The organism is Bacillus sp. TCT6 (assembly GCF_056033845.1).
Genome location: NZ_JBVYHX010000001.1, coordinates 5,127,501 through 5,185,171, shown reverse-complemented (window position 1 = coordinate 5,185,171; position 57,671 = coordinate 5,127,501). Strand labels below are relative to the sequence as shown.

At 37.7% G+C, this 57,671-nt stretch carries 54 protein-coding genes, 3 tRNA genes, 5 rRNA genes, 1 other RNA gene and 1 other annotated feature (2 of these 64 cut by a window edge); of the genes, 5 read left to right on the top strand and 58 right to left on the bottom strand.

The annotated features are described in order from the left end of the window. From ftsH to metG, 30 genes are all read right to left on the bottom strand, one after another. Positions 1-886 carry the start of an ATP-dependent zinc metalloprotease FtsH gene (ftsH, locus tag AC0ONG_RS26605; RefSeq protein WP_001079668.1) on the bottom strand. Its footprint begins 1,016 nt before the window's first position, so only the first 886 of its 1,902 coding nucleotides appear in the window; its start codon is at positions 884-886; the stop codon falls past the left edge of the window. Between the two features lie 85 nt (positions 887-971). Continuing rightward, on the bottom strand, positions 972-1,514 hold the full coding sequence (hpt, locus tag AC0ONG_RS26600) for a hypoxanthine phosphoribosyltransferase (protein ID WP_000981846.1): 543 nt from the start codon (positions 1,512-1,514) through the stop codon (positions 972-974). Next, complete coding sequence (gene tilS, locus AC0ONG_RS26595; protein ID WP_000655456.1) at positions 1,511-2,941, bottom strand: tRNA lysidine(34) synthetase TilS; 1,431 nt, start codon at positions 2,939-2,941, stop codon at positions 1,511-1,513. The genes hpt and tilS overlap by 4 nt, the downstream gene beginning before the upstream one ends. A gap of 230 nt (positions 2,942-3,171) precedes the next feature. Further along, complete coding sequence (spoIIE, locus tag AC0ONG_RS26590) at positions 3,172-5,643, bottom strand: stage II sporulation protein E (protein WP_001123551.1); 2,472 nt, start codon at positions 5,641-5,643, stop codon at positions 3,172-3,174. Between the two features lie 258 nt (positions 5,644-5,901). Further along, positions 5,902-5,973: transfer RNA gene (locus AC0ONG_RS26585), tRNA-Glu, on the bottom strand. Between the two features lie 13 nt (positions 5,974-5,986). Then, positions 5,987-6,060, bottom strand: a tRNA-Met gene (locus AC0ONG_RS26580). Between the two features lie 159 nt (positions 6,061-6,219). Then, positions 6,220-6,705, bottom strand: coding sequence for a S1 domain-containing RNA-binding protein (locus tag AC0ONG_RS26575; RefSeq protein WP_000021451.1), 486 nt, complete (start codon positions 6,703-6,705; stop codon positions 6,220-6,222). A gap of 87 nt (positions 6,706-6,792) precedes the next feature. Next, a complete protein-coding gene (gene divIC, locus AC0ONG_RS26570; protein ID WP_001208739.1) occupies positions 6,793-7,152 on the bottom strand; it encodes a cell division protein DivIC in 360 nt (119 codons plus the stop codon). Continuing rightward, on the bottom strand, positions 7,149-7,802 hold the full coding sequence (yabQ, locus tag AC0ONG_RS26565) for a spore cortex biosynthesis protein YabQ (protein WP_000059770.1): 654 nt from the start codon (positions 7,800-7,802) through the stop codon (positions 7,149-7,151). Before yabQ ends, divIC begins: the two co-directional genes overlap by 4 nt. Next, on the bottom strand, positions 7,799-8,107 hold the full coding sequence (gene yabP, locus AC0ONG_RS26560; RefSeq protein ID WP_001059105.1) for a sporulation protein YabP: 309 nt from the start codon (positions 8,105-8,107) through the stop codon (positions 7,799-7,801). The genes yabQ and yabP overlap by 4 nt, the downstream gene beginning before the upstream one ends. A 58-nt stretch (positions 8,108-8,165) precedes the next feature. Beyond that, positions 8,166-8,441: an RNA-binding S4 domain-containing protein gene (locus AC0ONG_RS26555; protein ID WP_001234876.1), complete on the bottom strand. Its 276-nt coding sequence runs from the start codon at positions 8,439-8,441 to the stop codon at positions 8,166-8,168. A 14-nt stretch (positions 8,442-8,455) separates the two neighbouring features. Beyond that, on the bottom strand, positions 8,456-9,916 hold the full coding sequence (gene yabN, locus AC0ONG_RS26550; RefSeq protein ID WP_103623501.1) for a bifunctional methyltransferase/pyrophosphohydrolase YabN: 1,461 nt from the start codon (positions 9,914-9,916) through the stop codon (positions 8,456-8,458). Between the two features lie 12 nt (positions 9,917-9,928). Further along, positions 9,929-11,530 (bottom strand): putative polysaccharide biosynthesis protein, encoded by a 1,602-nt coding sequence (locus AC0ONG_RS26545; protein WP_000387575.1) that lies wholly within the window; start codon positions 11,528-11,530, stop codon positions 9,929-9,931. Positions 11,531-11,760: 230 nt separating this feature from the next. After that, on the bottom strand, positions 11,761-12,297 hold the full coding sequence (gene spoVT / locus AC0ONG_RS26540; protein ID WP_000648306.1) for a stage V sporulation protein T: 537 nt from the start codon (positions 12,295-12,297) through the stop codon (positions 11,761-11,763). A 136-nt stretch (positions 12,298-12,433) separates the two neighbouring features. Next, entirely contained in the window at positions 12,434-15,964 is a 3,531-nt protein-coding gene (mfd, locus tag AC0ONG_RS26535) for a transcription-repair coupling factor (RefSeq protein WP_000579721.1), read from the bottom strand. A gap of 105 nt (positions 15,965-16,069) precedes the next feature. Further along, positions 16,070-16,294, bottom strand: a complete 225-nt coding sequence (locus tag AC0ONG_RS26530; protein ID WP_000399438.1) for an anti-sigma-F factor Fin family protein — start codon at positions 16,292-16,294, stop codon at positions 16,070-16,072. 70 nt (positions 16,295-16,364) lie between these two features. Further along, positions 16,365-16,925, bottom strand: coding sequence for an aminoacyl-tRNA hydrolase (gene pth, locus AC0ONG_RS26525; protein ID WP_014894852.1), 561 nt, complete (start codon positions 16,923-16,925; stop codon positions 16,365-16,367). A gap of 72 nt (positions 16,926-16,997) precedes the next feature. Beyond that, complete coding sequence (locus AC0ONG_RS26520; protein ID WP_000107420.1) at positions 16,998-17,951, bottom strand: ribose-phosphate diphosphokinase; 954 nt, start codon at positions 17,949-17,951, stop codon at positions 16,998-17,000. A gap of 18 nt (positions 17,952-17,969) precedes the next feature. Next, positions 17,970-19,349, bottom strand: a complete 1,380-nt coding sequence (glmU, locus tag AC0ONG_RS26515; RefSeq protein ID WP_000071039.1) for a bifunctional UDP-N-acetylglucosamine diphosphorylase/glucosamine-1-phosphate N-acetyltransferase GlmU — start codon at positions 19,347-19,349, stop codon at positions 17,970-17,972. Positions 19,350-19,660: 311 nt separating this feature from the next. Continuing rightward, on the bottom strand, positions 19,661-19,954 hold the full coding sequence (gene spoVG / locus AC0ONG_RS26510) for a septation regulator SpoVG (protein ID WP_000454041.1): 294 nt from the start codon (positions 19,952-19,954) through the stop codon (positions 19,661-19,663). 152 nt (positions 19,955-20,106) lie between these two features. Beyond that, a complete protein-coding gene (locus AC0ONG_RS26505; protein WP_000869823.1) occupies positions 20,107-20,481 on the bottom strand; it encodes a RidA family protein in 375 nt (124 codons plus the stop codon). A 120-nt stretch (positions 20,482-20,601) separates the two neighbouring features. Further along, entirely contained in the window at positions 20,602-21,450 is an 849-nt protein-coding gene (purR, locus tag AC0ONG_RS26500) for a pur operon repressor (RefSeq protein ID WP_000702467.1), read from the bottom strand. Between the two features lie 54 nt (positions 21,451-21,504). Next, positions 21,505-22,374, bottom strand: a complete 870-nt coding sequence (gene ispE / locus AC0ONG_RS26495; protein ID WP_000772104.1) for a 4-(cytidine 5'-diphospho)-2-C-methyl-D-erythritol kinase — start codon at positions 22,372-22,374, stop codon at positions 21,505-21,507. 196 nt (positions 22,375-22,570) lie between these two features. Beyond that, entirely contained in the window at positions 22,571-22,750 is a 180-nt protein-coding gene (gene sspF, locus AC0ONG_RS26490; RefSeq protein ID WP_002094215.1) for an acid-soluble spore protein SspF, read from the bottom strand. A 91-nt stretch (positions 22,751-22,841) separates the two neighbouring features. After that, positions 22,842-23,102: a biofilm formation stimulator Veg gene (veg, locus tag AC0ONG_RS26485; protein WP_000044347.1), complete on the bottom strand. Its 261-nt coding sequence runs from the start codon at positions 23,100-23,102 to the stop codon at positions 22,842-22,844. Positions 23,103-23,328: 226 nt separating this feature from the next. Further along, a complete protein-coding gene (yabG, locus tag AC0ONG_RS26480) occupies positions 23,329-24,192 on the bottom strand; it encodes a sporulation peptidase YabG (RefSeq protein WP_001173734.1) in 864 nt (287 codons plus the stop codon). A 110-nt stretch (positions 24,193-24,302) separates the two neighbouring features. Then, positions 24,303-25,181 carry a 16S rRNA (adenine(1518)-N(6)/adenine(1519)-N(6))-dimethyltransferase RsmA gene (gene rsmA / locus AC0ONG_RS26475; protein ID WP_000651548.1) on the bottom strand — a complete coding sequence of 293 codons (879 nt, stop codon included), beginning with the start codon at positions 25,179-25,181 and terminating at the stop codon, positions 24,303-24,305. Continuing rightward, a complete protein-coding gene (rnmV, locus tag AC0ONG_RS26470) occupies positions 25,178-25,735 on the bottom strand; it encodes a ribonuclease M5 (RefSeq protein WP_000692841.1) in 558 nt (185 codons plus the stop codon). Before rnmV ends, rsmA begins: the two co-directional genes overlap by 4 nt. Positions 25,736-25,950: 215 nt before the next feature. Then, entirely contained in the window at positions 25,951-26,718 is a 768-nt protein-coding gene (locus AC0ONG_RS26465; RefSeq protein ID WP_000895845.1) for a TatD family hydrolase, read from the bottom strand. A 166-nt stretch (positions 26,719-26,884) separates the two neighbouring features. After that, complete coding sequence (metG, locus tag AC0ONG_RS26460) at positions 26,885-28,867, bottom strand: methionine--tRNA ligase (RefSeq protein ID WP_000134138.1); 1,983 nt, start codon at positions 28,865-28,867, stop codon at positions 26,885-26,887. 486 nt (positions 28,868-29,353) lie between these two features. Between metG and AC0ONG_RS26455 the strand changes: the two genes are divergently transcribed. Beyond that, the gene (locus AC0ONG_RS26455) at positions 29,354-29,638 is read left to right on the top strand and encodes an AbrB/MazE/SpoVT family DNA-binding domain-containing protein (protein WP_000843036.1); all 285 of its coding nucleotides are present in this window, start codon (positions 29,354-29,356) and stop codon (positions 29,636-29,638) included. A gap of 20 nt (positions 29,639-29,658) precedes the next feature. Here the strand turns inward: AC0ONG_RS26455 and rsmI are convergent, their stop codons facing one another. The 19 genes from rsmI to tadA all read right to left on the bottom strand — a co-directional run bounded on the left by rsmI (position 29,659) and on the right by tadA (position 45,610). Continuing rightward, positions 29,659-30,534, bottom strand: a complete 876-nt coding sequence (gene rsmI / locus AC0ONG_RS26450) for a 16S rRNA (cytidine(1402)-2'-O)-methyltransferase (protein WP_000267816.1) — start codon at positions 30,532-30,534, stop codon at positions 29,659-29,661. Further along, the gene (locus tag AC0ONG_RS26445) at positions 30,503-30,793 is read right to left on the bottom strand and encodes a GIY-YIG nuclease family protein (RefSeq protein WP_000414350.1); all 291 of its coding nucleotides are present in this window, start codon (positions 30,791-30,793) and stop codon (positions 30,503-30,505) included. Before AC0ONG_RS26445 ends, rsmI begins: the two co-directional genes overlap by 32 nt. Then, positions 30,780-31,520, bottom strand: coding sequence for a tRNA1(Val) (adenine(37)-N6)-methyltransferase (locus tag AC0ONG_RS26440; protein WP_001055355.1), 741 nt, complete (start codon positions 31,518-31,520; stop codon positions 30,780-30,782). Before AC0ONG_RS26440 ends, AC0ONG_RS26445 begins: the two co-directional genes overlap by 14 nt. A gap of 82 nt (positions 31,521-31,602) precedes the next feature. Next, positions 31,603-31,953, bottom strand: coding sequence for a DNA replication initiation control protein YabA (yabA, locus tag AC0ONG_RS26435; protein WP_000412064.1), 351 nt, complete (start codon positions 31,951-31,953; stop codon positions 31,603-31,605). A 14-nt stretch (positions 31,954-31,967) separates the two neighbouring features. Beyond that, complete coding sequence (locus AC0ONG_RS26430; protein ID WP_000272429.1) at positions 31,968-32,795, bottom strand: PSP1 domain-containing protein; 828 nt, start codon at positions 32,793-32,795, stop codon at positions 31,968-31,970. A gap of 5 nt (positions 32,796-32,800) precedes the next feature. Then, positions 32,801-33,784 (bottom strand): DNA polymerase III subunit delta', encoded by a 984-nt coding sequence (gene holB, locus AC0ONG_RS26425; RefSeq protein WP_000978578.1) that lies wholly within the window; start codon positions 33,782-33,784, stop codon positions 32,801-32,803. A gap of 35 nt (positions 33,785-33,819) precedes the next feature. Then, complete coding sequence (gene tmk, locus AC0ONG_RS26420; RefSeq protein WP_000677218.1) at positions 33,820-34,446, bottom strand: dTMP kinase; 627 nt, start codon at positions 34,444-34,446, stop codon at positions 33,820-33,822. A 1-nt stretch (position 34,447) separates the two neighbouring features. Further along, on the bottom strand, positions 34,448-35,869 hold the full coding sequence (locus AC0ONG_RS26415; protein WP_136997331.1) for an aminotransferase class I/II-fold pyridoxal phosphate-dependent enzyme: 1,422 nt from the start codon (positions 35,867-35,869) through the stop codon (positions 34,448-34,450). Between the two features lie 71 nt (positions 35,870-35,940). Beyond that, on the bottom strand, positions 35,941-36,120 hold the full coding sequence (locus tag AC0ONG_RS26410; RefSeq protein WP_136997333.1) for a sigma factor G inhibitor Gin: 180 nt from the start codon (positions 36,118-36,120) through the stop codon (positions 35,941-35,943). Between the two features lie 188 nt (positions 36,121-36,308). After that, positions 36,309-36,424: ribosomal RNA gene (rrf, locus tag AC0ONG_RS26405) — 5S ribosomal RNA — on the bottom strand. Positions 36,425-36,474: 50 nt separating this feature from the next. Beyond that, positions 36,475-39,396: ribosomal RNA gene (locus AC0ONG_RS26400) — 23S ribosomal RNA — on the bottom strand. Positions 39,397-39,542: 146 nt separating this feature from the next. Continuing rightward, a 16S ribosomal RNA gene (locus tag AC0ONG_RS26395) occupies positions 39,543-41,094 on the bottom strand. The 16S, 23S and 5S rRNA genes sit together here, the layout of an rRNA operon. Positions 41,095-41,313: 219 nt before the next feature. Beyond that, positions 41,314-41,583 carry a pro-sigmaK processing inhibitor BofA family protein gene (locus tag AC0ONG_RS26390; protein WP_001089273.1) on the bottom strand — a complete coding sequence of 90 codons (270 nt, stop codon included), beginning with the start codon at positions 41,581-41,583 and terminating at the stop codon, positions 41,314-41,316. 162 nt (positions 41,584-41,745) lie between these two features. Then, positions 41,746-41,967: a YaaL family protein gene (locus AC0ONG_RS26385; RefSeq protein ID WP_000466019.1), complete on the bottom strand. Its 222-nt coding sequence runs from the start codon at positions 41,965-41,967 to the stop codon at positions 41,746-41,748. A 14-nt stretch (positions 41,968-41,981) separates the two neighbouring features. After that, a complete protein-coding gene (gene recR / locus AC0ONG_RS26380; protein ID WP_000559169.1) occupies positions 41,982-42,578 on the bottom strand; it encodes a recombination protein RecR in 597 nt (198 codons plus the stop codon). A 14-nt stretch (positions 42,579-42,592) separates the two neighbouring features. Next, positions 42,593-42,919 carry a YbaB/EbfC family nucleoid-associated protein gene (locus AC0ONG_RS26375; RefSeq protein ID WP_014894853.1) on the bottom strand — a complete coding sequence of 109 codons (327 nt, stop codon included), beginning with the start codon at positions 42,917-42,919 and terminating at the stop codon, positions 42,593-42,595. Positions 42,920-42,944: 25 nt separating this feature from the next. Beyond that, positions 42,945-44,633 carry a DNA polymerase III subunit gamma/tau gene (gene dnaX / locus AC0ONG_RS26370; protein ID WP_000121560.1) on the bottom strand — a complete coding sequence of 563 codons (1,689 nt, stop codon included), beginning with the start codon at positions 44,631-44,633 and terminating at the stop codon, positions 42,945-42,947. 132 nt (positions 44,634-44,765) lie between these two features. Next, positions 44,766-45,030: signal recognition particle sRNA large type (gene ffs, locus AC0ONG_RS26365), an RNA gene on the bottom strand. Between the two features lie 79 nt (positions 45,031-45,109). Continuing rightward, the gene (gene tadA / locus AC0ONG_RS26360) at positions 45,110-45,610 is read right to left on the bottom strand and encodes a tRNA adenosine(34) deaminase TadA (RefSeq protein WP_000434339.1); all 501 of its coding nucleotides are present in this window, start codon (positions 45,608-45,610) and stop codon (positions 45,110-45,112) included. Positions 45,611-45,717: 107 nt separating this feature from the next. On the opposite strand from tadA, the gene AC0ONG_RS26355 reads away from it, so the two are divergent. The 3 genes from AC0ONG_RS26355 (at position 45,718) to AC0ONG_RS26345 (ending at position 47,689) form a co-directional block, all read left to right on the top strand. After that, positions 45,718-46,257, top strand: coding sequence for a cysteine hydrolase family protein (locus AC0ONG_RS26355; protein ID WP_136996805.1), 540 nt, complete (start codon positions 45,718-45,720; stop codon positions 46,255-46,257). Positions 46,258-46,382: 125 nt separating this feature from the next. Beyond that, positions 46,383-47,018, top strand: coding sequence for a deoxynucleoside kinase (locus AC0ONG_RS26350; RefSeq protein WP_136996808.1), 636 nt, complete (start codon positions 46,383-46,385; stop codon positions 47,016-47,018). A gap of 2 nt (positions 47,019-47,020) precedes the next feature. After that, entirely contained in the window at positions 47,021-47,689 is a 669-nt protein-coding gene (locus tag AC0ONG_RS26345) for a deoxynucleoside kinase (protein ID WP_001053585.1), read from the top strand. A gap of 35 nt (positions 47,690-47,724) precedes the next feature. On the opposite strand, the gene AC0ONG_RS26340 is transcribed toward AC0ONG_RS26345, so the two are convergent. The 7 genes from AC0ONG_RS26340 to guaB form a co-directional block, all read right to left on the bottom strand. Beyond that, positions 47,725-48,117 (bottom strand): sigma factor-like helix-turn-helix DNA-binding protein, encoded by a 393-nt coding sequence (locus tag AC0ONG_RS26340; protein WP_136996811.1) that lies wholly within the window; start codon positions 48,115-48,117, stop codon positions 47,725-47,727. A 166-nt stretch (positions 48,118-48,283) separates the two neighbouring features. Further along, positions 48,284-48,376, bottom strand: a tRNA-Ser gene (locus AC0ONG_RS26335). Between the two features lie 154 nt (positions 48,377-48,530). Continuing rightward, a complete protein-coding gene (gene serS, locus AC0ONG_RS26330) occupies positions 48,531-49,805 on the bottom strand; it encodes a serine--tRNA ligase (protein WP_000884174.1) in 1,275 nt (424 codons plus the stop codon). 51 nt (positions 49,806-49,856) lie between these two features. Beyond that, positions 49,857-50,078: a binding site (T-box leader), on the bottom strand. A 54-nt stretch (positions 50,079-50,132) separates the two neighbouring features. Further along, the gene (gene pdxT, locus AC0ONG_RS26325; protein WP_000238785.1) at positions 50,133-50,723 is read right to left on the bottom strand and encodes a pyridoxal 5'-phosphate synthase glutaminase subunit PdxT; all 591 of its coding nucleotides are present in this window, start codon (positions 50,721-50,723) and stop codon (positions 50,133-50,135) included. Between the two features lie 18 nt (positions 50,724-50,741). Beyond that, the gene (pdxS, locus tag AC0ONG_RS26320) at positions 50,742-51,629 is read right to left on the bottom strand and encodes a pyridoxal 5'-phosphate synthase lyase subunit PdxS (RefSeq protein WP_000186158.1); all 888 of its coding nucleotides are present in this window, start codon (positions 51,627-51,629) and stop codon (positions 50,742-50,744) included. Positions 51,630-51,790: 161 nt separating this feature from the next. Continuing rightward, positions 51,791-53,098, bottom strand: a complete 1,308-nt coding sequence (dacA, locus tag AC0ONG_RS26315) for a D-alanyl-D-alanine carboxypeptidase DacA (protein WP_127057751.1) — start codon at positions 53,096-53,098, stop codon at positions 51,791-51,793. Positions 53,099-53,211: 113 nt separating this feature from the next. Continuing rightward, complete coding sequence (gene guaB / locus AC0ONG_RS26310; protein ID WP_000264089.1) at positions 53,212-54,675, bottom strand: IMP dehydrogenase; 1,464 nt, start codon at positions 54,673-54,675, stop codon at positions 53,212-53,214. A gap of 115 nt (positions 54,676-54,790) precedes the next feature. Between guaB and AC0ONG_RS26305 the strand changes: the two genes are divergently transcribed. After that, the gene (locus AC0ONG_RS26305) at positions 54,791-55,792 is read left to right on the top strand and encodes a YaaC family protein (RefSeq protein WP_000554297.1); all 1,002 of its coding nucleotides are present in this window, start codon (positions 54,791-54,793) and stop codon (positions 55,790-55,792) included. A gap of 34 nt (positions 55,793-55,826) precedes the next feature. On the opposite strand, the gene rrf (AC0ONG_RS26300) is transcribed toward AC0ONG_RS26305, so the two are convergent. Together rrf (AC0ONG_RS26300) and AC0ONG_RS26295 are read right to left on the bottom strand one after the other, a co-directional pair. Then, a 5S ribosomal RNA gene (gene rrf / locus AC0ONG_RS26300) occupies positions 55,827-55,942 on the bottom strand. Positions 55,943-55,992: 50 nt separating this feature from the next. Then, positions 55,993-57,671 (bottom strand): 23S ribosomal RNA (locus AC0ONG_RS26295) (it continues 1,243 nt past the right edge of the window).

Sequence of the window (57,671 nt, the reverse complement as noted above, 5' to 3'; positions counted from 1 at the left end):
CGAATCCATCCATTTCAACAAGTAACTGATTCAATGTTTGCTCACGCTCATCATGACCACCACCAAGACCTGCGCCACGTTGACGACCTACTGCATCAATTTCATCAATGAAAATGATACAAGGAGCATTTTTCTTTGCATTTTCAAATAAATCACGTACACGTGATGCACCGACACCGACAAACATCTCTACAAAGTCAGAACCACTGATAGAGAAGAATGGAACGCCAGCCTCACCTGCAACAGCACGTGCTAATAAAGTTTTACCTGTACCTGGAGGTCCAACTAATAGGACACCCTTTGGAATACGGGCACCAACTTCAGAAAACTTACGAGGGTCTTTTAAGAATTCAACTACCTCAACAAGTTCTTGTTTCTCTTCATCCGCCCCAGCAACATCTCTGAAACGAACTTTTTTCTTTTCATCATTATATAACTTCGCCTTACTTTTCCCGAAGTTCATAACACGGCTACCGCCGCCTTGAGCTTGGTTTAATAAGAAGAAGAATAAAATGAAGATGATGACAAACGGAATGATTGAAGTAAAGAATGTTACCCAAGCACTTGTTTCTTCTGCTGGTTGATACTTAACTTCGGCACCTTTCGCTTTATCATTGATTTTCTTTTGTAATTCCTCAGTATTTGGTGCATAAGTAACAAATTGTTCTCCTTGGCTAGAGTTATTGAATTGTCCTTTTACCTCAAATACACCATTTTTCGGTTGAAGTTGCACATTACGCACTTCACCGCTTTCTAGTTTAGTAATGAATTTGTCGTAGCTAACTGATGTCGTTTTTTGTGTCGAACCATTAAAATAGCTCACGATTCCAATTACTACTAAGAATATCAGTAAATAAAAGATGGTATTACGGAAGATACGATTCATTCCTAACCTCCTCTCACGGCATAAACACTATAGTAAATCGTAACATAGAAAAACTTTCCTATACAATTGTAAAGCCTGTATTTAATTAATTTGAGTAAACGCTTGGTTTTAATACGCCTACATAAGGAAGATTACGGTACTGCTCTTTATAATCTAATCCATATCCTACTACAAATTCATGTGGAACAGTAAATCCAACATAATCCGCTTTCAGATCAACCTTACGGCCTGTTGGCTTATCTAATAATGTAACAATTTTTACAGACTTCGCTTTACGATATTTGAATAAGTCTACTAAGTAGCTTAGTGTAAGACCACTATCAATAATATCTTCGACGATTAAAATATCACGACCTTCTACAGAAGTATCAAGATCTTTTAAAATTTTCACTTCGCCTGTTGAAACTGTAGAGTGACCATAACTAGATACAGCCATAAAATCCATTTCAAGATATGTATCTGTTCTCTTTAATAAATCTGCCATAAATGGCATTGCGCCTTTTAATACACCAATTGCAAGGGGTACTGTGTTTTTATAATCCTCTGCAATAACTGCACCTAGTTCGCGCACCTTTTCTTGTATTTGTTCTTCAGAAATTAATACTTTTTCGATATCTTGATTCATCATTTCATTATCCTCCCGGAAGACTCCTTGCTTTTGTAGTGAATAATCATATATTTACCCTTCTTTGCCATCTCTTTCGAAATTGCAAATGCAGATCGCTTCAACAAGGGTACCCAAATAATGTTCCCACTTGCATCACAAACGACCGGCCATTCTTCCCTTTTTTCTTTTGGTACTTTCGCTTCGATAAAAATAGCTTTTATCTTTTTCGTGCCATCCATACCTTGTATTGACATGCGATCTCCATTTTCCCTAGAACGAATACGAAGTGGATATGATATATCATTATACTTAGCAACAAATACTGTTTCATTCATGTTACTTGGTATATCTTCGCTCACCTCTGTTACAAATTCATCCCCGTTCAATAGCGTAATGATCCCGGGTACTGATAAATCTTGCAAAAAAGGAGAGACAATTTCTTGTTTAAATCTAAAGCTACACTCCTCGTATGTACGAACAATTTTCAAATCACCTGGAAAATCAAGTGAACCTGAAGGTTGTGTCCGCTTAAAAAACTCAATCACCTTGTCAATATGTATAGAAGAAAGAGAAGATGGAATCTTATATTCATAAAGATAGTTTAATATTAGTTGAATCCCTCTTCTTTGTAAAGGCATAGACATGGATTCAAAGGCAGGAATTGATAAGCTAATTTGTTTATCACTTTTTTTTGTAATTACTTTATTCATTTTCTCAAAAGCTAATTCCTGCAAATAAGCCTCATCCTCTTGCATCTGCACGCTAAATTTTTGGAATTTCTCATGCATTTGTGGATTTTCTTCTTTTAAGTGAGGAAGGACATATTTACGTAATCGATTCCTTGTATATACTTCCTTTTTATTACTCGGATCTATACGTGGAATTAAATTTAGCTTATTACAGTAATCAACAATTTCTTCCTTCGTTACCCCAAGTAACGGCCTAATTAAATATCCATTATGAAAAGGACGCTTCACTGCAATTCCTGCATATCCTTTCGGAGTACTCCCTCTTACAAGACGCATTAAAATCGTCTCTACTTGATCATCTCCATGATGTCCAAGAGCAACATATCTTGCATCATATTTCTTCATTATTCTTTCCAAAAATGCATATCTGCATTCCCTAGCAGCAACCTGTGCATTCATCCCGTATTGCTGTTGATATTGTGATACATTAATTCTTATCGTTTCACAAATAATTCCCAGTTCTTCACAAAGGTCCTGCACAAACTGTAAATCCTCATGAGATTCATCACCTCTAAACATATGATCCACATGAGCTACTACAATTTCCAACTGTTTTTCCGCTCTTTTTTCTAATAAATAATATAAAAGGGCTAACGAGTCAGGACCACCAGAAACTCCCACAACAATTGTTGAATCATTCTTTAATACATCATGCTGCTTTACAAAGTCATCTACTTTTTCAACAAATGTATCTTTCAACTTCGCAATCACCTTTCATTAAACAAGAACAGCAACATTAGTCGCCTTGTCTATAATGGTACAACTTTTACAAACATTGTGCAAAAAAAAGATATACAAAAATTACATTTTTATCTTACATCCTCCGTCTGTATTCACAAAATCAATAGCATTACCTTTTCCCACAAAAAAACCTAGGTATTCGCCTAGGTTTTTAAAATCAAATTTTAGATAAACATTCCACTTACATTTTACTGCGCCTGCATGCCTACAATCGGAATCGTAGCCCACTTCGGCATATTTTTCTTCACTTTTGCCACTACAATAGTCATATCATCATTTATATAACCATCACAAGAGCGAATCACTTCTTCCATAATGATATCAGCAATTTCTTGCGGGTCTTCGGTTTGCAATTCTTTAATTTTTCGTTTCATCCACAATTCATGATTCTCTACATGCTGCGCTCCCTCAAAAATCCCATCGCTCATCATAATAAGGATATCGCCCGTTTTTAATTGTTCACCCACCACATCAACTTCAACATCTTCGATGATTCCCATCGGCAAATTACTTGCTTCAATTTTCAAAATATTATTCGCGCGTTTAACAAAACTCGGCGTTGATCCGATCTTTAAAAACCTTGCACTCGCATCTCGCAAATCTACCATAGCTAAGTCTAATGTCGTAAACATCTCTTCCGTCGTTCTCAAAGAAAGAATTGAATTAATAGACTTAATCGCTATTTCTTCGTCAATACCGGATTGGAGTATTTTTTGTAATAATTTCACCGTTTCCTTACTTTCCATATGAGCTCTTTGCCCATTCCCCATACCATCACTAATCGCAAGTGCATATTTGCCAACACTTAAATCCATCATCGCATAAGAGTCACCCGAAACAAATCCACCGCCCTTTGCAGCTGTGGCCAATCCCGTATCAAGAGAATACGTCTTCGCCGAACCGAATGATATTAAACTGTGGCCATTCGGATAAGAAGACTTTTCTTCATGTTTAACGACAATATTTTCTTTAAGGATATCCGAAAGCATCGGTGCAACTAACTTTTCACATTCACCATGTTCATTAGATGCAACGGGAATCAACATTTCAATATCAATACTTCCTCTATCTAAACAATAAATATCAACATGCTCTACTTCGACACCAAAATCACGGAACGCTTGCATAATCTGTTCTTCCTGCACCTGATGATTTTCACGCTCTCGTTGTATCTCCTTAGCAAAATCCTCCATAACCTTTGATACACCTAATAGTTGCTCCGCAACTATTCTACGATTTTCCTTCATTTGTTTTCGTAATTTTTGTCCCTCATAGAAATGATCTAATTCACCCGCTACTAAATCCGTCACTTTTTTCCCTCTCACACAATGCTTGTCCCACTCACGAACTAATTTACGATTATGTTGCAGGGTTCCTTCTTCCGTTTCACTCATTATTTGTTTCATATAATCGTACGTTTTATCGAAATTCACTACCCAGCATTGATCCTTTTTAAAGCATGTTTGACATGTTTTCGCAGTAATTGTACTCAAAAACAAATCTGCTTCTGTCTCTTTATCTTCTTCCTCTACATACCCATATACAGAAAAGCTATTAGATAAAGCAGCAAATACATTTGCAAATTGGTTGATTTTGTTCGCTGTAACATCGCGCATCCTTCTTAAATATTGTTGTTGATCTTGCGAATGCTCTTGTGTACCTGGCATAAATTTAGCAATACGATCTAAAACAAGCTTTGGCGTTAATAAGAAGATAGCAATCGCTACGCCTGACTCAATTAAAGTCGTTACAATATTTGTCTGTTTGTCTACATATAATGTAATTAAGCTTGTCCCAATTAATAAACCTAAACTAACACCTAAACGCTTCCCTTCTTTTAACAACCCACCAAGCAATCCAGAAAAAGCAAGAAGGCTAAGCTGGGACAAGCTAGATACATTTGCTAAACTTAATATCAAACCTGTTACGACCCCCACTGTAGATCCTGTAGCAGCACCCGCAATAAATGCAAATACTAGTACTAAATACCGTGTAAAAATATGTTGAATAGAAGCATCATATACAAACCAATCTGTTGTACCCGTTAAAACAGATGCTAGTAATATAATCAAACAAACAATTTCTTCCGTCTCTAACGCCTGTTGTTTTCCTTTCCTTTCTACTAAAAGCGGAACACTTTGTAAAAATATCATAGTTAATACAAAACTAAGCCCAGCCTCAATGGTACTAACGAGTAAATCGTACATGGTGACAGTTTGTTGTGCAAAATATACAACAACTAAGTGTGCGGTTAATGCGGAGATAAATACTTGAAATGGAACAAGTCCAACGGTTTTACGTGTGAATCTACTAAAGAAGATATTATAAATGAAGAAAGTAAAGATAGATGCAAAAGTAAAAAACAAATTATCTATCGAGACTGAAAGAGCTCCTCCCATTAGAGCTAAAAATGCTAGCGGCATCTTATCCCGCTTCATAACATAAACAGCAGCAAAAAATGGTAGTGCAAACGGTAAGATATTTGTTAATATATATGCTCTTCCCAAAAGAAAACCAATAACAACAATAATAAATCCCCATCTAAAGAAAACTTGTTCAAATTTCATTCGCAACTTACTCGTCCACTTTATTCCTCCAAGCTGACTCTCATTCATTGCCAATGCACTTGTATTCATAGTATTCCTTCCTGCTTTAGGCATACTTTTAACACCACCTGCATAGTTTAATTACTGTCATTATAAAAGATGATTGTTGGGATTTTTGTCAAAACAACAGTTTTCACTTTTATAATCGTTCGACTTTTTATTCGAAATAACTCTACAGATATACACGGTATGTAAGTTATTTCGTTTTTTTAATTAAACATTCAGAAAATATAGGGTGATTTTGTAGAAGTGTTGTATATCTTAATCCATTTAACAAAAAAAGATCATGCAAATTTGCATGATCTTTTTAGATGACCCGTACGGGATTCGAACCCGTGTTACCGCCGTGAAAGGGCGGTGTCTTAACCACTTGACCAACGGGCCGTTAAATTAAATATAGCGGCGGAGGGGATCGAACCCCCGACCTCACGGGTATGAACCGTACGCTCTAGCCAGCTGAGCTACACCGCCATGTCGTCGTATTTAACGGACAATTAGTATCTTACATCAGATATTATTTAAAGTCAACATATCTTGAAAACTTTTTTAAAATATATTTTCACATATAAAAAAGTACCCTGAGCCATCACTCTGGGTACCTCTCTATATGTTAAAAACTAAACGGTCTTATTATCCGCGACGTGCGCCACGGCCACCACGTTTAGACTCTGTGTTACGCTTTAAAGAAGTTAAACGATCTTCGCTATCCTTTAAGAAGCGTGCCATCTTTTGCTCAAATGTTTCTTTTGGAGCTCGGTCGTTACCGCCACCGCGATTATCTCTGTTGAAAGAGCGATTATTACGTTGTGGACGTCCAGAACGTTGTTGATCACCACCGCGTTGGTATTCACCGCGTGGACGATCTCCTTCTGTTTTTTCACGTTCTTTCGCTTTTTTGATAGATAAACCAATCTTTCCATCTTTTTCAACATTAATAACTTTTACTTCTACTTGGTCGCCCACTTTTAAGTGATCGTTAATATCTTTTACATAGTTATCAGCAACTTCACTAATATGAACAAGACCAGTTAAGCCTTCTGGCAGCTCCACAAAAGCCCCAAAATTTGTAATACCTGTTACTTTACCCTGTAACTTGCTGCCTACCTCGATTGACATAAAAAAAATGCTCCTCCTTAGTGGTTAAAAAGTCAAATTTTACTTTATTATATATAATCCTAAAATATAGTGTCAATAAGACATACTCTACTTCGAAACAGGAAAAATTATCTCCCCTTTACCAGAGAAGAAATAATCCCTTCTAGCAATCTTTAATACGTACTCTTCATCATTTAACTTTTGAACTTCGTCTTTTAGACTTTTTTCTTTATTCGTTAATGAATCCAGTTCTTTTTTCATGTCCTTAACTTTTGCTTCTTTTGCTTTAATGGAACTGTTTTGTTGATAAAACGTTACACTAATACTCGCAATAATTGTAAAAGTAAAGACAAGAAAAACCGCTAAACGGCGATAAAGTCGCTTCCTGTTCTCATCCGTTTGTATTATATGCTCTTTAACAGGATTTGGACTCTGTTTTTCGATTGTTCTTTGTCTCAGTTCCCTCATTTCCGAGGTCCCCCTAACTTCTTTTTTATACGCTCCCATATTTGGAAGATATGTCCCTTCAATTTTGCTATATATTGCAGGAACCCTATATGTTTCACTATAAAAAGTTTAACACGATTAGGGAGAAGTTTCCATATGAGCGAAGCAATAAATCGAACAGGCCAGAAAAAAACTTTCCATATGAAAAGTAATATCCAAATCACCATTTTCCATAACACATGTCCAATTGAAAGCAGTATACGAAATAAGAATAATATAAATGCAATAAATAGCTGCGCTATAATAATAACAGGTTTTATCATGAGTAGCTGTATAATTCGAACAAAAAAATATGTTGTTTGCATAAAAATATAGATGAGAAAATTTAACAGCTTCATGTATAGTGCTTTCAGTAAGCTTTGATATGCCGCAAAACCACATAATAATGCCAAAAACACATATATACGTAACTCAGCTTCATTTACGAGAAGCAATACATAAAAGACAAATAATGCTTGGACAATCCAAAATAGTATATCATGTATAAATACAAGCCAACGTTTACGTTCTTGACGCTTTAAAAAACGTTGATATGTATCTAAAGATGCTCCAATCCAAGCACCCATTCCAATCATTGAAAGCATTGTATACAACTGAATTGTTAAGCTCATTTAAACAACTTACTAAAGAAACCTTTAGTTTTTTCTCCTTGATTTTCATCAATATACAGCATCTCATGAACTTTCCCTTTAATCGACACAATACCTTTTTCTACATCTAAATTTTTCATTTGTAAATTTTGACCACGAATCGTTAAAAAACCCATTACGGTTTCGAGTAAAAACTCTTCGCTATCAAAACTCTCTACCTGCTTCACACCAGTAATATCAATTACACGCCTTCCACGCATAATAATATCATGCTCCACAGAAACATTTTGTTGATTAGAAGACGTAGGTGAGTAACCATTATTCACGTAAATCCCCCCATAGGTTTTTACTAGCTAATAGTAATGTATGAGGGGATAAATGATTTTAGAACAAGCCTTCTTCCGCTTTTACTTTTTCTTCGCGAACTAAGCTATACATATTTGCTGCATCTTCTTTTTTAGTTGTTTCTTTCAATTCATTTATTTTTACAGTCACTATTTTTTGACCAAAACGAATTGTTAATTCATCAGCTACTTTCACATCCGAACTTGCTTTTGCCACTTGACCATTAATAGATATTCTTCCTTGATCAGCTACTTCTTTCGCTAATGTTCTTCTTTTAATTAAACGTGACACTTTTAAAAACTTATCTAGACGCATCTCAAATCCCCCTATTAACGCTCTGTTTGTTTCGCTTCTTCCCATAAAACATCTAACTGTTCTAATGATAAATCTTCCATCTCTTTATTCATTTCAGCTACTTTTGCCTCCATGTATAAAAAACGACCAGTAAATTTCTCATTAGTTGAACGTAACGCCTCTTCTGGATCTATTTTATAATGACGAGCTATATTAACAAATGCAAATAGTAAATCACCAAACTCACCTAGCATCTTTTCCTCATCCATGTTTGTAACTTCTTGTTGGAACTCTTGCCATTCTTCCAAAGCTTTCTCTATCATAGGCTGCACATCAACCCAATCAAATCCAACCTTACCGGCTTTCTTCTGAATTTCATAGGCGCGTAGTAACTGCGGCAAACTTTTTGGAACGCCATTTAAAACAGATTCTTTCACGAATCCTTTTTCTTGTTTTTTAATTTCTTCCCAATTGGCAATCACTTCATCAGCATTGTTTACATCCGTATTTCCAAATACATGTGGATGGCGACGAACCATTTTCTCAGATAGAGTTCGAATGATATCATCTATAGAAAACCAACCTTCATCTTCTCCAATTTGAGCATGAAGCATAACTTGTAATAATATATCACCTAATTCTTCTACTAAGTGATCATCATCCTCTTCATCAATTGCTTCCAATACTTCATAAGCTTCCTCAATTAAATATTTCTTTAATGATTGATGTGTTTGCTTTTTATCCCACGGACAACCATTTGGGCCTCGAAGTTCTGCAATAATTTCTCTAAGTACATCGAACTGTTGATACAAGGATGCACGCTCCTGAACTGGCGGCACATACACACTCGTTAAATTATTCAATTCCGTTTCATGATCTAACATATACAACGGTACCTTCTTTACTTGTTCAAATGAAGTTCCTGCAGCTGTTACGATATACACTTCATAATCATCCGGCAACATCTCCATTAATGTTAATTTCACATCAGATGCAACGAATGCATCATATACTTGGCAAAAGATTAGATGTTGACGTAATTCTAATTGTCCTCTTTTAAATGATGTAGCGTCAAGTAATTGAAATCCTTCAATTGGATCAATCTTTAGGCTTGCAAACATAGGATCAAGGAAACTTTGTCCACCCTCAATTCGCACTTCAACATTTGAATCTTCACCTTTTTCCAACAGTAGCTGAACTGTTCTTTCTGCTACAAGCGGATGCCCTGGAACAGCATAGATAATTTCTGTACCTTCAGCTTGTTCTAGCAATTTATTCGCAATTGTTTCATATACAATTTCAAACGTATCATGCGCTTCATATACATCATCAAAAGCCGTATATTGTACGCCTTCTTTCTCCAATTCTTCTATAACTGGATGTTCCTTCGTCCTAACAAACAGATGATCTGCTTCTTTTATCTTTCGATATACACCCATCGTTAGATGATCTAATTCACCAGCACCTAAACCTAAAATAGTAATGATTCCACTCACAATCTGTCACCTCTATCCACTCTTCTTCAATGAACCTTCTTTTTTCTCTTGTTTCATAACGGTTCCTAATTCTTTTTTTGTAAATACACGTAATTTCAAAATTAAAAACATATATGTCAATCCGCCGACAACTACACCTAGCAACGCTTCAAGCGTCGCGATTCCTCTATGTTCCGTATCAATTACTAATCCAGACACCTGCAACACACGTGTGAACATCATTAATACAAATCCCATACAGATACCACTAATCACTACACCTAACATATTTCGCTTATTGATAAGCGATCCTGATACAGCTCTCATAAGCAACAAACTATTTAGCCCAGAAATTATAATTAACGCACACAAAGTCGCAAAGGCTGCCCCTTTCACACCAAAATAAGGCATAAATATATAATTTAACGCTAACTTTAAGCAACCTCCAAATACAACAAATAATGCTGGCTTAAATGTTTGTCCCAACCCTTGTAAAATAGAAGCCGTCGTAATTGACAACGAGCTAAATAAAATAGATAAAGATAAAATAGATAAAACATCTGATCCATCACTATTTTCAAACAACATAATATTCGTAGGTTGAATAATACAAGTTAGTCCAATAGCTGCTGCAAGTCCAATAACAAGTGTTATTTTCATTGCTAACTTTACCTTTTCTTGAATAAAGGAAAGATCTCCTCTTTCCTTCGCCGCTGTAATAATTGGAATAAGTGACAACGAGAAAGAAGTCGTCACAACAGTACCTAATTGCATTAGCGGAATACTTCTATCATAAACACCCTTTAATACCTTTGCACTTTCAACCTGTTCTCCCGCACCAATAAGTAAGGTGTACAAGGATATTGAATCTGCCATCTGTATAAAAATAAGCACTAAATTACTAACACAAATCGCTAACCCCTGCCAAAAAAGGATTTTAATTATCCTCCTTTTGCCCTTAATTCTCGCTACACTTTTGAAAAATATAGAACGAAAATCTCGACGCATATACAACATAAGTACAATAATCCCAATAAGTCCACCCGCAATTGAGCCTAACATAGCCCCTGCACCAACTGTATATAAATCAAATCCGTGAGCAATTAGGAATAGCGATAAAAATACAATAATAGAAACTCGAATTGTTTGTTCTATTACTTGCGAAACAGCTGTTGGCATCATATTATTGAAGCCTTGAAAATACCCTCTTGCTACAGACAAAAACGGCATCAATAAGAATGAAAATGAAATAACACGTAGTAACTTATCTAAGTATATATCGCCCATAGCTATCGCAATTGTTTTGGCCCCAAAAAACAATGTAAAGAAGCCTATAAAACCAATTCCCAATAAAAACCAAAAAGATACACAAATAATTTCTTCTGCTTCTTTTTGTTTTCCCCGCTCTAGTCGTTCTGCAACCATTTTCGAAATGATAATAGGAAACCCATAAGTAGCTAAAATTAAACAAAATCCATAAAACGGGTAAATTTGTTGATAAATATAAAAACCAATATCACCCGCTATATTTTGATATGGAATACGGTAAAAAGCGCTTAATACTTTTGTAACAAAACTTGCAATCGTTAATATAATAGCCCCGCGCCAAAAGGCTTGATACTTCTTCGCTTCCATATAAGAAAACTCCTTTTTCTATTCTCACCTCTCGTATTATATCATAAAGAAATGAACAAGCTGCCTTACCACCACGGGTAATAATAGGTTCCTGCACCGTTAAAAATACTCAACGAAAAAAGGTAGCAAAGCGCTACCTTTATTCAATATACATATATCTCCAAATAATTGATTTCTCAAAAAGAAAGATCATAATTAGGAAAAATTGCTACTTCTAAAATTATACACCCTTACTGTTCCATTTGTTTCGCTAAGAAACTGGCAGCAGTATTAACCGCTTTATGCTCGATTTCGCTTATAATAGCTTCTTTCGAAAAAATAATGACAGCTCCAATCGGGTCTCCGTTTGCAACAATCGGTCCAACTGTATAAGAATGAACCTTTTCTGTTACACCATCGATAATGGAAATATCACTTTCGTCCGTCATAATAACAGACTTTCGTTCTTCCATCGTTTTTTCGATTAAATCGCCAACACTTTTATTTAAGTATTCTTTTTTCGATACGCCTGATACTGCGATGATAGAATCTCGATCACAGACAAGCACATTATGTCCTAAGCTGTCATATAAAGCCTCAGCATATTCTTTTGCAAAATCACCTAGTTCACTAATTGGAGAATACTTCTTTAAAATTACCTCTCCATCGCGATCAACAAATATTTCTAGTGGGTCTCCTTCTCGAATACGTAAAGTTCTACGAATTTCCTTCGGGATTACTACCCTGCCTAAATCATCAATTCGACGTACGATTCCAGTTGCTTTCATTCTAATGCTGCCTCACTTTCTACTGATGATCAAAGTGGTGAATTTACCTGTTCATGTAAAAATCACCAACTGTTAGACATAGTATTTTACACATTAGTTCTTCTATGCACGTCGAATTGTATTTTTTTATCTTATTTTAGGCATTTATTACTTCTTTTTTTACATCTGGTAAGCCTTTTAATAAATTTTCAGCAATTGTTAACCACTTCGATGTCTCTAAACCATTTGTTTTCATAACAATTTTCAATTGTGATCCTTCCATTCCTAAACCGATCATACGTCCAAAACTATTTCCAAGCATGAATAATTTTCCACCATCAATATTTTGACTTGCTTGTTCAGAAAACAGGAATGTTACTTCAAATTTATTCTGTTTAATTAACTCAATTTGTTCTTTCATTGCCAACACTTTGATATTTGCAATTTGTAATAAATAACCGACTTCTTGTGGATAATCACCGAATCTATCGATCATTTCTTCCTGCAATTCTTCAATATCCTCAATTGCAGAAACACCTCTAAATTGTTTATACATCATAATTTTTTGCTTACTATCTGAAATATAAGCATCTGGTAAGTATGCATCTACCTCTAAGTCAATTTCAACATTAACTGTATTTTCAGCCCCATCTGTTCCTCTACGCTGTTCAATTGCATCTTTTAACATTTGAGAATATAGATCAAATCCGACAGAATCAATAAATCCATGCTGCTCTGCCCCTAACAAATTACCTGCTCCACGAATAGATAAATCTCTCATCGCAATTTTGAAACCAGATCCAAGTTCCGTGAACTCTTTAATTGCTTGCAGACGCTTCTCTGCAACCTCTGACAGCACTTTGTCACGTTTATAGGCAAAGTATGCATATGCAACACGATTAGAACGTCCAACACGCCCACGAAGCTGATACAACTGTGATAATCCCATACGATCTGCATCAAATACAATTAACGTATTTACATTCGGAATATCTACACCCGTCTCAATAATTGTTGTACTTACAAGAACATCATGCTGTCCTTCTAAAAATGATAGCATAACAGACTCTAATTCACTTTCGTTCATTTTCCCATGTGCGTATGTTACACGGGCATCTGGAACTAACATCGAAATTTCATCTGCTTTTCTTTCAATATCCTCTACACGGTTATATAGGAAGTAAATTTGACCGCCTCTTGCAAGCTCTCGCTCTATCGCCTCTCGCATTAATGCTGGATTATACTCTACTACATACGTTTGGACTGGGAAACGATTTTCTGGCGGTGTCTCAATAACAGATAAGTCGCGCACACCAAGCATAGACATATGAAGCGTCCGTGGAATCGGAGTTGCCGTTAATGTTAATACGTCAACATTCGCCTTCAATTGTTTAATTTTCTCTTTATGCGTCACACCAAATCTTTGTTCTTCATCAATAATAAGAAGCCCTAAATCTTTATAAGTAACATCTTTAGATAAAATACGATGTGTTCCGATTACAATATCTATTGTGCCATCCTTTAAACCCTTAATCGTTTCATTTTGTTGTTTTCTCGTACGGAATCTACTTAATAATCCTATATTGATTGGATAATCTTGAAAACGCTCTCGAATTGTTTCATAGTGTTGCTGCGCAAGAATCGTTGTCGGTACTAAAATTGCAACTTGTTTTTCATCCATAATTGCTTTAAATGCCGCACGAATAGCCACTTCAGTCTTTCCATACCCTACATCACCACAAAGGAGCCTATCCATCGGGCGTCCGCGTTCCATATCTTTTTTAATCTCGTCAATAGAACGTAACTGATCCTCTGTCTCTTGATATGGGAAAGATGATTCGAACTCTTGTTGTTCTGCTGTATCTGGCGTATATGCATAGCCTTTTGAAGCTTCGCGTTCAGCATATAGTTTAATTAGGTCATCCGCAATGTCTTGTACAGATTTTTCAACTTTCGTTTTAACCTTCTTCCAATCATTACCGCCTAATTTGTAAACTTTTGGATCCTTACCTTCAGACCCTACATATTTTTGGACTTGATCAATTTGTTCAATTGGAACGTATAACTTATCATTACCTTGATATTTAATATTTAAATAATCTTTATGAACACCATTAATCTCTAATGTCTCAATACCTAAAAATTTACCTATACCATGATTTACATGAACTACATAATCTCCAACTTTTAATTCCGAATAACTTTTAATACGTTCAGCATTCGATAACTTTTGTTTACGTTGTGATTTTTTAACTTTCTTATGAAAAAGCTCCTTTTCAGTAATGACAACAAGCTTTTGCATCGGCATTTCAAATCCTGCATGTAAATCACCTACAGCAATTTGTAACCTTCCAGGCAATAAGATATCTGTACCTTCCACAATATCTGCCTCAATATCATAATCACTTAAAATATGTTGTAATTTTTTCACACGTTCATCATCTGTTCCAAGTACAACAGTCGTAAAATGCCCTTCATTCCATCTATCAATTTCTGTTTTTAACAAATTCATCTGTCCATGGAAATCTTGCATTGTTTTACATGTTACATTTACAATATTTTGCGGATGCGTGTGTGCAATATGACGCAAGAATAACGTTAAATATACAAAATTTCTTTTTTTATGATGAAGAAATCCCTCGAATGCGTGAGAGAAAGATAAATCTTGAATAATTGTTCCTTCACCAAGAAGTGATATATACCATTCCGCCTCTTCTGTTTCCAGATGTGATGCTGTTTCTTGAATACGGGAAATCTCATCTAAAATTACAACACCGTCTTCTGGTAAATAATCTATCAGACTAGCAGGTTCTTTATAGAAAATAGATAAGTATTTAAACATCTGTTCTATACTTTGCCCGTTTTTCAACATCTCAATTTCATGACTTACCGTCTCAAGTACTGTAGTCTTTAGTTTATCATCAGAAAGTTTTTGCATCGTCTTAGTCAAACCTTCTTCAAGATGCTGAATTCCTGATTTTAATTCTTCCTGTGAAAATAAAAACTCTGTTGCCGGACCAAACTTAACGCTTTCTTTTTTTCCTTGAGAACGCTGTTCATCCACATCAAATAATCGAATAGAATCGACTTCTGTATCGAAGAATTCAATACGAAATGGTAGTTCTTCAGTTAAAGGATAAATATCTAATATTCCCCCGCGCAAACTGAACTCCCCTGGAGCTTCTACCATCGACTTACGTTCATAGCCAATATGATGTAAAGTATGCAAGAGCGCATCTAAATCAATCTCTTGCCCTAGATTGATTTCAACTTGCTTTTGCTTCCACAATTCTTTTATTGGTAAAAATCTACGCAATCCTGCCACTGGAGCTACAATGATTCCATTCTCTCCAGCAGCCAAGCGATTTAACACTTCTATACGTTGCGCCTTCAATTCTGGACTTGCAACCCCAATTTCCGATGCTATAAGTTCATTCACTGGATATAGCCACACATCTTTTTCACCAAGTAACGCCACTAAATCTTCATGTACTTTTTGCGCTTGGTATAAGTTATGTGTCACGATTAATTGTGATTTTTTTGTTTTTTTATATAAAGCCGCCATTAATAATGAACGAGAAGACGTTGCCATCCCTGATATAAGTTGTTCCTTTAACCCATCTTCTAATCCATTAATAACTGATTGTATCTCTTTATTTTTATAAAATTGCTCTAATAAACCTATCATTTTTAAAACTCCTCTCAACATAAAGAGCAAGCCATTCTATTTTATGCAAATATTTCGGAAAAGGAAAACAGAAAAATGCTTTGGACATGCCAAAGCGACAACATTTTATTGCAGAAATTTTTCATATTCATAATACTCAGGATAAGATGCGAGCGTTTCTTGACACGATTCACAAATCGTTTTTATATATATATTTCCATTCTCATGAAAATGAATCATCTCTACTACTTCTTGCTCTGTTAGTTGAAATAAAACGTCGCTATATACTTTTTCTGCGTTAATGGAGCCTACATTACCTCCGCAGTGTCTGCAATAATAATACCCTTCCATACTAGCCTCCTAAAAATTAAATTACTACTAGTATGGGTAAAACAAAAAAGAAATATTCCTAATCTCATTTTTAACTATTGAAAGTATTCATGATTTGGAGAAAAGGCTTATTTAGCCACTCTTCACATGCATCCGCTGCTTTTTCAATAGAATGGTTAACATCCGGAATCTCTTCAGATGTAAAGCGTCCTAATACATAATCGACTACCTTCATTCCATTTTTCGGGCGATCAATTCCCATACGGATACGTTGAAATTCTTGTGTTCCTAGGTGTGAAATCATTGACTTTACACCATTATGTCCACCAGCACTACCTTTCATGCGAAGACGCAATTTACCTACAGGAATGTCTAAATCGTCGTACATAACAACGAAGTCCTCAACATCAATTTTATAATAATCCATGAGTGGACGAATACTTTCTCCAGATAAATTCATATATGTTAGCGGCTTTAATAAGATTACCTTTTCTCCATTAACAAAACCTGCACCAAATACACCTTTAAATTTTTGTTCATTCAAAGAAATGTTCCAACGCTTCGCAAGTTCATCAATGGCCATAAATCCAATATTATGCCTTGTTAATTCATATTCTCTACCTGGGTTCCCAAGTCCTACTATCAATTTCATTCTTGTACCACTACTTTCTTTTTTCGATACGAAAAGACGTAACCAATTTTGGTTACGTCTCATTCTATCCAATTAATTGAATAATACACTCACAGATTCTTCTTCGTATACACGAATGATTGCTTCTCCGATTAATGGAGCAACTGAAAGTTCATGTACTTTGTCGATTTTCTTCTCTTCCGGTAATACGATAGAGTTCGTTACAACTAACTCTTTAATATTTGAATTTTGAATACGTTCAATTGCTGGACCAGATAATACTGGGTGTGTACAGCAAGCATATACTTCAGAAGCACCGTTCTCAACAAGAGCGTTTGCTGCTAATGTAATTGTACCAGCTGTATCAATGATGTCATCAATTAAAATCGCTGTTTTGCCTTCAATATTACCGATAATGTTCATTACCTCTGATACGTTCGGGCGAGGGCGACGCTTATCAATAATAGCGATTGGCGCTTTTAGACGATCTGCCATTTTTCTTGCACGAGTTACACCACCATGATCAGGAGACACGATTACGATATCTTTAAGACCTTTTGTTTCAAAGTAATCAGAAAGAATCGGTACACCCATTAAGTGGTCGATTGGGATATCAAAGAACCCTTGAATTTGTGGAGCATGTAAATCTAGAGTGATTACACGAGTTGCACCTGCTGTTTCAAGCAAGTTTGCTACAAGTTTCGATGTAATTGGTTCACGAGAACGCGCTTTACGGTCTTGACGCGCATAACCATAATAAGGAATAACAATATTAATTGTTTTCGCAGATGCACGTTTTAATGCATCGATCATAATAAGTAATTCCATGATATGTTCGTTTACTGGGAAGCTTGTAGATTGAATAATGAATACATCGCAACCACGGATACTTTCTTCAATGTTAATTTGAACTTCTCCATCACTAAAACGATCAACAGAACATTTTCCTAGTCCTACTCCAATATGCTTTGCAATCTGCTCAGCAAGTTCCTTATTAGAGTTTAAAGAGAATACTTTCAAATTAGAATTTAGATATTGAGTCGACATCTAGATTAACCCTCCACATTATGATTTTTTCTTATTCAGCAATTGATCAACATAGTCTTCTTTGTTAACTTGACGTGCACGTGCTACCGATAATGCTTTTGATGGAACATTCTCTGTAATTGTAGAGCCTGCTGCCACATAAGCACCATCTTCAACTGTTACTGGAGCAACAAGGTTTGAATTACATCCAATAAATACCCCATTACCAATCACAGTTTTGAATTTATTCTTACCGTCATAGTTCACCGTAATTGAACCACAACCAAGATTCACGTCTTCTCCAACTTGTGCATCCCCGATATAACTCAAGTGTGAAGCTTTACTTCTATTACCAAAGACAGTTTTTTTGATTTCCACGAAGTTTCCAACGCGTACTTCGTCTCCAATAACTGAATCTGGGCGAATATGTGCAAATGGACCAACCGATACTTCTGTACCAAGTTTACTATCATGTACAGTAGATTGACGAATTGTCGTACGATCTCCAATTTCACTATCACGAATTACTGTATGCGGTCCAATTTCACAATCAGAACCAATTACAGTGTTCCCCTCAATAATTGTTCCTGGATGAAGAACTGTATCACTACCGATAATTGCATCAGCAGAAATATAAGTGTTACTTGGATCAATAATTGTAACACCATTTACCATGTTCTTTCGGTTGATACGGTTTTTCATAATAATTTCCGCTTGCGATAGAGCGACTCTGTCGTTAACACCTAACGTTTCATCGAACTGCTCTGTTTGATAAGCTGATACGATATGACCTTCATTTTTTAAAATCTCAATAACATCTGGAAGGTAATATTCACCTTGTACGTTATCATTTGAAACTTTAGAAAGTGAAGCAAATAAAGCCTTATTATCAAAACAATACGTACCTGTATTGATTTCTTTAATAGCTAATTCTTTCTCATTTGCATCTTTATGCTCAACAATCTTTTCAACATGACCATTCTCATTACGAACAATACGGCCATATCCAGCAGGTTCTTCTATGTACGCTGTTAGCACCGTCGCCATTGCTCCTGCTTCTTTATGTTGCTGAAGTAATGCTTCCATCGTTTCAGCAGTTATTAGCGGCGTATCACCACAAATAACTAAAGTTGTTCCTTCTTCATTTGCAAGTACACTTGCAGCTTGATCTACAGCATGTGCTGTACCAAGTTGTTCTGCTTGTAATGCAAACTCACTTACGTTTCCTAGCTGTTCTTGTACCATTTCAGCACCATGTCCAACAACCGTTACAAGTTTCTGCAATCCTAATTGAGATACTTGATCGACTACGTGTTGTACCATGGGTTTTCCACATACAGGATGCAGCACTTTGTATAGCTTAGACTTCATACGTGTGCCTTTACCTGCAGCTAGAATCACTGCAAATCTGTTTGACATATAGACCCTCCATCGCAACCTATTTATCCATTAAAGATATTATCCTAAATCATCATATATTTCAAGAAACACATTTTAACTATTAAATTTTACCATAATTCTTATAAGATGTTTTACTCTTTAGTATCTTTTTTAAGAAATAAGCTATACTATTTAAAATGATTTTGAAAAAATTAGTAGTTTCTTCTTTTTATATTAATGAATTATGAAATTTACAAATATAAAGTAAAAAAAACAAACTCCTGTAAATGCTTACAGGAGTTTGCTACAAAATTATAAGGCTTTTCGTCAAAGCCCTTTTCATTCGAATTTTACGAAGCACCTGCTTCTTCAAACTCAACCTCTTCTAACTCGCCTAAACGATGATACTCTGTTAAAACCGCATCTTGAATTTTAGAGCGTGTACCAGAATTAATCGGATGTGCAATGTCACGGAACTCTCCATCTGGAGTACGTTTACTTGGCATTGCTACAAATAATCCATTATTACCATCAATTACACGAATATCATGAACAACAAATTCATGGTCCAAAGTAATAGAGGCAATTGCTCTCATGCGGCCTTCTGTGTTTACGCGGCGTAATCTTACGTCAGTCACTTCCATCTTGTGTTCACCACCCTTTTCTAAATAAGCGATATATTTGTATAAATTCCACAAATTTTCTATTTTCCCTTTAATTTTTTAAAAATTTTTAAGATAAAAATTTTTAATGTAGTTGAATATAGAGATTAGTGGAGGTTATCGCTTACAAAAGGTTACTTAACTAGGGCGATTACTTCAATTTCAACGGAAACATCTTTCGGTAATTTTGCTACTTGCACACAAGATCGAGCTGGTTTATGAGTAGAGAAATAAGAGCTATATACTTCATTCACTGCATTAAAATCATCCATGTCCTTTAAAAATACTGTTGTTTTTACGACTGTATCAAATGAAGCACCTGCTTCCTCTAATACCGCTTGTAAATTTTGAAATACTTGTTCTGTTTGTACTGTTACATCTCCTGTTACAAGCTCCCCATTTTCCGTTAATGGAATTTGTCCTGAGCTATAAAACATATTATTTACAATAATCCCTTGTGAGTAAGGTCCAATCGCTTGTGGTGCCTTGCTTGTTTGAACAACTTTCATACTTTTCACCCTTTTATTATTTATTTTACTCTTTAAAAATAGTGTACGAAAGGCAGTTTGTCCATCTATTTTATAATCTATAAATAAAATAAAAAAAGATAGAGCTATCTGCTCTACCTTTTATTCAGCCTCTACAAGCCCTTCATCAAATGGTGCAAGAGAATAATTCCCTTTTTCCACTTGAATCGTTTTTTCTTTCACATCAACTTCCGATAGACGAATTAATGATACAAAATTATTAATTAGTCGTTCTTCAATATCTGTGGATTCTACTAATACACCAATACCAACAACATTAGCCTTGAACTCTTCTAACATACTCATCATACCTTGAATCGTTCCACCAGCTTTCATGAAGTCATCAATAATTAAAACATTCGATCCTTCTGGAAGGCTGCGTTTTGCTAATGTCATTGTTTGAATTCGTTTAGAAGAACCCGACACATAGTTAATACTAACAGTCGGACCTTCTGTTACCTTATTATCTTTCCTTGCAATTACAACTGGTACATCTAAGTAATTTGCCACTGCATAAGCAAGTGGAATCCCTTTCGTTGCCACCGTCATAACCGCATCAATTGATTGCCTAGCAAAAACAGAAGCAAACAAACGACCTGCGCCATTAATATGGCGAGGATTACTCAATAAATCTGTCATGTATAAGTAACCGCCAGGCAAAATACGATCTGGATTTTCAAATAAGCCACAAAGCTCATCAATAATTAGATCTGCCTCTTCTTCACTTATATACGGTATATATTTCACTCCTCCTGCTGCTCCTGGTATCGTTTGCAATGTGCCGACCCCTTGTTGTTCAAACGTTTGCTTAATAATAACTAAATCTTCACTAATGGAAGACTTAGCCGATTGATACCTTTCAGCAAAAAAAGTGAGAGATACTAGCTGACGAGGGTTTTGTAGCAAGTAATAAGTCATATCGACTAATCTTGTACTTCTTCTAATTTTCATACTCTCACCTCAAATCACGAATATTCTAAACAAATCATAACGTATTATACGTCTTTATTCAAGCGTTTCTCGCTCTCCTAATAAACGTACCGCATAGACCTGTTCACAAAATCCTTTTAACCCGTTATAAATGCGATGCATTCGAGAATCATGGTGTACAAGTCCAAATACAGTTGGACCACTTCCACTCATCAATACAGCATCCGCTCCGAATCGCTTCATCTGTGATTTAATACGTGCAACTTCAGGATGCATTCCAAATGTTACATCTTCTAAAACGTTACCAACAGTATCACAAATCCCTTTATAATCTCCAGAATTTATGACATCAACCATTTTATCTACATTTGGATGTGTAACTCGATTTAACTTTAAATTTCCATACACATCAGCAGTAGATACACCTATATGTGGTTTCGCTAAAATAACCCAACAAGAAGGCGGAGTCTTTATATGCTCAATTTTCTCTCCTCTTCCAGTGGCAATTGCTGTGCCGCCGTATACACAGAACGATACATCTGATCCAATTTCTGCGCCAAGCTCTGCTAACTCATCAATTGTAAGCCCTAAATTCCATAATTTATTAAGACCACGTAATGTCGCTGCTGCATCACTACTTCCACCTGCTAATCCAGCTGCTACTGGAATCGTTTTTTCAATAGTAATAGATACACCTTTTTTTACATTAAACTTCTCTTTTAATAATTTCGCTGCCTGATAAGCTAAATTTCGTTGGTCGTCTGGGACATACCGATTATGGGATAAAATTTCAATACGGTCTTCTGCTAATTCCGTTAGTTCTAGACGATCTGCTAAATCAATGGTTGTCATAATCATTTTCACTTCATGATATCCGTCTTGTCTTTTTCCCAGTACATCTAACGACAGATTAATCTTTGCTGGTGCTTTCACTAGTAGCTTCAATCTATTCACCCACTCTATGTACTCAATCTTTTATCGTTTATTTTACCATAAATTTATAGTAAGACGATGACACTTCCCTAATTATAACGAAAAGCATTCAGAATGAAACTACTTATGTAAAATGATGGCACCTTTTAGAGTACAAAAAGCCGAGGAATGTCTCCTCGGCTACCGTAGCATAGAAAGTATCTTACAACTACTGGTTTCGTTTCATTAATTGCTGTTCTGCAATTTCTATAGCACGTTTCACCATGTTACCAGCATCTTTCGCACGAATTCCGCCCCATCCTTCTTTCTGAACAACATCATAAAAGCCAAGCTCTTTTGCTAGCTCTTCTTTAAATTGGTTTGACATGACACCTCTTCGTCTACTCAATGCAGAGTCCCTCCTTATTTTGCTACGGTATAGTTAGTATGCAAAATAATATAGCTTTTCATTTATGGGAATATATGTAATGATATATGGATTATAAAATGACCTCATTATGAGGGTCTCCATAAAATGTTAACTCTACTGTCTCTGTTAAAACATCTGCATAACTATAAGATACACGTTGCAACGCATCTTCTTGTTGATCCAATTGTACAACAAAAACAGAACGGTATGTTTCTGCTAGTACACCTGATTGCTCCACAGTTTTTCTTCTTCCACTATTTGCTTTTAACATAAGTCGCTGTCCAAGATGGTGATCTAATTCGCTTTTAATTTCATCTAAACGTTTTGACATATACTTCGCTACACCTCGCTGTAATTTAGATTGAACACTTAAAGCACTATATATCTATCCTAATTATTAACCGCGATTCACAGCTAATATCATCTTGCGTTTGAATAGATAGAAGAAATACTATATTGTAAAAGTATCATTACGTAGTCTGTACGTTCTTGCCTCTTTTTATCCAAATTCATTTAAATCCTTCCATACAAAAAAGCAAGATACATATGTACCCTGCTTACTCTTCGTAATGTTGAAAAGGTAATCCCGTTCGTAAAATCCCTCTCGTTTCAATTCCACCTAGTCCCTTTTCACCAGTAATTGTATTACGTACGACATCCCATACATTGACTCTCTCCATAAATGAAGTAAAACTAATTTTACCAACTACATATACGGGATCTAGTGCATGAATATTAATTCTAGATGGTGAACTAGCGAAATTGGCCCCTGCACGAATTAGTGCCTCAAAGTGCGATTGACATGCCCCAGCAAAAATAACAAGTTGATCCAATGATGGATATTTTTTTCGCACTTCTCGAACAGCCTGTACAAAATGCCTTGAATGCCTATATGCCGCTAAATCTCCCTTCACTCCTTTCGATTTTGTATATGCATCATGCCCCGTAATAACGAGAATGTCTGGGCGAAAGTGATCTATTAAGTCTACTACTTTTTCATGCATCTCCGTTTCTTTACAATGAATACCTTGTACAGGAACGCCAATTTTGTTATATAAGTCTAAGCACTTGCGCAAATATAAAGGGTCTCCATCTATATGCAATACACGTCCCGGCATTTGAAAATAATTCACCTCACTTGTGTATCCACCAGTTGAAGTATGTTCATGCCTTTGTTTCATTAACACATAATCTTGTTGAAACAAACGATACGTGCGCTCCATTGTTTCTTTCTCACGCTTCACCCTTTTTTTATGTTCTCGTTGATCTATACTAATTAAATCTTCAAGTGGCGCATCCGCCACCAGTCTAATTTCCTCTCCAAACAATATAGCTATCTCGCCTTTTATTTCTATAATACGAAAAAGAATATCCCTCTTATGAGAATATCGTTCCACTAATTCTCCAACATGTAAAGCCATTCTCCTACCTCCAAACTCATTAGGCCATCTTACCTGTTTTTAAAATATGAATTTAGAGGGAGAAAGGTGACAAAAGGGACAGTTCAAGTTGAACTGTCCCTTTCATATTCTTATGATAATTTATGAAGAACCAATGCATTACTTAATGTTGCAAACTCTTCAATAGATAGCGTTTCGCCTCTTCGCTTTGGATCAATTCCTACTTCTGTTAAAATTCGATCCAATAATTCCTTATCTTTCGGGAAACCATTTAAATTATTTGATAAATTATTCATTAAAGTTTTACGGCGCTGTGCGAAACTTGCTCGTACTACTTCAAAGAAGAATGTTTCATCTGTCACCTCTACAACCGGTTTCGGACGCTTTAGAAGGCGAATAATTGCAGAATCAACATTTGGCTGTGGTACAAACACTGTACGCGGTACAGTCATAACTGTTTCAACTTCTGTATAATACTGAATGGCAATCGATAAAGAACCATACTCTTTCGTTCCAGGTTTAGCAGCTAAACGATCTCCAACTTCTTTTTGCATCATAACAACAAATCCACGAACTGGTAACTTTTCTTCAAGCAATTTAAATAAAATTGGCGTTGTAATATAGTATGGCAAGTTAGCTACTACCATTACATCTTGCCCTTCTTCAAATTGCTCATTAAATACTTCATGTACATCCGCTTTTAGTACGTCTTTATTAATAACTGTAACGTTACCATATGGTGCTAACGTCTCATCTAAAATTGGTAATAGTCTTTGATCAATTTCAAAAGCCACTACTTTTTTAGCACGCTTCGCTAATTGCTCTGTTAATGCACCGATACCTGGTCCAATTTCAATTGCACCACTTTCTGAACCAATTTCAGCATGATCGACAATACGATTTAATACATTTGTATCAATTAAAAAGTTTTGTCCTAAACTTTTTTTGAATGAAAATCCATACTTTTCAACAATGTCTTTTGTACGATTTGGCGTTGCGATATCCTTCATTTTTTTTCCTCCTGTATTACTTGCTTATAAGCTTCTCCAAATAATTCCTTTGAAACTTGAAACATCTGTAATCGTTTATGTAACTGTTTTGCATTTGTATAACCAATCTTTAATAGCTTACCCATTCTTTCTCTGCGGCTCTTTGCCATTTCTCCGCCCACTAAGCCCGCATCGACTAAATCACTCCAACTAATTTCACTTGTATAAACTTCCATTTCTTCATGTATATTCTCTAGAGCACGGCGGATCGACTCATTAGAAGCATGTTCGATCCCAACTCCCTTTTTCCTTTTAGCAAGCGCTTCTTCCTTCGGTAAAAAGGCATGCTTACAGCCGGGAACCTTGTCAGAAATAATTTTTCGAATACGCTCTCCAGGATAATCCGGATCTGTGAAAATAATAACGCCCCTTTTTTGTTGCGCTAATTTAACTTGCTCAATAACATGATCACCGATTGCTGAACCGTTCGTTTCAATTGTATCCGCATCAACAGCACGCTTAATCGCAACTGTATCATCTTTACCTTCTACAACGATAATCTCTTTTATTTTCATGCTTGCCTCCACACTCGTTTCGTCTCTACTTAGTAAAACAAAAAAATGACGACTTTTCCATTATTATTTTCCCCATTCTTATATTTTAAAAAATAGAATAGAAAAATCTTTGTTCTCTGTCCTTATTGTAACACTTCATCATTCACATTTATTTTCTTCATCACTTCTACTAGTGTTTTTTCAAAATAAAAAAGAACAGGTTTCCCCATTCTTTTTTATTCAACACCAAATAAAAATTTTGCATTTTTGGTTGTCATTTCTGCTACTTCCTCATAAGAAATTCCTTTTAAATTCGCAATTTCTTCTGCTACGAGTTTTACATAACTCGGTTCATTTCGTTTCCCTCGAAATGGATGCGGCGTTAGATACGGACAATCCGTCTCTATTAACAATTTCTCTAATGGAATCTCCGTAGCAACCTCTTTCGGCTTCTTAGCATTTTTAAATGTAACTGGTCCGCCTAACGAAATTAAAAAGTTCATATCAACACATCGCTCTGCTACTTCTACGCTGCCGCTAAAGCAATGCATAATGCCTCCTACTTCAGCTGCATTCTCTTCTTCTAGAATATCAACAATATCTTGAGTTGCATCGCGGTTATGTATAATAATCGGCAATTTCACTTTTTTAGCTAATGTAATTTGTTTACGGAATACTTCTTTCTGTATTTCTTTTGGAGACTTATCCCAGTGATAATCTAAACCCATTTCTCCAAGTGCAACGACTTTAGGATGAGAAGCAAGTTCTTCTAACCAAGCTAAATGTTCTTCTGTCATGTCAATTGCATCAACTGGATGCCATCCAACCGCAGCGTAAATAAAATCATAGGCTTCAGCTAATTCCATCGCCTTTTTTATCGTTACTTCATCAAAACCAACAACAACTGTATAAGTAACTCCCGCTTCTTTCATTCGGGCAATAACTTCTTGCAAATCTTCTTCGAATTGCTCTGCATTCAAATGTGAATGTGTATCAAACAACATAATACATAACTCCTTTTATATTGAAATCAAGTTTATTCTACAAAAATAAGTTCTTTAATAACTTAACGATAACAATACTACAATCTTAATGCAAAAATAGAGAGTGTAAAAAGAAAAAAGACGCTTCACACATGTTACACGTGAAACATCTCTTTTCTTGTCTTAATTACTTGATTTTTGTACCATTTGGTAGATTTTGATCAATTGATGCTAATGACAATACGCCATTCTCTTCACCCGCTAAAATCATACCTTGCGATAATTCACCGCGTAATTTTACAGGTTTTAAGTTTGTTACACAAATAACCTTTTTACCTTTTAGGTCCTCTGGCGAATAGAATTTCGCAATTCCAGAAACAACTTGACGCTTTTCTGTGCCTAAGTCTAGTTGAATTTTTAACAACTTGTCTGCTTTTTTCACAGGTTCAGCAGATAGTACTTCAGCTACGCGTAATTCTACTTTAAAGAAATCATCAATTGTAATTTCTTCTGCCTTCGGTTCTTCTTCTTTTTTCTCTTCTACTTTAGGAGCAGAGCTTTTCATTTGTTCCTTAATGTACTCTACTTCCACTTCCATTTCTAAGCGAGGGAAAATTGGGTTTCCTTTTTCTACTTTTGTTCCAGCTGGAATACAGCCAATTGTAGATAGACTTTCCCAAGATTTATGAGCCTCATCAGTAAGGCCAAGCTGAGCGAACATCTTGCTTGGTGCTACTGTTAAGAATGGCATAAGCATAATACCTGTTTGACGAAGTACTTCTGCTAAATGAGCCATTACAGAAGCTAACTTTTCACGATCATTCTCATCTTTCGCTAATACCCATGGTTGTGTTTCATCAATATATTTGTTCGTACGACTAACCAATTGCCAAATAGATCCTAACGCTACAGAGAACTCCATATTCTCCATTGCCTCTTCTACTTTTTTCAATGTATCTTTTGCAAACGTTACTAACGTTTCATCAAATTCCGTTACATTCGCTTTAAATGCAGGGATTTCTCCGTTAAAGTACTTATCAATCATAGCTACTGTACGATTTAATAAGTTACCTAAGTCATTTGCTAGATCGAAATTAATACGCTCCACAAATCCTTCTGGTGTGAATACACCGTCAGATCCGAATGGAACTTCACGAAGTAAGTAATAACGTAATGCATCTAATCCGTAACGATCGATCAATGTAACTGGATCTACTACGTTTCCTTTTGACTTACTCATCTTTCCATCCTTCATTAAAATCCAGCCATGAGCAAAGACTTTTTTCGGAAGAGGTAAATCTAATGCCATTAAAATGATTGGCCAATAAATTGTATGGAAACGAACGATTTCTTTTCCAACTAAATGCACATCTGCCGGCCAGAATTTCTTATACATCTCTTCATTTTCTGTTCCATAACCTAATGCTGTAATGTAGTTAGATAATGCGTCAACCCATACGTAAATAACGTGTTTCGGATTACCTGGAACACGAACTCCCCAGTCAAATGAAGTACGAGAAACTGCTAAATCTTCTAAGCCTGGTTTAATGAAGTTATTAATCATTTCATTCTTACGAGACTCTGGCTGAATGAAATGTGGATTATCTTCATAGAATTTTAATAGTCTGTCGACATATTTACCCATTCTAAAGAAATATGATTCTTCACGAACAAGTTCTACATCATGACCACTATCTGGACTTTTTCCTCCAACTACTTTGTCACCTTCCATAATTGGATCTACTAATTGATGCTCCGTATAGAATGTCTCATCTTGTACAGAATACCAACCTTCATATTCATCAAGATAAATATCACCTTGATCTACTAGTTGCTTAAAGATTTTTTCAACAACATCTTTATGACGATCTTCAGTTGTACGAATAAAATCATCATAAGAGATATCCATCTTCTCCCAAAGTTCTTTAATTCCTGCAACAATATTATCCACATATGCTTGTGGTGTAATATTTAATTCTTCTGCTTTTTTTTGGATTTTCTGTCCATGCTCATCAGTTCCTGTTAAATAATGAACATTGTATCCTTGCATACGCTTATATCGTGCCATTGCATCTCCTGCTACTGTCGTATAAGCATGTCCAATGTGTAATTTTCCACTTGGATAATAAATTGGGGTAGTAATATAAAAGGACTTATTTTCCTCTGTCATTGTTTTGGACCTCCCGAATAACCTCATATGTATTTATAAACAGTATATCAAAAACTCATATATAAAGTGAAACTTTAATCAGCGGGGTTTTTGTTCATCCCCACTGATTATTAGCCCACATCAATCGGGCTTTTACGAGCAGCCCGAATCTCACTTATCTTCTTTACCCCAACCTAATTTTGAATTTGGGTTCTTAATGCTCGATATCTTTATCATCTATTGCTCATATTCCAAAAAAATATACAATCTCCACTTAAAATTTGTTAATTTTTCAGAAAACAATGTAAATAATTGTGGAATTTCCTCTCAATCTATTATATATAAGAAATAAGAAATCTATAAATCTTTTTAAAAAATATAGAATTTAAGAATTGACGGAAATGTAAATGATTGGTATCATATGTCCATAGGGTATTTTGTCGAAAAATGACGAATCTAAAAATAGACTCGAAACTTATAAACTATTTATTTAGGAGGAAAAAAATTATGAAATCTACTGGTATTGTTCGTAAAGTTGATGAATTAGGTCGTGTAGTAATTCCAATCGAATTACGCCGTACTTTAGGTATTGCAGAAAAGGATGCTCTTGAAATCTATGTTGATGACGAGAAAATCATCTTAAAAAAATATAAACCAAACATGACTTGCCAAGTAACTGGTGAAGTATCTGACGGTAACCTTTCTTTAGCTGAAGGTAAAATCATCTTAAGCAAAGAAGGCGCTGAGCAAATCTTAAACGAACTTCAAGATTATATCGAAACAGCAAAATAAGCTTCTCAATTATGAGAAGCTTATTTTTTATCGACATGATAGATTTGATATACATCTCTTTTCGACAAATCTCGATCTTTAGCGACTGTTTTAATCGCTTCTTTTGAATTCATACCTTTTTCATTTATATAGTGTTCAATATGATCATATACTGAAAGAGATTCCCACCATTGTTCTTCTGGAGCAGGTTCTTCTGTCGAACCAGCTACTAAAATACAAAACTCACCACGTACCTCATTTTGCTTCGTCCACTCAATTGCTTCTTCGACTGTTCCTCGAATAAATTCCTCAAATTTTTTCGTTAACTCCCGACATAATACAATCTCTCTATTTCCCAACACTTCCTGCATCGAAATTAAAGTATCATCTAAACGATGAGGCGCTTCATAAAACATCATTGTAGTTTGTACATAACGAAGCTTTTCTAACTCCATCTTTCGTTCCTTTTTATTTCTCTGCAAGAAACCATAGAAATAAAACTGCTTTGTTTCAAGACCAGATGCAATTAATGCTGTAAGGGCTGCATTTGCTCCAGGAAGCGGAATTACATGATATTGCTCAGCTACTGCCTCAACAACAATATCGTAACCTGGATCAGAAATACACGGCATACCAGCGTCACTAACAAGTGCTACATTCTTTCCATCCTCTAATTTCTCTAATATTTTCTTCCCACTTACTTCTTTATTGTGCTCATGATAACTCGTGACAGGTGTTTCAATTTCAAAATAATTACAAAGTTTTTTCGTTTGTCTCGTATCTTCAGCAGCAATTAAATCAACTTCTTTTAAAATTCGGATTGCACGAAATGTCATATCTTCTAAATTTCCAATAGGAGTTGGTACTAAATATAAAACTCCCTTTTCATTTTGTTGAAAGCTTTTTTGTTGCCACATAGCGTTCTCCTTTTTGCATATATGCCTCTTTTTGTTTTCTCGTTAATTGCTTAAAGTAATACTCCGCTTGCATAGCTGTACGTTTATCATCATGGGTCTCTACATATTTTAAAACGACAGGAAGCCTGACGCGTGTATACTTAGCTCCTTTGCCGCTATTATGAGTCTGTATTCGTTTTTCTATATGGTTTGTATATCCAGCATAATAACTTCCATCAGAGCACTCTACCACATAAAAAAAATGCTTATTCTTCTCCATATAAAATTGAACGTATCTCCTTTGTATATTCGTTATTGTTCTCATATACAACGAGAGGTGGTAAAATTTTTAAATCTGCATTTCCATCCTTAATTCCTTCAATTAACAATGTATTTGCTTCTTTTCCAACCTTAGGATAAACAAATCGCACACGCTTTGGTTCAATTTTATATTTACGCATTAATGTGACAATGTCGAGTAATCGCCCTGGACGATGTACAAACGCCACTTTCCCACCTTGTTTTACTAACTGACTACTTGCAGATACAACATCTTCTAATGTACACATAATTTCATGACGAGCTATCGCTAAATGTTCATTCATATTTTTCTCTGAAGTTTGAGGTGTTTGAAAATATGGTGGATTACATGTAACAACATCATATTGATGACGTCCGAGTTTCTCTGGCATATCTTTCAAATCTCCATGTATGAGGTGAATTCTTTCTTCCAGCCCATTATATTGAACACTTCTTACTCCCATATCATATAAGCGTTCTTGAATTTCCACACCAGTAATCTTTCCTTTTGTTCTTGTACTTAATAGAAGGGGGACAACTGCGTTACCTGTACACAAATCAAGTAAATTCCCCTTTTGAATTGGTACCCATGCAAAATCTGCCAGTAAAACAGCATCTAAAGAAAAATTAAATACTGATGGGCTTTGTATAATCTTCATGTCTTGCGCTAATAAGTAATCTAAACGTTCATCTTCATATAAATTCATATACTGCTCCTTTTCTTACCCTTAACCTACCCTATTTCATGTATAAAAAATTACCTTTCCAATTATAATTGGAAAGGTAATTTCACTTTTTATTTAAGAATGACAGACAGAACAAACAATCTCCCTCTTTACGTACACTTCCATAATGTAGATTGCAAATATGAAAACCTTCTTGATACAGTCTCGCTAAATTGTCATAGCCCTCACCAATATCTGTTTTCGGCTTCACTTCTTTACGTTTTTGAGGTTTTTGTTTTTCTTTATTCTGCACTTCTTCAAAACGGCGTCGCAAATTGTTATTTTCCATTTTTATATGCTGGTTTTCTTCCAACAACTCTGCAAGATGCTGTTTTAACTCTCCCAACTGTTTGTATAAATGTCCAATTTGCTCTTCCATACTAGAAACCGATTCAAAAATATCTTTTTTCTCCACAAGCACCCACCTCATTAATCTGTGGTTTGACTCGAAACGACCCCTTTATTCACTAACTCATCTAACGTATATTCTACTATCCGTTCCTTGTCTACTAGTTCCACTTGAATTAATCTTTCTAAAATATTTAATCCGATAACACGGCCAGTACCATGCGGGGTTTGTATACGTTGATCTAAATCAGGAAGTTGTTCCTTTGCTGCCTCATATTCATCATTCTCATATTTTAAGCAACACATTAAGCGACCACATAAACCAGAGATTTTTGCAGGATTTAATGATAAATTTTGATCCTTTGCCATTTTGATGGATACAGGTTCAAAATCTCCTAAAAAAGTAGAACAACAAAGCATACGACCACATGGACCAATACCACCTAGCATCTTCGCTTCATCACGAACACCAATTTGTCTTAGTTCAATTCTTGTTCTAAAAATTGCCGCTAAGTCCTTCACTAGTTCGCGGAAATCGATCCGACCATCCGCAGTAAAATAGAAAATAATCTTATTACGATCGAATGTATACTCTACATCTACAAGTTTCATATCAAGATTATGCTCTACTACCTTTTGTTGACAGACTTGATATGCTTCTTTTGCAGCATGTTTGTTCTCTTCAACAATGGTACGATCATTTTCATTTGCAATACGAATAACCTTTTTTAGCGGTAATACAACGTCGTTTTCATCAACTTGCTTTTTGGTAATAACTACTTTTCCGTATTCAATACCTCTTACCGTTTCTACAATGACAAACTCATTTTCAGAGATATCGAACTGATTTGGATCAAAGTAATATACCTTTCCGGCCTTCTTAAAGCGAACACCTACTACATCATACAAAACGGTCATCCCTCCTGCAACCGCAACACTAACTGTTCGAACACAAGCTGCGCATTTACATTAGCGTTGATTCTATTTTTTGCCTCTAATATATTAAAGAGAGCTGATACAATGCGCTTCTGAGCATAGGAAAACGATTCAAACATCTCTTTCTGCTCATGAAAAACAAGACGATCTTCTTCTCCAAGTTGAACATATAGTAAATCCTTATAAATAAGGAGTAACATATCTAAACCTTGTTGTAATTGTTCTTTCTCTCCAAAGTGTTTTCCCCATTTTTCTTGTACAAAAAAAATAGAGGTTTTATCTTTTTCGAGCGCTTCACATAATTTTATCACTAAAGCTCGTGCTTGTGCAAACCATTCATCACTACATAAAGCTAAAGCTTCATCAAAACTATTTGTGAGTTGAGCAGCAAGTGTCGATAAAGATGCTGTAATACCTTCTTCCTGTAATCTTCTAATTAAAGATTCCGTAGGTAACGGTCTAAACGTAACAACTTGGCAGCGAGATAAAATCGTATTTAAAATTTGATGACTTTGTTCAGTAAGTAAAATAGCGGTTGTATCACTACTTGGTTCTTCTAAAAATTTCAAAAGTGTATTTGCCGCATTTGCTGTCATACGATCTGCGTGCTCAATAATATATAATTTTTTATTTGCCTCTAATCCTGTTTTTGAAAACTCTTCTTGTAAATCATGAATTTGCTGCTTCTTAATAGATAATCCGTCTGGTTTTACAATATGTAAGTTAGGGTGGTTACCTGAATCAATTCGCTTACAATTTGTGCATACATGGCAGGGCTCTACTCCATTCCGCTGAGAACAGAGGAAACTCTTTGCCATTTGAATTGCTGTCGCAAACTTTCCCGTACCTTTCCCTCCCTCTAACAAGTAAGCGTGGGATATACGCTCTTTTGCAATGCTATTCATCAACATTTTTACACCGATGGGTTGTATAGCAGAAAGCTGCTCCCACGTCTTCATCATAATGCATACCTCACTTATTTCATTCTTTCCTTCTATTATAACAATTTATCTTCTATAATCTGAACAACTTCTTCTATAAGTTTTTCCATCGGCTGATCAGCATTTACCAATACAATACGATCCGAGAAACGTTCTACAACTTGTAAATACCCTTCGCGCACACGTTTATGGAAAGAGATATCTTCCATATCTAGTCGATTTACTTCACGTCCTGCATCTTTTTCAATTCGAGCCAAACCAACCTCAGGCTCAATGTCTAGATAAATTGTTAAACTAGGCATACAGTCCTCTGTTGCGAAACGATTTATTTCAAATACCTTATCCATACCCAACCCTCTTGCATAGCCTTGATATGCTAAAGAACTATCTATAAAACGATCACATAGCACGAGATAGTTCTCATTAAGTGCTGGCATAACTTTTTCTACTAAATGCTGTCTGCGCGCAGCAGCATAAAGAAGCGCTTCTGTACGTGCTTCCATCATCGTATATTCTTGTTTATGTAAAATCGTCCTAATGTCCTCAGAAATTGCAATACCACCTGGTTCCCTTGTCGCCATTACCTTTTGTGCTTTTTGTTCAAAATATGGTAATAAGCTTTTAATTAACGTTGTTTTACCTGAACCTTCTGGACCCTCAATTGTTACAAATAATCCCTTCATCCTAAAACCTACTTTCTATATCATACACTTTCATATATTTCGTATTACCTTGAAAACGAGCTCCTGCTCTCTCTAAATACATAATTTGCTCTTTATGCTCTGAAGTAATTCTCTCTCCATACATAACCAATGGAATTCCAGGTGGATACGGAATTACCATTTCCGCCGCTATCATTCCAACAGCCTCTTCTATAGATACTATCTTTGTTCCATATCCTTCTAGTTGTTTATACGTATACGGCAAAGGAGAGAATTCACCTTTATAAGTATAACGAATAGATTCCCTCTTGTCTTTCACGTCATAATGTTGCAATGCTACTCGGATCATCTCTATAACCTTCATATACTCCTCATTTACTTGCAGGGGTAAAATAAATAGGACATTGTACGGATCAGCCATCTCTGTATATATACCGACATTTTCAAATACGGACTGTAATTCGTACCCTGATAACTGACAACGAGTTTGTACGGTAACCTTTAGCTCGTCTTGCAACGGATATTCTAAAATGGCGATTTGTGGAATAGAACGTAACTGTTCCTTAAATCTCCGTAAAAACTCAACAATTTCACCATGTCCTTCTTCTTTTATACGCGCCATTGTAAAGCGTGCTATATCCAAGGAAGCCATAATTGGATACGATGGACTACTAGATTGTAGCATACTTAAATAAGTAGTAACCTTCTCTTCGTCTACTAAGTGACCATTTATATGTAAATAGGAACCCATTGTCATTGCAGGTAATGTTTTATGTGCAGAATGAACTACAATATCTGCACCATATGTTAACGCTGATTTTGGGAATGGTTCTCCCAAACAAAGATGTGCCCCATGTGCCTCATCTACCAAAACAGGGATTTTATGTGCATGTGCAAAAGCGATGCTTGCCTCTAAATCCATCCCCATACCATAATAATTAGGATGCGTTAAAATGAGTGCTTTCGCATTTGGATATTTTCCAATTGCTTTCTTAATAATTTCATTACGAACTCCCACTGGTACGTTATAAGCTTCATCAATCCATGGATCTAAAAAAATGGGATTTGCTCCCACTAGTTTTAAACCATTAATAATTGATTTATGACAATTTCTTTGTACAAGAACAATATCATGTTCCCTGCAACAAGACAAAATCATTGCTAAGTTCCCGACTGTTGAACCATTAATTAAAAAATAACTTCTCTTTGTATCATACACTTCAGTCAATAATTGTTGTGCCTCATCTATACATTCAAACGGACTATGCAAATCATCCAGTCCTGCTAACTCAGTTACATCAATAGATAGAATATCTTTAAACTCTCTTATTGCCTTCTGAGGGAAGTTTAAACCATTCTTATGACCTGGAACATGAAAAGATAACGACCCTCTTTCTTTAAACTCTATTAACGCCTCATATAAAGGCATATGATTTTGATTCATCTACATCTCTTCCTTATAATTCATTCTCCATCTATTATACAGAACAAAAAAAATAATAGGCATATGCCTATTTAAAAATATGATACTTCTAATTTTCGAAGTTGCTTTAAATAATGTATATATTTTGGATCATCTGTCTCTGTGTTCACCATATCCTTTTCACATTCATAACATATTAAATTATTATAAATATATATACCTTCTTTTCTTTTTGTCTCACAAACAATACAAACTTCACTTTGTAATTTCATAACCTTCCCTCCCTATTTAAGTGAACCTATTTTATACTTCTAATCCTTAACAATTTCCAGAAAAATATACACCCATCTCTTATATAATATGATTAACTCTTGGGCAACGTGTTTGTATTACCATTACTTCTTTCCCATTCTTTTTAACAATACAAAAAAACACGAGTCAAATGACTCGTGTTTTAGTTGCTTGGCGACGTCCTACTCTCACAGGGACAAGGTCCCAACTACCATCGGCGCTAGAGAGCTTAACTTCCGTGTTCGGTATGGGAACGGGTGTGACCTCTCTGCCATCATCACCAAACTATTGAAGGCATATTCCTTCAAAACTAGATAACATTTGCTACATATTATATGGTTAAGTCCTCGATCTATTAGTATTCGTCAGCTCCACATGTCACCATGCTTCCACCTCGAACCTATCAACCTGATCATCTTTCAGGGATCTTACTAGCTTACGCTATGGGAAATCTCATCTTGAGGGGGGCTTCATGCTTAGATGCTTTCAGCACTTATCCCTTCCGCACATAGCTACCCAGCTATGCCCTTGGCAGAACAACTGGTACACCAGCGGTGCGTCCATCCCGGTCCTCTCGTACTAAGGACAGCTCCTCTCAAATTTCCTACGCCCACGACGGATAGGGACCGAACTGTCTCACGACGTTCTGAACCCAGCTCGCGTACCGCTTTAATGGGCGAACAGCCCAACCCTTGGGACCGACTACAGCCCCAGGATGCGATGAGCCGACATCGAGGTGCCAAACCTCCCCGTCGATGTGGACTCTTGGGGGAGATAAGCCTGTTATCCCCGGGGTAGCTTTTATCCGTTGAGCGATGGCCCTTCCATGCGGAACCACCGGATCACTAAGCCCGACTTTCGTCCCTGCTCGACTTGTAGGTCTCGCAGTCAAGCTCCCTTATGCCTTTGCACTCTACGAATGATTTCCAACCATTCTGAGGGAACCTTTGGGCGCCTCCGTTACACTTTAGGAGGCGACCGCCCCAGTCAAACTGCCCACCTGACACTGTCTCCCGGGTCGATAAGACCCGTAGGTTAGAATTTCAATACAGTCAGGGCGGTATCCCACCAGCGCCTCCACCGAAGCTAGCGCTCCGGTTTCAATGGCTCCCGCCTATCCTGTACAAACTGTACCAAAATTCAATATCAGGCTACAGTAAAGCTCCACGGGGTCTTTCCGTCCTGTCGCGGGTAACCTGCATCTTCACAGGTACTATAATTTCACCGAGTCTCTGGTTGAGACAGTGCCCAAATCGTTACACCTTTCGTGCGGGTCGGAACTTACCCGACAAGGAATTTCGCTACCTTAGGACCGTTATAGTTACGGCCGCCGTTTACTGGGGCTTCAGTTCAGAGCTTCGCTTACGCTAACCCCTCTCCTTAACCTTCCAGCACCGGGCAGGTGTCACCCCCTATACTTCGCCTTACGGCTTCGCAGAGAGCTGTGTTTTTGCTAAACAGTCGCTTGGGCCTATTCACTGCGGCTTTCCGTTAAGAAAGCACCCCTTCTCCCGAAGTTACGGGGTCATTTTGCCGAGTTCCTTAACCAGAGTTCTCTCGCACACCTTAGGATTCTCTCCTCGCCTACCTGTGTCGGTTTGCGGTACAGGCACCTTTTATCTCGCTAGAAGCTTTTCTTGGCAGCGGGGAATCAAAGACTTCGCTCCATAAGGAGCTTCCCCATCACAGCTCAGCCTTCACGATAAGCGGATTTGCCTACTTATCAGCCTAACTGCTTGGACGTGCACAACCAATCGCACGCTTCTTCTATCCTTCTGCGTCCCTCCATTGCTCAAACGATAAAGAGGTGGTACAGGAATATCAACCTGTTGTCCATCGCCTACGCCTGTCGGCCTCGGCTTAGGTCCTGACTAACCCTGAGCGGACGAGCCTTCCTCAGGAAACCTTAGGCATTCGGTGGACGGGATTCTCACCCGTCTTTCGCTACTCATACCGGCATTCTCACTTCTAAGCGCTCCACCAGTCCTTCCGGTCTGACTTCACTGCACTTAGAACGCTCCCCTACCACTGATACCATTGGTATCAATTCGCAGCTTCGGTGGTGTATTTAGCCCCGGTACATTTTCGGCGCAGAGTCACTCGACTAGTGAGCTATTACGCACTCTTTAAATGGTGGCTGCTTCTAAGCCAACATCCTAGTTGTCTAAGCAACTCCACATCCTTTTCCACTTAATACACACTTTGGGACCTTAGCTGGCGATCTGGGCTGTTTCCCTCTTGACTACGGATCTTATCACTCGCAGTCTGACTCCTAAGGATAAGTCATTGGCATTCGGAGTTTGACTGAATTCGGTAATCCGATGAGGACCCCTAGTTCAATCAGTGCTCTACCTCCAAGACTCTTACACTTAAGGCTAGCCCTAAAGCTATTTCGGGGAGAACCAGCTATCTCCAGGTTCGATTGGAATTTCTCCGCTACCCACACCTCATCCCCGCACTTTTCAACGTGCGTGGGTTCGGGCCTCCATTCAGTGTTACCTGAACTTCACCCTGGACATGGGTAGATCACCTGGTTTCGGGTCTACGACCACGTACTAAACGCCCTATTCAGACTCGCTTTCGCTGCGGCTCCGCCTCTTCAGCTTAACCTTGCACGGGATCGTAACTCGCCGGTTCATTCTACAAAAGGCACGCCATCACCCATTAACGGGCTCTGACTATTTGTAGGCACACGGTTTCAGGATCTCTTTCACTCCCCTTCCGGGGTGCTTTTCACCTTTCCCTCACGGTACTGGTTCACTATCGATCACTAGGGAGTATTTAGCCTTGGGAGATGGTCCTCCCAGATTCCGACGGAATTTCACGTGTTCCGCCGTACTCAGGATACATTCAAGAGAGAACGAAGTTTCGACTACGGGGTTGTTACCCTCTACGACGGACCTTTCCAGGTCGCTTCGTCTACCTCGTTCCTTTGTAACTCCGTATAGAATGTCCTACAACCCCAAGAGGCAAGCCTCTTGGTTTGGGCTATGTTCCGTTTCGCTCGCCGCTACTCAGGAAATCGCATTTGCTTTCTCTTCCTCCAGGTACTTAGATGTTTCAGTTCCCTGGGTCTGTCTTCCATACCCTATGTATTCAGGTAAGGATACCATACCATTACGTATAGTGGGTTTCCCCATTCGGAAATCTTCGGATCAAAGCTTACTTACAGCTCCCCGAAGCATATCGGCGTTAGTCCCGTCCTTCATCGACTCCTAGTGTCAAGGCATCCACCGTGCGCCCTTTCTAACTTAACCAAACTAAAATTAAAAAAATATGAGCTACACTGTTATCTAGTTTTCAAAGAACATACATTTATATATGAGAGATAGTTCTCTCAAAACTGAACAAAACGAAACACGGAAACTTATATTGATGAACAGCGTTCATCAATTCTCCATAGAAAGGAGGTGATCCAGCCGCACCTTCCGATACGGCTACCTTGTTACGACTTCACCCCAATCATCTGTCCCACCTTAGGCGGCTGGCTCCAAAAAGGTTACCCCACCGACTTCGGGTGTTACAAACTCTCGTGGTGTGACGGGCGGTGTGTACAAGGCCCGGGAACGTATTCACCGCGGCATGCTGATCCGCGATTACTAGCGATTCCAGCTTCATGTAGGCGAGTTGCAGCCTACAATCCGAACTGAGAACGGTTTTATGAGATTAGCTCCACCTCGCGGTCTTGCAGCTCTTTGTACCGTCCATTGTAGCACGTGTGTAGCCCAGGTCATAAGGGGCATGATGATTTGACGTCATCCCCACCTTCCTCCGGTTTGTCACCGGCAGTCACCTTAGAGTGCCCAACTTAATGATGGCAACTAAGATCAAGGGTTGCGCTCGTTGCGGGACTTAACCCAACATCTCACGACACGAGCTGACGACAACCATGCACCACCTGTCACTCTGCTCCCGAAGGAGAAGCCCTATCTCTAGGGTTTTCAGAGGATGTCAAGACCTGGTAAGGTTCTTCGCGTTGCTTCGAATTAAACCACATGCTCCACCGCTTGTGCGGGCCCCCGTCAATTCCTTTGAGTTTCAGCCTTGCGGCCGTACTCCCCAGGCGGAGTGCTTAATGCGTTAACTTCAGCACTAAAGGGCGGAAACCCTCTAACACTTAGCACTCATCGTTTACGGCGTGGACTACCAGGGTATCTAATCCTGTTTGCTCCCCACGCTTTCGCGCCTCAGTGTCAGTTACAGACCAGAAAGTCGCCTTCGCCACTGGTGTTCCTCCATATCTCTACGCATTTCACCGCTACACATGGAATTCCACTTTCCTCTTCTGCACTCAAGTCTCCCAGTTTCCAATGACCCTCCACGGTTGAGCCGTGGGCTTTCACATCAGACTTAAGAAACCACCTGCGCGCGCTTTACGCCCAATAATTCCGGATAACGCTTGCCACCTACGTATTACCGCGGCTGCTGGCACGTAGTTAGCCGTGGCTTTCTGGTTAGGTACCGTCAAGGTGCCAGCTTATTCAACTAGCACTTGTTCTTCCCTAACAACAGAGTTTTACGACCCGAAAGCCTTCATCACTCACGCGGCGTTGCTCCGTCAGACTTTCGTCCATTGCGGAAGATTCCCTACTGCTGCCTCCCGTAGGAGTCTGGGCCGTGTCTCAGTCCCAGTGTGGCCGATCACCCTCTCAGGTCGGCTACGCATCGTTGCCTTGGTGAGCCGTTACCTCACCAACTAGCTAATGCGACGCGGGTCCATCCATAAGTGACAGCCGAAGCCGCCTTTCAATTTCGAACCATGCAGTTCAAAATGTTATCCGGTATTAGCCCCGGTTTCCCGGAGTTATCCCAGTCTTATGGGCAGGTTACCCACGTGTTACTCACCCGTCCGCCGCTAACTTCTTGAGAGCAAGCTCTCAATCCATTCGCTCGACTTGCATGTATTAGGCACGCCGCCAGCGTTCATCCTGAGCCAGGATCAAACTCTCCAATAAAGTTAGTTTGTCTAGCATCTAAAAATAAAAATTGACGTTTCACGTTGTTTGTTTCGTTTAGTTTTCAAAGTTCAATATCGCGTTTCAGCGACTTTTATAATTTAACATTTCTCGTTAAATCTGTCAACAACTTTTTTCTTTCGTTCCTGACGACGCTTATTAATTTACCATACTAATCATTTAATAGTCAACACTTTTAAAAAAAACGCCAAAATAATTTTATCTTGGCATAATATAAAGCTTAATAATCACTAATGCTGCCACACCCGGTAGGCCTAATAAACTCGTTATTGCTGCTGTACCCATGTTAATCGGGATATGAAAATCAAAATATGTCCCTACAACATTTACGATAAAAAGCAACGCTATGCCTAAAGTAACATGAAAAATCACCTTACCTATAAAACGCAATGGCTTAGAGGCAACACCAAAAACAAGAAAAATAAACACTAAAGTAAGAATGCCAACAATAATAATTGTAGAATTCATCTTTTCCTCCTTATGAATGACCTATACATCTATTTGTATGGGACAAGACAATAAAAAAGAACAGTTATCATAAGCGACATCTCTTTCATATAAACAAAATGAAACAACACCTCAGCATTTTAACAAATAAAATAAAAAGGCCTGCTTAGAAAGCAGAACCCTTTACCATTGTTCCATTTTTACAGGACGACGCTTTGCTTCTTTCAACAAGAAGAAATATTTCGCCTCTGCTATCTTCAAAGAACAAATGACATCTTGAGATGGTTCTACACTTTGTTCAACCATTCTCTTCTGACGTAACCACTCATTCTTCACTTTTTCCAAAAGTACAATTAACTTATCATCATACTCTTTACGCAATTTACCCTTTTTTTGAAAGAACATTTTTGTTTCTCCTCTTATACTTCTCTGCGACCTTCTAACGCTTTCGATAGTGTCACTTCATCTGCATATTCTAAATCTCCACCAACTGGCAGACCATGTGCAATACGAGTTACTTTAATGCCTGTAGGTTTTAAGAGGCGGGAGATATACATCGCTGTAGCTTCCCCTTCAATATTAGGGTTTGTTGCTAATATTACTTCTTGTACCGTTTCATCATGTAGTCGCTTTAAGAGTTGCGGGATATTAATGTCTTCCGGTCCAATTCCCTCCATAGGAGAAATCGCACCACGTAACACATGATATACACCTTGATACTCTTTCATTTTTTCCATCGCGATTACATCTTTCGGTTCTTGCACGACACAAACAACTGATTGATCTCGATGCGAATCATTACAAATATAACAAGGATCACGATCAGTAATATGTCCACATACAGAACAATACGCTAAATCTCGCTTCGCATTTACAAGTGCTTTCGCAAAACCTAACACATCATCTTCTTTCATATCTAATACGAAAAATGCCAATCGAACCGCTGTTTTCGGTCCGATACCTGGCAACTTCATAAAACTATCGATTAGTTTTGATATTGGCTCTGGATAATGCATGTATCAATATCCCCCTAGAACATTCCACCTGGTAAGTTTAAGCCTTTTGTAAATTTACCCATTGTAGAGTTTGATAGCTCATCGGCCTTTTTAAGTGCATCATTTGTTGCAGCTAACACTAAGTCTTGTAACATTTCGATATCTTCTGGATCTACAACTTCTTCTTTAATCTTCACTTCAAGAATTTGCTTGTGACCATTTGCAATAACTGTAATCATTCCGCCGCCAGCTGTACCTTCAACTGTTTTTTCACCAAGCTCTTCTTGTGCTTTCGCCATGTCTTTTTGCATCTTTTGCATTTGTTTCATCATGTTATTCATATTTCCCATTCCGCCACGCATCATAATTAATTCCTCCTAATTATTATTACTCTTTTATTTCAATGAGTTCTTGTCCTACTAATTTCACTGCCTCTTCTATAAGAGGGTCTTCCTTTTTCTCCGGGCTTTCTTCAGACTCTCCACCTTCACGTTGTAAAAAGTCTTCACGGATTTTACCCCATTCACTTTTTGGAATGGCAATCATATTTAACCTTTTACTTAGCAATTCAAATAAAGCTTGTTCTACTGTATCCATAGCTTCTCGATTTTCGCTCGCCATTTTACAGTGAATCTCATATTGAAATGCTAAAACGTAAGTGTCATCTGAAGCTGCCACTGGTTCACTATTTTCTAGTAAAACAGCAAACGCTACTTTGTTATATGATTTGAGTCTTCCTAACAACTCACCCCATACAGCTTTTAATTGTTCTAAATCTTGACGCTTCGCTTGTTTTAATACTTCATTTACACGCCCGATAGGAATCTTCATACTTCCTGTTCGTACGGGTTTTGGTGTTGCACGTGTCTCTCTTACTTCCTGTTGTACACCAGCTGGCACACCGTTCTTTTTGACTTGCTCTAACTCTTTCTCCAATTGCTGCATCCTGTTCATAATTGCTTGCAAACGATCCGTACCGTTTGCTTGCATCATAAACTGTTGACACAACTGCACCATAACAACTTCTAAGAAAATACGCGGATGATTTGTCCACTTCATTTCCTGTTGTCCCTTACTAAGGGTATGAATAATCTCATAGATCACTTCCGGTTGCATTTCTTCACTCAACTTACGGAATTGATCATCTACAATTACTCGTTCCAACATATGTTCTAGTTGCGGTGAAGTTTGATATAAAAGCATATCACGATAATAGTAAATGAAATCCTCCATAAAACGAACTGGATCCTTCCCTTTACTCATCATTTCATCTATGATCTGTAATGCTCTTGATACATCATTTTCACGTATGCATTCTACTAAATTGCCTAAGTATTGCTGAGAAACAGATCCTGTTACCGCCAATACATCTTCTGTCGTAACAATCTCATCACTATAAGATATAGCCTGATCAATAAGACTAAGCGCGTCACGCATACCACCTTCAGCAGCACGTGCAACAATTTGTAATGCTTCATCTTCCACTTGCGTACCTTCATTCGTCACGACTGTTGATAATCTCTCAACAATATCATTCACTGATATTTTTCGGAATTCAAAACGCTGACAACGCGAAATAATTGTAGGCGGGATCTTATGAGGTTCTGTTGTCGCCAAAATAAAGATAACATGTCCTGGCGGCTCTTCTAAGGTTTTTAAAAGCGCATTGAATGCACCCATAGAAAGCATGTGAACTTCATCAATAATGTATACTTTATATTCTACAGCACTTGGAGCATATTTTACTTTATCTCTAATATCTCGAATTTCATCTACACCGTTATTTGAAGCCGCATCAATTTCTAATACATCTGAAATGGATCCTTGTGTAATTCCTAAACAAGAAGGACATTCATTACAAGGTTCAGCTACCGGAGCATGTTCACAGTTAATTGCTTTTGCAAATACTTTTGCAATTGTCGTTTTTCCTGTTCCCCTCGGACCAGAAAATAAATAAGCATGTGAAACTTTCTCTTGAAGAAGGGCATTTTGCAACGTTTTTGTCACGTGCTTTTGACCGACTACATCTTCGAACTTTTGCGGTCTCCATGTTCGGTATAACGCTTGGTATGACACGAAAATACGGCCTCCCTCAAAGGTTATTATCTCATTTATTATAACCCATTCTGTTTATAGATTCCAAAAGTTATTTTCTATACAAAAAACTCACCTTTGTATTAAGGTGAGTTTTGTATACATATATAACTGCCGTGCACCCTCCGTCGATTACGTACCATAAGCGTTACTCAAGCAGTTAGCTCGGTTCAGGCACTCCTGCGGCACACGAGAAGACCCGCTTATTGCTGCTTCCTTCCGGACCTGACAAGGTTCACGGGGTCCCGTTGCGCAGGACCCAAACGTCAACACCACTTACTTAAGGCAGACCTTACAGCAACATAACCTCGAGAGGGGATTCGGCCTCGCTAGAGCGGATTGCGAGTATAGGGCACCGCTACCTCCCCGCTTAGCACGGCAAAGTTAAAACCAATATTCGGTTGCCTTCATTAAAGGCATTATCAGTATAACTTGTTTCTTTATAAAATGCAAATACGTTAGTTCCCATTGCTTTTCTCTAATTTTTTTATCGCTTTTCTTTTTTTACGAAGCTCTCTAAAAAAGTTTGTTAACAACGTACCGCATTCTTCCTCAAGTACACCAGTTACTACTTCACATTGATGATTGAATCGTTCATCCGTTAAAAGATTCATCAATGTCCCTGCACATCCGCCCTTCGGATCACTTGCACCATATACAACTCGCTTCACTCGCGATAAAACAATTCCACCCGCACACATTGGACAAGGTTCTAATGTTACATACAATGTTGCATCTTCTAAACGCCATGTCCCTAATTTTTTACACGCCTCATCTATCGCTAGCAACTCAGCATGAGCTATTGATCTTTGCTCAGTTTCCCTTAAATTATGAGCAACACTAATTACCTCACCATCTAACACTATAACTGCTCCAATTGGTACTTCCTGTATTTCCTCCGCCTTTTTAGCTTCTTCTATCGCTAATTGCATAAAATAAATATCTCGATCTTGTTCCATAACATAGTCCTTTCATTACAAATAAAGTACACTTATTTCCATTTACTGCACAGGGGATAACTTTTACAAATTCAATCCACCCTAAAAGAAAAAGAGAGGGATTACATATGAAAAATACCGCCTTGCTCATTATCGATATGATTAATGATTTTCAATTTTCCCACGGACCCATTCTAGCTCAAAAATGCGAAACTATAACAAACCCTATTTTACAATTAAAGAAAAAAATGAAATCCTTCGGCTATCCTATAATTTACGTTAATGACCATTATCAACTTTGGAGATCTGATATCGACCAACTTATTACTCATTGTACAAATAAATATAGTGAAAATATAATCCATAAGATTGCTCCAAGTTCTGATGATTACATTTTTATTAAACCACATTATTCCGCTTTTTATGAAACACCTTTAAATTCATTACTAGGTTATTTAAAAATAGAAAATCTAATATTAACAGGAGTTGCCGGGAATATATGCATCCTATTTACAGCTAATGATGCTCATATGAGAAATTATAAATTGTATGTACCACAGGATTGTATCGCCTCTAACAACGACCGAGATAATATACATGCTTTAAAAATAATGGAAACTACATTGAAAGCAAATATAACATCGTCATCCAAAATAAAATTTAATTAATACATATATCTATTTTCTAACTTTTTATATCAAATTAACCCACTCGCTTCCCTCTTGTGCTACAATAATTCTGTTTTGTGTTTTTAGTAGTCACGGTAAATCACTGATTGAAAGGAGGAAACAGCGTGACCGGAGTACCATTTATCACGGTTGAAGGACCAATTGGTGTTGGAAAAACTTCACTTGCGAAGGAAATTTCAACTCACATGCAACTCCACTTACTAAAAGAGATTGTTGATGAAAATCCCTTTTTAGGAAAGTTTTATGAAGACATCGACGAATGGAGTTTTCAAACAGAGATGTTCTTTCTTTGTAATAGATACAAACAATTAGAAGATATTAACATAAAGTATTTGAATCAAAGGAAACCAGTAGTAGCAGATTACCATATCTTTAAAAATTTAATTTTTGCATCCCGCACATTAAAAGACTCTCAATATGACAAGTACATGCAAATTTATCGTATCCTTACACAAGATATGCCTGTGCCAAATGTCATTGTTTATTTAACAGCTAGCCTAGAAACATTGCAAAAACGAATCGCCTTGCGCGGAAGAGAATTTGAAAAAAACATGGATCCAAATTACTTACTACAGCTCACAAAAGATTATGAAACAGCAATGGAGACTTTTAGAAAAGATCATCCGGAGATACCAGTATTGAAATTTAATGGAGACGATATGGATTTTGTAAAAAATCCTGATGATTTAAACGTCATCCTATCTGCCCTTCAAAATACTCTCTTAAAGGAGTCGAAATAATAATGAATTTAAGGCAAAAATATGATATACCCAATGATGCAGTAATCACTATCGCCGGAACGGTAGGTGTGGGTAAATCAACTATGACAACTGCATTAGCTAATGCTTTAGGTTATCGCACATCATTTGAAAAAGTAGATTCCAATCCATATTTGGACAAATTCTATGCGGACTTCACTCGCTGGAGCTTCCACCTACAAGTGTACTTTTTAGCAGAACGATTTAAGGAACAAAAAAGAATTTTTGAATATGGTGGCGGTTTTGTTCAAGATCGTTCCATTTACGAAGACACTGGAATTTTCGCAAAGATGCATCATGAAAAAGGTACAATGACGGAAACTGATTATGAAACATACAAAGGTTTATTTGACGCTATGGTCATGACTCCATACTTCCCTCATCCAGACTTATTAATTTACTTAGAAGGTTCTTTCGATGATATTGTCGATCGCATTCAAGAACGTGGGCGCCCAATGGAACAGCAAACACCAATTGAGTACTGGAAAGAAATGCATGGACGTTATGAAAACTGGATTAACAACTTTAATTCATGTCCTGTATTACGCTTAAATATTAATGAGTACGATATTTTAAAAGATGGTGATTCAATCGAACCAATCATTAAAAAAATTGGCCATTTTTTAAAACAAACACGTAAACTTGTAAAATAAAAAACCCGTGCATATGCACGGGTTTTCCTATTAAATTACTTCTTCTTTGTTGGAGCAATAATTTCACTCTCAGGTTTTCCTGCGTTAATACGCTGACGAACAGTACTTGTACTAATATCGTATGCTTCAGCAATCTCTTTAACAGTCATTTCTTTCCCGTTAATTACTGCCGTTAATACTTTACCTGTACGTTTTGGAGCTGCCTCTTTCTTTACAGCTGGTTTTTCAACCTTTTTTGGTGACTCTACTTTTGTCTCAGCTTGCTTTACATCACAAGTGCAACCACAAAGTTTACGGAATGTATCATCGCTTATAATGCGTGACACATTTGCACCACTGTTTAAAATTCTATTGTTCTTACAGACAGGACATTGTACATAATATAAAGTTTTTCCATCTAAAGGAAACGTTTGTATAATAAGATCCATGTTGACTCCTTTCATATCTATGAAGATAATCATCGGAATATGAGTGTGTAATAAGGACAAAATTACCTTACACCATACTTTATGATTGGTTTTAAAATAAAAACTCGTTACGTGTTGGTAACGAGTTCTCCAATCTCCACTTATATGCGCTGTTGTCAATTATATCTGGAGGAGGTAGAGGGATTCGAACCCCCGCGCGACTCTCGCCGCCTGTCGGTTTTCAAGACCGATCCCTTCAGCCAGACTTGGGTATACCTCCATATTGACATCAAATATAATATCAAAAGAAAAACAGTTAGTCAACCCTACTAAAATAAATTATGAGGAAAGGAAAATTTTACTTTCCCCTTCCTACATTACAGTACTGACAACGCTCATAATTACCAATCACTCATACCGATGAATGTTTAAATTTACTTAATAACTGTTTTTCCTCCCATATAAGGGCGAAGAACTTCTGGAATTATAATTGTACCATCTTCTTGTTGGTAGTTTTCTAAAATAGCTGCAACCGTACGTCCAATTGCAAGACCAGATCCATTTAATGTATGGACATGTTCTGGTTTTCCATTTGGCTCACGGCGGAAACGGATATTTGCACGTCTCGCTTGGAAAGCTTCAAAATTACTACAAGAAGAAATTTCACGATATGTGCCATAGCTTGGAATCCATACTTCAATATCGTATTTCTTCGCTGCTGTAAATCCTAAATCGCCTGTGCACATGCTCATAACGCGATATGGCAACTCTAATAATTGTAACACGCGTTCTGCATCATTTGTTAATTTTTCTAACTCTTCATAAGAATCTTCTGGTTTTACGAACTTCACAAGCTCTACTTTATTGAACTGATGCTGGCGAATTAAACCGCGTGTATCGCGACCAGCTGAACCTGCTTCAGAGCGGAAGCAAGAGCTAAATGCAGCATATCTTATAGGCAATTGCTCTTTATTTAAAATCTCATCACGATGCATATTCGTTACAGGTACTTCAGCTGTTGGAATTAAGAAATAATCTTCACTTTCAATACGGAATGCATCTTCTTCAAACTTTGGAAGTTGTCCTGTTCCTGTCATACTTGCACGGTTTACCATATATGGAGGTAATACTTCTTCATATCCATGCTCATCAGTATGAAGATCAAGCATAAAGCTAATTAAAGCACGCTCTAATCTTGCACCAGCACCTTTGTAAAATACGAAGCGGCTTCCTGTTACTTTCCCAGCGCGTTCAAAATCTAAAATTCCTAAATCAGTAGCAAGATCCCAATGTGGTTTTGGTTCAAAAGTAAATTCTTTCACTTCTCCCCAAGTACGCGCTACTACATTATCATCCTCTGTTTCACCGACTGGAGCAGACTCATGAGGGATATTTGGAATAGATAACATTAATCTTTCTAAGTCTTCTTCAACTGTGCGAAGTTCGTTATCAAAATCCTTTACTTTTTCTCCAACCTCACGCATTTCTAAAATTAGAGCTTCTGCATCTTTCTTTTCGCGCTTTAATACAGAGATTTGTTGAGACACTTCATTACGTTTACTTTTTAATTCTTCTGTCTGAACAAGTAGTTCTCTTCTTCTCGTATCAAGTTCTTCAAAACGTCCGAAATCAGTTAGATCTTCACCTCTATGCTGTAATTTCGCTTTTACTTCTTCAAAGTTTGTACGTAAAAATTTAATATCAAGCATTATATACTCCTCCTTTTATTTTATAAAACACAAAAAACTCCCGTCCCTATATAAAGGGACGGGAGTTAACCCGCGTTGCCACCCTAGTTGAAAGCATTACCGCTTTCCTCTCAAGTAGAAATAACGGCTCTTCACCGGGAATGCTTACTAATCCAAAAGATGTTCCACATTCCATTCCAGGATGGATTCACAAACTGTTTCTATCGATTTCCACCAACCATCGACTCTCTATAAGAAACAACATTTGTTACTATTTCCTATCAACACGCTTATTTTATAAAATTGTTACCATCAATTTACTATAATCTTATACAAGTTGCAAGTTACTTATACAACTTTTTTCATTTTCGCTTCTTTTACCATTTCAACAAAGTATGCTGTGACACGATGATCATCTGTTAATTCCGGATGGAATGAAGCAGCTAAAAACTGATCTTGTCTTACCGCTACCATTCGGTCACCATGCTTAGAAAGCACTTCAACATTATCAGCTACTTCTACAACATACGGCGCACGGATAAATACACCAACGAAGTCTTCACCCACGCCTTCAATTGAAAGCGCAGCTTCAAAGCTATCCTTTTGGCGTCCGAACGCATTGCGCTCAACTGTAATATCCATAGCACCAATATGTGCTTCTTCATAGCCAATAAGTGTTTTCGCAAGAAGAATCATCCCTGCACATGTACCAAACATTGGTTTACCAGACTTTGCAAATGTGCGAAGTGGTTCCATGAAAGCATACTTATCAATAAGACGGCGCATTGTTGTACTTTCACCGCCTGGTAAAATAAGACCATCAATCTCTTCAAGTTGCTCTATACGCTTTACAACAACAGCTTCGGCACCACTTGCTTCAACTGATTTTACATGTTCACGAACTGCACCTTGAAGACCTAGTACACCGATTTTCACCATTTTAAAGTTCTCCTTTAATTACCATCCACGCTCTTGCATGCGTTGTTCTGGTAATAACGTTGAAATTTCGATACCTTTCATTGCATTACCTAACCCTTTAGAAAGGCTTGCAATTAGTTCGTAATCTTCATAATGAGTCGTTGCTTCAACGATTGCACGTGCAAATCTCTCTGGGTTTTCTGATTTGAAGATACCAGATCCAACAAATACCCCATCAGCACCAAGTTGCATCATTAATGCAGCATCTGCTGGTGTTGCTACACCACCTGCCGCAAAGTTTACAACTGGTAAGCGACCAAGACGTTTAATTTCAAGTAATACTTCGTAAGGAGCACCAGTATTTTTTGCATATGTCATTAACTCATCTTCACGTAGACTCGCAACTTGACGGATTTCTGCATTGACTTGGCGCATATGACGCACTGCCTCTACAATGTTTCCTGTTCCTGGTTCACCTTTTGTACGAAGCATAGATGCACCTTCTGCAATACGACGTGCAGCTTCTCCGATATCACGGCAACCACATACAAATGGAACTGTGTAATCACGTTTATTTAAATGGTATACTTCATCAGCAGGAGTTAATACTTCACTCTCATCGATATAGTCTACCCCTAATGATTCTAATACACGTGCTTCTACAAGGTGACCGATACGGCATTTTGCCATAACCGGAATTGACACTGCACCCATAACTTCTTCAACGATTGTTGGGTCTGCCATACGAGAAACGCCACCTGCTGCACGAATGTCTGCTGGTACACGCTCTAATGCCATAACGGCAACTGCGCCTGCCTCTTCTGCAATTTTTGCTTGTTCAGCGTTAATTACGTCCATAATAACGCCGCCTTTTTGCATTTCTGCCATTCCACGTTTTACACGCTCTGTCCCTGTTACATTTGTCATGTACAAAAACCCCCCTAGGTGAATTGCTTTCCCCCGTTAAAGGCGAAAATTAAGAATACTCTTACATTCTACCACTAACTATCAGATGCTTGTCTACTACTTTTTCATAAAGTCGGTATGAAAAATAGGAATAAAAAAAAAGCCCCTACCATGAGGAGCTTTTAAAACCAACCTTTTACTGTATCAACAGCACTATTCCACATACCACTAAAGAATGAACCAATTCCGCGCATAGCACGAGTAAACCAGTTTGCTTCTTCTACTTCAGATGTTGTTACAAGATCCACTTGCAACGACTTACCAGTTAAAAATCCAGGGTCGTTTGTATCTTTTGGCGTAATTACCATTTGACCAAGCGCAGCTCCCTTTTTAATAGGTGCTTCTTGTCCCTTACTTGATTCTTTTAATTCTGTTTTATAAACATCTTTACTTCCTTTTGGCACTGGAAGTGAAATAGCTTGTTTCGTTTGAACTGCTACATCTTTATCTTTCGCATTTTCTACTCTTACTGTTTCTTGTCCTTTTACTGAAGAACCTTTTTTATACATTTGTTTCACTTCAAAGTTAGCAAATCCATAATCATATAGCTTCTTTGTTTCATCAAAACGTGCTGTATGAGAACTTGTTTTAATAACTACAGAAATAAAACGCATACCGTTTCTTTCAACCGTACCAGTGAAGCAATCTCCTGCTTCTGGAGTTGAGCCTGTTTTCAGACCATCTACGCCATCATATTCTTTAACTAAGCCCTTTAACATCCAGTTCCAGTTTGACATTGCAAACTTCTCTTTTTCTGGACGGAATTCTTTTTTAGGAATTTTTGCTGTATCTAACACTTTTGGGTAATCTTTAATTAAATGTTGTGCTAAAGTTGCAACATCCTTTGCAGACATTTTATTTTCTTCATCCGCTGTTGTTCCTTCAGGATGCATTCCCTTTAAATCTTTATTCGTTAAACCTGTAGAATTGACAAATTTATAATTTTTCAATCCTAGTTCTTTCGATTTATCATTCATCATTTTTACGAAATCTACTTCTTTACCTGCAATTGCTTCTGCTAATGCAATTGTTGCACCATTTGCAGAAAAGATTGCCATTGCCTCATATAACTCTTTTACTGTATAAGAGCCACCATTTTCTAACGCAACATTTGATAATGAAGCATCTTGTGAAACCTTATATGCATATTCAGAAACCTTAATTTTCTGGTCCCACTTAAGTTTTCCTTTATCCACTGCTTCATGAACTAAATATTCACTCATCATCTTTGTCATACTAGCAATGGATAATAATTCATCTGCATTCTTTTGATATACAATTTTCCCAGAATTCGCTTCTACTAAAATTGCCGCACCTGCTTCAATGTTTAAAGCGGCTCCTGTTTCAGCTGATGCATTGCTATATGGCATAAAAATGCTACAAGCTAGTGTAATCACTGTTACCAAAGCAATGAATCTTTTGCAAAACATACCTTTCACTTTTGTTACCCCCAATATCTATGTACTCACATAACCGTTATTCTAACATAATCAAAAAAAAATAGACAGAGATATCAAATCTCTGTCTATTTGTATATAAGACATTATAATGAGTAGTTTGGAGCCTCTTTTGTAATTTGTACGTGATGAGGATGGCTTTCACGTAAGCCAGCACCTGACATACGAATGAATTGTGCATTCTCGCGTAAGAATTCTAAATCCTGTGCCCCGCAATATCCCATACCCGCACGTAAGCCACCAACTAATTGGTGAACTGTATCTGCTAAAGGTCCTTTATATGGCACTCGTCCTTCGATACCTTCTGGGACAAGTTTTTTATTTCCTTCTTGGAAGTAACGATCTTTACTTCCTTTTTCCATCGCACCGACAGAACCCATACCACGATACACTTTAAATTGACGACCTTGGTAAATTTCAGTTTCTCCAGGACTTTCGGCAACACCAGCAAACATACTACCTAGCATAACAACATGTGCTCCTGCTGCTAAAGCTTTCACCATATCACCAGAGTACTTAACACCGCCATCAGCGATAACTGGAATACCGTGTTTACGAGCTTCGGTTGCACAATCATAAACTGCTGTTAATTGTGGTACACCAACACCAGCTACAACGCGTGTTGTACAAATAGAACCTGGTCCAATACCAACTTTAACTACGTTTGCACCAGCTTCAATTAATGCTTTCGTTGCTTCAGCTGTAGCAACATTTCCAGCGATGATATTTAATGATGGATATTTAGCACGAACTTCTTTTACCTTATCAATAACACCTTTAGAATGCCCATGGGCTGTATCAAGTACAATTGCATCTACACTAGCTTTTACTAATGCATCTATACGAAGCATAGCATCAGCTGTTACACCAACTGCTGCTCCAACTAATAAGCGTCCTTGCTTATCCTTAGCAGAGTTTGGAAATTCAATTACTTTTTCAATATCTTTTATTGTAATAAGCCCTTGTAATACACCGTTATTATCAACAAGAGGGAGTTTTTCAATTTTATACTTTTGTAGGATCTTTTCAGCTTCTTCCAGTGTAGTACCAACTGGAGCTGTAATTAACTGTTCTTTTGTCATTACGTCAGAAATTTTGATTGAGTAGTCTTGGATGAAACGCATATCACGGTTTGTAATAATACCAACTAATTTTCGCTCATCTAAATTATTTACAACCGGTACACCTGAGATACGATATTTTCCCATAAGATGTTCTGCATCATATACTTGATGTTCTGGAGTTAAGAAGAAAGGATCTGAAATAACGCCGCTTTCAGAGCGCTTTACTTTATCAACTTGCTCTGCTTGTTGCTCAATAGACATATTCTTATGAATAATTCCTAAACCACCTTGGCGAGCCATTGCAATAGCCATGTCAGCTTCTGTTACTGTATCCATTCCTGCACTAATTAACGGGATGTTTAGCTGTAAGCTTTCAGATAAAACTGTTTTAACACTTACTTCTCTTGGTAATATATCTGACCTAGCTGGTACAAGTAATACATCATCAAAAGTCAAACCTTCTTTAACAAATTTAGATTCCCACATAATTGTTCCCCCTATGATACCAGAAATTATTATTAGTAGCTTATCAATTGGTTAAAATACTGTCAAGGACGTATATATATGTTAGAATTTTTAGACAATAAAAGGAGCGTAATATATGCATCAAACATCTTATACTTGGCAGCAGTTAAGTTTCTTTTTTTCATCTCAAAATGTACAACGTTATCTTGCCCGTTGTTATGAAAAATCCTCTATTCAGGATGCCGAAAAAAAAAGTTTTGAAAATTGTTATCCCTTTATTTATTACCTAGAACACGGGAAAAATTATTATGAATTATATAAGAAAGCTCCATTTTCTATTCAACCAATGTTGTTATTTTATGGAATTAGTCAACTTTTTAAAGCATGTCTACTAACCATTGATCCTAACTATCCTGAATCCACTACTGTTTTAGCTCATGGCGTTACAACTCGCAAACGAAAAAAACAAGGGTATCAATTTTTAGAAGATGAGGTGAAGATACAAAAAAACGGATTGTTTACTCATGTTGCAGAACAACTGTTTCACATGAAACACTTAGAAGCAGAAAAATTTAACATGCTAGAACTAATGGGAAATATTCCAGAATTACAAAATTTGTTTCGCTATAGTCAAAAAGGATCAACTTTATATAAAATCGATTCAACAATTAAAAATGAGCTCTCCTTTTCAGTCAACCTACTAGATCGATTACATATGACTAAAGAGAGATTTTCTCGCTACATTGAAACATCTTGTAAGCATTTATCAATGCGACACGTACCTGAGAAAACTAATGAATCGAATTTACTTTTTACGGCGCCCATTCAATCATGGAATCCTATGTACAGTACTCCTTTATACTATGAACATCTTACTAATACTTATTATTTACCACTTACGACTGATCCTAGAAATCCTAAGCCAGTATTACCTGAACTCCTTGTTCATTATTTATTGCTCTATAATTTAAGCATGATTTCTAGGTATGAAACAGATTGGTGGTATGACTTACTTGGAAGCTATGGCTCTGAAGATTATCCATTTATTTATCAATTTCTTAATATTTCTGCTCAAAAAATCCCTTACTATATTTCATCATTTTTACTAACAGAACCTAACCTATTTCATGGGAAATAAAAAAACACAAGTCAAAAGACTTGTGTTTTTAGTTGCTTGGCGACGTCCTACTCTCACAGGGACAAGGTCCCAACTACCATCGGCGCTAGAGAGCTTAACTTCCGTGTTCGGTATGGGAACGGGTGTGACCTCTCTGCCATCATCACCAAACTATTGAAGGCATATTCCTTCAAAACTAGATAACATTTGCTACATATTATATGGTTAAGTCCTCGATCTATTAGTATTCGTCAGCTCCACATGTCACCATGCTTCCACCTCGAACCTATCAACCTGATCATCTTTCAGGGATCTTACTAGCTTACGCTATGGGAAATCTCATCTTGAGGGGGGCTTCATGCTTAGATGCTTTCAGCACTTATCCCTTCCGCACATAGCTACCCAGCTATGCCCTTGGCAGAACAACTGGTACACCAGCGGTGCGTCCATCCCGGTCCTCTCGTACTAAGGACAGCTCCTCTCAAATTTCCTACGCCCACGACGGATAGGGACCGAACTGTCTCACGACGTTCTGAACCCAGCTCGCGTACCGCTTTAATGGGCGAACAGCCCAACCCTTGGGACCGACTACAGCCCCAGGATGCGATGAGCCGACATCGAGGTGCCAAACCTCCCCGTCGATGTGGACTCTTGGGGGAGATAAGCCTGTTATCCCCGGGGTAGCTTTTATCCGTTGAGCGATGGCCCTTCCATGCGGAACCACCGGATCACTAAGCCCGACTTTCGTCCCTGCTCGACTTGTAGGTCTCGCAGTCAAGCTCCCTTATGCCTTTGCACTCTACGAATGATTTCCAACCATTCTGAGGGAACCTTTGGGCGCCTCCGTTACACTTTAGGAGGCGACCGCCCCAGTCAAACTGCCCACCTGACACTGTCTCCCGGGTCGATAAGACCCGTAGGTTAGAATTTCAATACAGTCAGGGCGGTATCCCACCAGCGCCTCCACCGAAGCTAGCGCTCCGGTTTCAATGGCTCCCGCCTATCCTGTACAAACTGTACCAAAATTCAATATCAGGCTACAGTAAAGCTCCACGGGGTCTTTCCGTCCTGTCGCGGGTAACCTGCATCTTCACAGGTACTATAATTTCACCGAGTCTCTGGTTGAGACAGTGCCCAAATCGTTACACCTTTCGTGCGGGTCGGAACTTACCCGACAAGGAATTTCGCTACCTTAGGACCGTTATAGTTACGGCCGCCGTTTACTGGGGCTTCAGTTCAGAGCTTCGCTTACGCTAACCCCTCTCCTTAACCTTCCAGCACCGGGCAGGTGTCACCCCCTATACTTCGCCTTACGGCTTCGCAGAGAGCTGTGTTTTTGCTAAACAGTCGCTTGGGCCTATTCACTGCGGCTTTCCGTTAAGAAAGCACCCCTTCTCCCGAAGTTACGGGGTCATTTTGCCGAGTTCCTTAACCAGAGTTCTCTCGCACACCTTAGGATTCTCTCCTCGCCTACCTGTGTCGGTTTGCGGTACAGGCACCTTTTATCTCGCTAGAAGCTTTTCTTGGCAGCGGGGAATCAAAGACTTCGCTCCATAAGGAGCTTCCCCATCACAGCTCAGCCTTCACGATAAGCGGATTTGCCTACTTATCAGCCTAACTGCTTGGACGTGCACAACCAATCGCACGCTTCTTCTATCCTTCTGCGTCCCTCCATTGCTCAAACGATAAAGAGGTGGTACAGGAATATCAACCTGTTGTCCATCGCCTACGCCTGTCGGCCTCGGCTTAGGTCCTGACTAACCCTGAGCGGACGAGCCTTCCTCAGGAAACCTTAGGCATTCGGTGGACGGGATTCTCACCCGTCTTTCGCTACTCATACCGGCATTCTCACTTCTAAGCGCTCCACCAGTCCTTCCGGTCTGACTTCACTGCACTTAGA

Bases quoted from the DNA above. Each gene is read 5' to 3' on its own strand.
- tadA (WP_000434339.1), bottom strand. From the start codon at position 45,610: ATGGAACAAGATCGAGATATTTATTTTATGCAATTAGCGATAGAAGAA.
- AC0ONG_RS26410 (WP_136997333.1), bottom strand. From the start codon at position 36,120: ATGAAATTACAAAGTGAAGTTTGTATTGTTTGTGAGACAAAAAGAAAA.
- pth (WP_014894852.1), bottom strand. From the start codon at position 16,925: ATGAAATTGATAGTAGGACTTGGGAACCCAGGTAGAGAATATGAATTA.
- recR (WP_000559169.1), bottom strand. From the start codon at position 42,578: ATGCATTATCCAGAGCCAATATCAAAACTAATCGATAGTTTTATGAAG.
- rsmA (WP_000651548.1), bottom strand. From the start codon at position 25,181: ATGAAGGATATCGCAACGCCAAATCGTACAAAAGACATTGTTGAAAAG.
- spoVG (WP_000454041.1), bottom strand. From the start codon at position 19,954: ATGGAAGTGACTGACGTAAGATTACGCCGCGTAAACACAGAAGGCCGC.
- purR (WP_000702467.1), bottom strand. From the start codon at position 21,450: ATGAAAATTAGAAGAAGTACAAGATTAGTCGATATGACTTATTACTTG.
- AC0ONG_RS26415 (WP_136997331.1), bottom strand. From the start codon at position 35,869: ATGAATCAAAATCATATGCCTTTATATGAGGCGTTAATAGAGTTTAAA.
- glmU (WP_000071039.1), bottom strand. From the start codon at position 19,349: ATGTCAAACAGATTTGCAGTGATTCTAGCTGCAGGTAAAGGCACACGT.
- yabG (WP_001173734.1), bottom strand. From the start codon at position 24,192: ATGGCTTTACATGTTGGAGAATTAGTGGAACGATATTCTCATAAGAGG.
- AC0ONG_RS26440 (WP_001055355.1), bottom strand. From the start codon at position 31,520: ATGAATTTATATGAAGATGAACGTTTAGATTACTTATTAGCGCAAGAC.
- guaB (WP_000264089.1), bottom strand. From the start codon at position 54,675: ATGTGGGAATCTAAATTTGTTAAAGAAGGTTTGACTTTTGATGATGTA.
- AC0ONG_RS26530 (WP_000399438.1), bottom strand. From the start codon at position 16,294: ATGGAAGGGTATTATTATTGCAGACACTGCGGAGGTAATGTAGGCTCC.
- serS (WP_000884174.1), bottom strand. From the start codon at position 49,805: ATGCTTGATATTAAATTTTTACGTACAAACTTTGAAGAAGTAAAAGCG.
- rsmI (WP_000267816.1), bottom strand. From the start codon at position 30,534: ATGTGGCAACAAAAAAGCTTTCAACAAAATGAAAAGGGAGTTTTATAT.
- AC0ONG_RS26355 (WP_136996805.1), top strand. From the start codon at position 45,718: ATGAAAAATACCGCCTTGCTCATTATCGATATGATTAATGATTTTCAA.
- veg (WP_000044347.1), bottom strand. From the start codon at position 23,102: ATGTCAAAACGTTTAGATGAAATTAAAAGCGAATTAGATCACCATCTT.
- AC0ONG_RS26520 (WP_000107420.1), bottom strand. From the start codon at position 17,951: ATGTCGACTCAATATCTAAATTCTAATTTGAAAGTATTCTCTTTAAAC.
- AC0ONG_RS26340 (WP_136996811.1), bottom strand. From the start codon at position 48,117: ATGGATCTTATTATACAAACGTTTCCTTTAGATGGAAAAACTTTATAT.
- rnmV (WP_000692841.1), bottom strand. From the start codon at position 25,735: ATGAAAATAAAAGAGATTATCGTTGTAGAAGGTAAAGATGATACAGTT.
- AC0ONG_RS26375 (WP_014894853.1), bottom strand. From the start codon at position 42,919: ATGCGTGGCGGAATGGGAAATATGAATAACATGATGAAACAAATGCAA.
- dacA (WP_127057751.1), bottom strand. From the start codon at position 53,098: ATGTTTTGCAAAAGATTCATTGCTTTGGTAACAGTGATTACACTAGCT.
- AC0ONG_RS26385 (WP_000466019.1), bottom strand. From the start codon at position 41,967: ATGTTCTTTCAAAAAAAGGGTAAATTGCGTAAAGAGTATGATGATAAG.
- tmk (WP_000677218.1), bottom strand. From the start codon at position 34,446: ATGAAGGGATTATTTGTAACAATTGAGGGTCCAGAAGGTTCAGGTAAA.
- pdxT (WP_000238785.1), bottom strand. From the start codon at position 50,723: ATGGTGAAAATCGGTGTACTAGGTCTTCAAGGTGCAGTTCGTGAACAT.
- yabQ (WP_000059770.1), bottom strand. From the start codon at position 7,802: ATGAGCTTAACAATTCAGTTGTATACAATGCTTTCAATGATTGGAATG.
- AC0ONG_RS26345 (WP_001053585.1), top strand. From the start codon at position 47,021: ATGAATTTAAGGCAAAAATATGATATACCCAATGATGCAGTAATCACT.
- spoIIE (WP_001123551.1), bottom strand. From the start codon at position 5,643: ATGCCTAAAGCAGGAAGGAATACTATGAATACAAGTGCATTGGCAATG.
- mfd (WP_000579721.1), bottom strand. From the start codon at position 15,964: ATGATAGGTTTATTAGAGCAATTTTATAAAAATAAAGAGATACAATCA.
- AC0ONG_RS26445 (WP_000414350.1), bottom strand. From the start codon at position 30,793: ATGGAGAAGAATAAGCATTTTTTTTATGTGGTAGAGTGCTCTGATGGA.
- holB (WP_000978578.1), bottom strand. From the start codon at position 33,784: ATGATGAAGACGTGGGAGCAGCTTTCTGCTATACAACCCATCGGTGTA.
- AC0ONG_RS26575 (WP_000021451.1), bottom strand. From the start codon at position 6,705: ATGTCAATCGAGGTAGGCAGCAAGTTACAGGGTAAAGTAACAGGTATT.
- AC0ONG_RS26455 (WP_000843036.1), top strand. From the start codon at position 29,354: ATGAAATCTACTGGTATTGTTCGTAAAGTTGATGAATTAGGTCGTGTA.
- hpt (WP_000981846.1), bottom strand. From the start codon at position 1,514: ATGATGAATCAAGATATCGAAAAAGTATTAATTTCTGAAGAACAAATA.
- metG (WP_000134138.1), bottom strand. From the start codon at position 28,867: ATGACAGAGGAAAATAAGTCCTTTTATATTACTACCCCAATTTATTAT.
- AC0ONG_RS26555 (WP_001234876.1), bottom strand. From the start codon at position 8,441: ATGCGTCTAGATAAGTTTTTAAAAGTGTCACGTTTAATTAAAAGAAGA.
- AC0ONG_RS26305 (WP_000554297.1), top strand. From the start codon at position 54,791: ATGCATCAAACATCTTATACTTGGCAGCAGTTAAGTTTCTTTTTTTCA.
- AC0ONG_RS26505 (WP_000869823.1), bottom strand. From the start codon at position 20,481: ATGAAAGTTGTTCAAACAAGCAAGGCACCACAAGCGATTGGACCTTAC.
- AC0ONG_RS26390 (WP_001089273.1), bottom strand. From the start codon at position 41,583: ATGAATTCTACAATTATTATTGTTGGCATTCTTACTTTAGTGTTTATT.
- spoVT (WP_000648306.1), bottom strand. From the start codon at position 12,297: ATGAAAGCAACTGGAATCGTACGTCGAATTGATGATTTAGGCAGGGTA.
- AC0ONG_RS26465 (WP_000895845.1), bottom strand. From the start codon at position 26,718: ATGTTGTTTGATACACATTCACATTTGAATGCAGAGCAATTCGAAGAA.
- pdxS (WP_000186158.1), bottom strand. From the start codon at position 51,629: ATGACAAATGTAACAGGGACAGAGCGTGTAAAACGTGGAATGGCAGAA.
- divIC (WP_001208739.1), bottom strand. From the start codon at position 7,152: ATGAGGGAACTGAGACAAAGAACAATCGAAAAACAGAGTCCAAATCCT.
- AC0ONG_RS26545 (WP_000387575.1), bottom strand. From the start codon at position 11,530: ATGGAAGCGAAGAAGTATCAAGCCTTTTGGCGCGGGGCTATTATATTA.